This is a genomic window from Streptomyces sp. NPDC058464, assembly GCF_042721035.1.
GTDB lineage: Bacteria > Actinomycetota > Actinomycetes > Streptomycetales > Streptomycetaceae > Streptomyces.
This window is the reverse complement of sequence record NZ_JBHXMA010000010.1, coordinates 113091-169301: the sequence shown is the minus strand read 5'-3', so window position 1 is coordinate 169301 and position 56211 is coordinate 113091. Positions and strand designations below refer to the sequence as shown.

The following is a 56211-nucleotide window of genomic DNA, read 5'->3' as shown; positions in this document are numbered from 1 at the left end:
GCAACGCCGGCATCCCGTACCGGGTGCCGCCCGCACATCTGCTGCCCGAACGCATCACGGGCGTCCTCGGCGTGCTCTACCTGCTGTTCAACGAGGGGTACGCGGCCACGGCCGGTGCCGACCTGCTCCGGACCGGCCTGTGCGCCGAGGCGATCCGGCTGGCCCGGCTGCTCGCCGGGCTGATGCCCGACGAACCGGAGGTCGTCGGGCTGCTCGCGCTTCTGCTGCTGCACGACGCCCGCCGGGACACCCGGGTGGACGCGGCCGGTGACCTGGTGACCCTGGAGGACCAGGACCGCACCGCCTGGGACCGCGCCGAGATCGACGAGGGCACCGCGCTCCTGGACGGCGCGCTGCGCCGCGGCCGCCCCGGCCCGTACCAGATCCAGGCCGCCATCGCGGCCTGTCACACCACCGCGCCGACCGCCGCCGACACCGACTGGGCCGACATCGCCGGCCTCTACGGCGAACTCCAGCGGTACGTCCCCTCGGCCGTGGTCCGGCTGAACCGCGCGGTCGCCGTGGGCATGGCCGAGGGCGGGGAGGCGGGGCTCGCCCTGGTGGCGGAGCTGGAGGCGGAGGACGACCTGGCCGGCTATCACCTGCTGCCCGCGACCCGCGCCGACCTGCTGCGCCGCCTGGGGCGCACCCGGGAGGCGGCCCGGTCGTACGAGCGGGCACTGGAGTTGGCGGAGAACGCGGCGGAGCGCAGGTTCCTGGAGAAGCGGCTCGCGCAGTGCCGGTCGGCGTAGGCGGCGGGGGGAGCCATGACATCTCCGGGCCGTCCCGACGGAGACGGCCCGGAGCAGTGCACCGGGATCAGGTACCGACGCCTCGCCGCGCCTCCTGTGCCAGCGTCCTGAACTCGGACCACTGCACCCGTGGCCGGGGCAGGCCGCGCCGGTGCAGGTAGCGGTCGGTGGCCCGCTTCGTGGTGCGGAGCACGCTCACCGCGTCGCTCACCCGGCCCGATCCCATCGGCTCCACCACCTTGGCGGGGACCAGCACAAGCCCGGATCCGCTCTCGCGCAGTTCGCCGCGCACGAGCGCGTTGTGCATGTGGTTGAGGCGCTCGTCGTGCCGGTGCACCAGCAGGGCGGCGGGGCCCGGAACGGCCGGGCAGTCGGCCGGGGCATCCACGGCGAACCCCTCGCCGGTGGGCACCGGCCGGGTCCGGGCCAGCACCGGCGCCCCGGTGGCGTCGCGCGCGGCGAGCACCGCCGTCGGGAAACGGGCGAGCTGCGCGGAGCCGACCAGGTCACCGGCCGCCGCAACGGGCGCGTCGGACGCGGGCAGCGGCGACCGTACGACGACCTGGTCGGGGGTCACGGTGATCAGCAGCCGCAGGTAGTACCAGTCCATCATCAGCCGCATCGGTGCCGTGACGTACGACCTGCTGTGCGGCTGCCGTTCGAACAGCATCCGCCAGTAGTCCTCGGCGCCCTGCGGCCCGGTCATGATCTCGTCGGGGCAGTCGGCACGGCCGCCGACGAATATCTGCGGGGCCTTCTCCAGGCCGCTGCCGGTGGGGTCGGAGAAGAGCAGGGCGACGCGGCCGTCCCGGCGGATGTTCAGTGCCTTCTGCGCGAACGCGAGGGAGGTGCTGAGCAGCAGCGTTCCGTCCGGGCGGCGCCGCACGGCCGTCGGCCAGGCGAGCGGGGTGCCGTCCCGGCCCAGGGTGGCGAACTCGCAGGTCCGGTAGGCGTCCAGGACGTCGAGCGGGGCGGTGTCGAGGAGGGCCATGGTCTACTCTCCGTCCAGCGGGGCGCGCATGGTCCGGCAGTAGGCAGCGTACTGGCGGCGGCCGACGACCTGCCAGAGCAGGCGGCCGAGCAGCGGGGCCTTGCCCAGGAAGAAGGCGCTCTCCTCGGGGGTGGCCTCCTCCAGGATCGCGCCGAGGGCCAGCAGGCGTTTGTTCTTCGGGAGCCCTTCCAGGCCGCGCTGCCCGACCAGTTCCCATTCCGGGACGGTCAGATGCTCGGCGATCAGCGGCAGCACCGAGCGCTCCTCCTCGTCGAGGTGCTCCAGGAGCGCGGTCCGGTGCGCGTCCAGCGCCAGCGCCAACTCCTCGCCGGTGATGCGGTCTCCGGCCCGCTCCCACAGGGGCAGCCACTCGGTGACCGCCGCCAGGGTGCGGTCGATCGCCTCGTGCTGCTCCGCCATCCGCGCCACCAGCGCCTCGTCGTGCGCGGCTCTGGCCCGCAGCAGCGGCCAGATCAGCTCGTCCTCGGCGTGGTGATGGTGGTGCAGGCCGAGGGTGTAGTCGCGCAGGGCGGCGGCGACCTGTGCCGCACGGGCCGGGTCGCCGTCGGGCACGGCGCGTACCAGCCGGGGCAGCAGCGCCGACTCGCGGCGGAAGACCCGGTGGACCACGACCATTTCATGGGTGTGAGGACGCTCCGCGGTGGCGGAGGCGCCGTTACTGCTGTTGAGGGACACGCTTTCCTGCTCCAACGATCCGATGTGCACGTCAGCGGCCGACCGTTTCCCACCCCTCTTGGCGTCCGCTTGGCGATCGGCTTGGCGGCGGGTCGGCGGCCGGCCAGGCGGCCCCGTCCAGTGCGCGTTCAACGTCTGTTGACAGGATCGACGCAGCGCTCGGGTAGATTCCCGCGCCGTGCTGTGTTTGCGAGTCCTGGGTCCGCTGGGTGCCGAAGTCGCCGGGACACCCGTCGAGTTGGGTGCTCCGCGGCAGCGTGCTGTGCTGGCGCTGCTGATCGCCGCCCGCGGCGGTGTCGTACCGGTCGACCGGATGACGGACGCCCTGTGGCGGGGGGAGCCGCCGGCCAAGGCCGCCGTGTCGCTGCACGCCTATCTGTCCAACCTGCGCCGGACGCTGGAACCGGGGCGGCCGCCACGGGCCCCGGCCACCGTCCTGGTCACCGCGGCGCCCGGATACGCCCTGCGGCTGGCCGGGGACGCGGTGGACGCCTGGCGGTTCGAGACCTGGGTCGGCCGTGCCCGCACCGCCCCGCCCGAGGAGGCCCGGCGGCTGCTCGCCGAGGCGCTGGGCTGGTGGCAGGGACCGGCCTTCGCCGAGCACGCGGACGAGGAGTGGGCCGGCGTCGAGGTGGCCCGGCTGGCCGGGCTGCGCGCGGAGGCCCGGGAACTCGCCGTGGCCGCGGACCTGCGCACCGGCCGGGCGGCACAGGCCGCCGCCGACGCCGGGGCGCTCGTCCGGGACAGCCCGCTGCGCGAGGAGGGCTGGCGGCTGCTCGCCCTCGCCCACTGGGCCTGCAACCGGCGGGCCGACGCCCTCGCCGCGCTGCGCCGCGCCACCGACGTCCTGCGCGCCGAGCTCGGCTGCGATCCGGGGCCGGCCCTGCGGGAGCTGGAGCACGCCGTGCTCAACGGGCGGCTCGACGTGCTGCGTGCGGCGGTGCCCGAGCCCGCCGCCGAACTCTCCACGCGCACCGGGCGCGGTCTGTTCGTCGGCCGGGACCCGGAACTGCGGAGCCTGGACGGGGCCGCCCGGGCCGCTCGCCGGGCGGGCGGCCTCGTGCTGGTCACGGGTGCGGCCGGGGCGGGCAAGACCGCGTTCCTCGACCGGGCCGCCGCCCGGCTGCGGGAAGCGGGCTGGCGGGTGGTGATCGGGCGCTGCCCCGAGTACGAGGGCGCACCGCCCGCCTGGGCGTGGGTGGAGGCGCTCGGCGCGCTCGCCCGCGAGGTGCCCCCGGCCCGCCCGGAGGAGCTGGCGGTGCTGCTGCGGGAGCCGGAGAGCACGGCCGGCCCGGCCCAGGCCGAGGCCACCGCCGGCCGCTTCCGCATGCACCGCGCCTTCGCCGCCTGGCTGCGCGACGCGGCCTCCCGGGCACCCCTCGCCGTCCTGCTGGAGGACCTGCACCGGGCGGACGCCGAGACCCTCGCCCTGGTCGAGGCGGCGGCCGCCGTCACCGGGGTGCCTCTGCTCACCGTCGCCGGTTACCGGCCCACCGAGGTCGACGAGCACCTCCTCAAGACCCTCGCCCAGCTCGCCCCGGCCGCCCCGCACCGGATCGCGCTGGGCGGCCTGACCCCGGAGGACACCGCCACCCTCGTCGACGCCGTCTGCGGGGAGCCGGTGGATCCGGCGACCGTGGCGGCGCTGGCCGAGCGCACCGGCGGCAATCCGTTCTACGTGCTGGAGAGCGCCCGTCTCCTGGCCGACGAAGGCGCCCTGGTTGCGGTCTCCGAGGTCCCCCAGGGCGTGCGTGACGTACTGCGCCGGCGCCTGGCCCTGCTGCCCGCCGCCGCCCGGTCCGTCGTACAACTCACCGCCGTGCTGGGACTGGAGGCCGAGGTGGCGCTGCTCGTCGACGCCGCCGAGGCGGACGAGGAGCAGGTGCTGGAGGGCCTGGACGCGGCGCTGGCCGCCGGGCTGCTCGCCGAACCCGGGCCGGGCCGCGTCCGGTTCGTGCACGCCCTGGTCCGCGACACCGTCTACGCCGACCTGTCCGGCGCCCGCCGCTCCCGGCTGCACGCCGGCGTCGCGCGCCTCCTGCGCCACCACCACCCCGCCGAACTCGCGGCTCTGGCCCACCACTTCGCCCGTTCCGGCAGCGCGGCCGACGCGCCGCTCGCCGTCGACTACGCGCTGCGGGCCGCCGAGGCCGCCGAACGGCGCTACGCCCACGACGTCGCCGTCACCCTGATCCAGCAGGCGATCGACACCCATACCGCGACCACCGGCGACGACGCCCCGCCCGACCGGCTGATCGAGCTGCTGGTACGGCTGCTGGGCGCGCAGGTGCGGACCGGCGCCACGGACGCTGCCCGGCGCACCCGGCAGCGTGCGGTGGAACTCGCGGAACAGGCCGACCGGGGCGACCTGGTCGCGGCCGTGTACGGGGCGTGGACCGAGCCCGCGGCCTGGCGCAGCCGGCTCGAAGGACCGTACGACCGGACCGCGTTGGCCCGCCTGGAACGGCTGGCCGCCGATCCCGGCCTCGACGGCCCGACCCGGGCGCGGGTCCTGCAGGCCCTCGTCGACGCGGTCGCCGCCGAGGATCCGCCGCGGGCCCTGCAGGCGTCCCACGTCCAGCTGGCGCTCGCCCGTGCCGACGGCGAAGCCCCGCTGATGGCGGCCGCGTTGATGACCTCGGCGCGGTTGCTGCCGCACGAGACCCGGGCCGCCGCCCGATCGCAGCTCACCGCCGAACTGCGCGCCATCACCCACGCCCACGACCTGCCCGCCTATCGGTGGATCTGCGAGAACCTGGACTCGATGACCGCGGCCGCCCGCAACGACCCGGCGGCCGTGCAGCGGCACACCGCGGAGGGGCTGGTCCTCGCCCGCCGTTACCGCATGGTGTGGGCGCAGGGACTCAGCGCCGCGACCTCCGCGATGCTGGCCACCGTGGCCGGCCGCTTCGAGGCGGCGGAGACCGCTTACGCGGAGGCGGACACCCTGCTGCAGCAGGTGGGCGCCCATCACGCGACCGGGTTGCGCACGCTGGCGCTGATCACCATGCGGCTCGTCCAGGACCGGGTGGCCGAGATCGAACCGGTGGTCCGTGCCGTGTACGAGTCCGCGGGTGCCCCGGTCGCGGTGGCGCAGGCGCTGGTCCTGGCCCGGCTGGGCCGACTCGACGAGGCCCTGGCCGTACCCGTGTCCCCGGAGCCGCTGCAGGACCATCTCTACGGCCTGGAGCTCGACTTCCGCGCCCAGCTCGCCGTGCTCCACCGGGACCACGACTCGGCGGCCGCCCTGCTCGGGCACCTGCTCCCGCTGCGGGACCAGCTGGCGGGCGCGGCGGGCGCGGTGTACGCGAGCCGTCCGCTCGCGCACGCCCTCGCCGACCTGCACCGGCTCCTCGGCGAGGACCGGGCGGCGGCCGAGGGCTACGCGCTGGCCGAACGCACCGCGTACGCCTGGGGATCGGCCCACCTCGCGGCGGACGCCGGCCGGGCGGCGGCGGACCTGGCCGAGGCCAGGGCGCGCCGCCGCACCCTCGCGACCTGACCGCGCCGCCCGGGGCGTCAGCCGCCGAGCGCGGCCATCACCACCGCCTTGGCCTCCTCCTGCACCCGGGCCAGGTGGTCGGGGCCCTGGAAGGACTCGGCGTAGATCTTGTAGACGTCCTCGGTACCGGACGGGCGGGCCGCGAACCAGGCGTTCTCCGTGGTCACCTTGATGCCGCCGATCGCCGCGCCGTTGCCCGGGGCCTCGGTGAGGACGGCGGTGACCGGCTCCCCCGCCAGGGTCTCGGCGGTGACCTGGGCCGGGGAGAGCTTGGCCAGCAGGGCCTTCTCCTCGCGGGTCGCCGGCGCGTCGATGCGGGCGTAGGCGGGCTCGCCGAAGCGGGCGGTGAGGCCGGCGTAGTGCTCGGACGGGGTCTTGTCCGTCACGGCCGTGATCTCGGAGGCGAGCAGGGCGAGCAGGATGCCGTCCTTGTCGGTGGTCCACACCGAGCCGTCCCGGCGCAGGAAGGAGGCACCGGCGGACTCCTCGCCGCCGAACCCGATCGCCCCGCTGACCAGTCCGTCCACGAACCACTTGAACCCGACGGGGACCTCGACCAGTTGGCGGCCGAGGTCGGCGGCGACCCGGTCGATCATCGAGGACGAGACGAGGGTCTTGCCGATGCCGGCGCGCGCCGCCCACTGCTCGCGGTGGCGGTAGAGGTAGGAGATGGCGACGGCCAGGTAGTGGTTGGGGTTCATCAGGCCGGCGTCGCGGGTGACGATGCCGTGCCGGTCGGCGTCGGCGTCGTTGCCGGTGGCGACGCGGAATTCGTCCCGCTTCTCGATGAGCGAGGCCATCGCGTACGGCGACGAGCAGTCCATGCGGATCTTGCCGTCCCAGTCCAGCGTCATGAACCGCCAGGTGGGGTCGGTGTACGGGTTGACCACGGTCAGGTCGAGCCCGTGCCGTTCGGCGATCCGGCCCCAGTAGGCGACGGAGGCGCCGCCGAGCGGGTCGGCGCCGATGCGCAGTCCGGAGGCCCGGACCGCGTCGAGGTCGAGGACGCTGGGCAGGTCGTCGACGTAGGTGCCCATGAAGTCGTACCGGCCGGTGGTCGGCGCGGCGAGCGCGCGCTCGTACGGGATCCGCTGTACGTCCTTCATCCCGCCCGCGATGATCTGGTTGGCGCGGTCCTGGATCCAGGAGGTGGCGTCGGAGGCGGCGGGGCCGCCGCTGGGCGGGTTGTACTTGAAGCCGCCGTCGGCGGGCGGGTTGTGCGAGGGGGTGACCACGACGCCGTCCGCGAGGCCGGTCGTACGGCCCCGGTTGTGGGTGAGGATGGCGTGCGAGACGGCGGGGGTGGGGGTGTAGCCGTCGGCGCTGTCGATCAGGACGGTCACGCCGTTGGCCGCGAAGACCTCCAGGGCGGTGACCTTGGCGGGCTCGGACAGGGCGTGGGTGTCGGCTCCGAGGAAGAGGGGGCCGTCGGTGCCCTGGCCGCCGCGGTACTCGCAGATGGCCTGGCTGGTGGCGGCGATGTGGTCCTCGTTGAAGGCGGTCGTCAGCGACGATCCGCGGTGGCCCGAGGTGCCGAACGCCACCCGCTGGCCCGGGTCGGACGGGTCGGGGTGCAGTGCGTAGTAGGCCGTGACCAGCCGGGCCACGTCGACGAGGTCCTCCGGAGCCGCCGGCCGGCCCGCTCGCTCATGCGGCATGAGTCCACTTCCTCCGCAGTCGTTGATCGATCGCTCGCCGCCCATCTTTCCTTGTCAGCGGCCGCGGGCGCGAGTGCGGCACCGGCCGCGCGCCGAAGACACGGCGGGTTCACGGCGGGTTCACAGCAGTCGTACCGTGTCCGGGGCCCGCTCCTCGAAGATCTCGACCAGCCAGTCGAAGACGGTGGCCCCGCGTCCGGCGCGGGCCTCGGCCAGCTCCGCCGCGACGTCGGCACGGTTGGTCGGGTGGCAGCGGGCGAGCCGGAGCTCCAGCTGGCGGGCGGTCTCCGCATGGCCCAGGTACGCGCGGGACGTCTCGTGGTCGCGCCACTCGAAGACGAAGTCGCCGTCGTCGGGTGTGCCGAAACCGCCCCTGAGGCAGTCGACGAACGCGTCGAGGTTGCGGCCGAAGTAGCCGCCGGGCCCGTTGACCGCCTCGCCGACCACCCGCCAGAAGTCCTCCAGGGTCCTGATCCCGCTGCCGTCCAGTACATAAGTCACCGTCACGGCCCGCAGGATACGGCGGTCCGCGGGCATTGATCGCGCACGGCAGCACTCGCACCGGTCCACGGACACCGGTCAACGGCTTCCGTACCGGAAACGCGGAAGGGCCCCCGGAACCGTCCGGAGGCCCTCTCGTGTCGTTCGGTGTGCCGCGCCGCGGGTCAGTGCGGAGCGGGCACCGTGCGGGCGGCGGCCGGCGCCTTCGCCGGCCTCGGGTTGAGGACACGGTCGGCCAACTCGCCGAACAGCAGGCCGAATCCGCCCCACAGCACCACCTGGATGGCGAGCGCCGAGAGCCGGAACCGCCACAGCAGGGTGGCCGGGAAGTCGCTCGGCACCTCGTTGACGACCGGCAGGAACTGGTACGCCAGCCCGATGAGGACGCCGAACGCGACCACCGCGAGGACGGTCGCCCACCAAGTGCCCAGCCGCGGCCGGAGCCGCTTGCCGAGGATGGTGGCGGCGATCGCGAGGAGCACGCTGAGCACCATCATCAGGAAGTACAGCGTGGTCCGCTTGCCGATGGTGTCCGGGTCGCCCACCGACGGCGGGTTGGCCGGGTACTTCAGGAACGGCACCACGTAGACGACCGCCAGTGCGCAGCCGGACAGCAGCAGTGCCGTCGCCCGCGGCGAGAAGCGGCCGACACGGCCGAGGGCGAAGGAGTAGGCCAGGGCGGCGATGCCGCCGAAGGCGACCCCGTAGACCAGGACACCGGTGGCCAGGCCGGCGGTGGACTGCAGGGAGCGGGAGACGACCGCCATCTCGTGCTCGTGCGAGTGGGCGTCCTCGTAGCCGATCGCCTTGTCGACGTTCGGCTCACCGAGCAGGTAGGCGACGACGAGGGCGAGCAGACCGGCGGCCAGGCCGGCGAGCATGCCTCGCACCAGGAGGTTACGGACCGTTGCGGAGTTCATGGGTGGTACGGCGACCCTCGCTCGCGTCAGTGGCAGGGGAAGCCGAGCAGGTGGCGGGCGTCGTGCACCCACTCGTGGACGTCCGTGCCGCTGAACACGGAGGTGGCGCCCTGTTCGGCGCCGACGAAGTAGAGCAGGACCAGCATCAGGATGCCGAAGAAGACCGCCCAGGGAGCTATCGCGGACAGCGGCAGCTTGGCGGGAACGGCGGGGGTGTTGGCTGTCGGCGGAGCGACGGTCTGCGCCATGGCAGGACCTCCTCTGGGAGTTCGCGTCCCATCTCGGTGGTGCACAGGACGACGGCCACGGGTCTGACTCACAAACAGCCCTGGAGCTCTTGCATACAGTGGCGCGACCGTGCCGGATTTCCACCGGCTTCCGTCTCGCCGTCGTCGATATCGGACAGACCGTACCGCGTGTCAGGGGCACGGCCAAGACCGCGTCACCAGGCGTGATCTTCATCTCGCGCCTGGTGGGCGGCTGGTGGGACGGTTCAGGCGGGTGGGGCGAGGCCCAGTTCGCGGTCGCCGAGCGGGGCGAAGAAACGGTCGACGTCCGCGTCGGTGACCTCGGCGAGGGTGCCCGGGGACCAGTGCGGGGCGCGGTCCTTGTCGACGACCTGGGCGCGGATGCCCTCCACCAGGTCGGGGCTCGCGAGGGTCGCGCAGGAGACGCGGTACTCCTGGTCCAGGACCCGTTCCAGGGAGCCCAGTTGCCGGGCCCTGCGCAGCGCCTGCAGCGTGACCTTCAGGGAGGTGGGCGACCTGGTGAGCAGGGTGTCCGCGGCCTCCTTCGCCGCCGGGTCGCCGTGCGCGAGCAGCCGCTGGACGATCTCCTCGACCGTGTCGGCCGGGTAGCAGGCGTCGATCCACGCCCGGTGCCCGGCCAACTCCCCGTCCGGCGCCTGCCGGACCTGCCGGGCGAGCGCCTCGGGCACGGGCAGGGTGGCGAGGTCGGCGACGAACGCCCGGAGCGAGCCGGAGGGCATGTAGTGGTCGGCGAGTCCGCACAGCATCGCGTCGGCGGCGCCGATCTGGGCGCCGGTCAGGGCGAGATGGGTGCCGAGTTCGCCGGGCGCGCGGCCGAGCAGGTAGGTGCCGCCGACGTCGGGCACGAAGCCGATCCCGGTCTCGGGCATGGCGATCCGGGACCGTTCGGTGGCGATCCGGACGCCGCCGTGGGCCGAGACACCGACCCCGCCGCCCATCACGATGCCGTCCATCACGGCGACGTACGGCTTCGGGTACCGGGCGATGCGGGCGTTGAGGTGGTACTCGTCCCGCCAGAAGGCGGCCGCGGCCGACCCGTCGCCGTCGCGGGCGTCGTCGTGGACGGCGCGGATGTCGCCGCCCGCGCACAGGCCGCGCTCCCCCGCGCCGGTGACGACGACGGTCTCGACGGCCGGGTCGTGCTCCCAGGCGGTGAGCGCCTCGTCGATGCGGCGCACCATCGCGTGCGTCAGCGCGTTGATGGCCTGCGGCCGGTTGAGCGTGATGTGCGCGGCCCGTCCGTCGACGTGCAGCAGGACGTGTTCCTCGGCGCCGGTCATCCGGACACCTCCGCCGGGCCGCGGGCCACGATGAGGCGCATGATCTCGTCGGTTCCTTCCGGGATCGGGTGGACACGTGGGTCACGGACGATCTTCTCCTGCCCGATCCGTCCACGGCACGCCGACCCTCGCACCCGCCGCCGCCAGGCACGACGTAACCGTCGGTAACATCTTCGGCGGTGCCGGACCCCGCGATCCGCCCGGTCCGCGGCCGTTCGCCCCTCGATAACTGCCCGTCCGTCCACGACGTGGATGAACAGGCAGTGACCGGCCGGGACTTGAAGGTCCTTCGCAAGGCAAGCCGGGCTGGTCAGACCCTTGAGCGATAACCTACCCATGGGTATGGACAGTTGAGCCGTCAAGCTAGCCTCTTCCCATGGAGACTCCCGAGCCTCGCTGGCTGACGGATGACGAGACGCAGTGCTGGCTCGTCCTTGCCGGGGTGCTGGTCCGGCTGCCGGCGGAGCTGGACGCGCAACTGCAGCGGGACGCGGGGATCAGTCACTTCGAGTACCAGGTGCTGTCGGGACTCTCCGAGGCACCCGGGCGCACCCTGCGGATGAGCGAGCTGGCGATGTTCGCCAACGGCTCGCTGTCCCGGCTCTCGCACGTCGCCAAGCGGCTCGAGGACCGGGGCTGGCTGCGCCGGGAGCCGGACCCGGACAACGTCCGCTTCACCGTGGCGACGCTGACGGACGCCGGCTGGGAGAAGGTCGTCGACTCGGCGCCCGGGCACGTGGCGACGGTACGGCGGATGGTCCTCGACCCGCTGACCCGGTCCCAGGTCCGGCAGTTGCACGAGATCGGCCGTCGCATCCTCGCGGCGACGGACGGCGCGGGCAGGCCGTTGAGCTAGGCGCTCCACCGGCTTCGCCGCGATGCGCCGTCGTTCGCCTGCGGCGCCGTCGTGGCTGGTCGCGCCCACGCGGCGGTAGCCGCACATGCCATACAGCCCCGCGCCCCTTCAGGGCGCTTGAGTGAGCCGCACGCGCCATACGCCCCCACGTCCCTCCGGGGCCCGTACGGGCGGCAGCGGGCTTCCCGTGGGCCCCTAGCCGATGCCCCCTCCTCCTCCCCACCCCCCGCGACACGCTACCGTAGTGTTTACTCCAATTGTATTCATCACTACAGTAAGCTGGCCGTCAGTCGGCGGCCAGTGCCGTCACGACGGGAAGAGCAGCCCCATGACCAGTGCCTCGCGCCGGATCGACGTCCACCAGCACCTGGTCCCGCCCTTCTACCGGGACGCCCTCGCCGAGCGCGGGATCACCGAGGCGGGCGGCCGGGCCCTGCCCGAGTGGAGTCCCGAGGCGGCGCTGGAGCTGATGGATCTGCTCGGCACCGAGACGGCGATCCTGTCGGTCTCCACCCCGGGCACCGGCTTCCTCGCCGACCCCGGCGAGGCCGCCGCCCTGGCCCGGCGGCTGAACGACTTCTCCGCCGCGCTCGCCGCCGCGCACCCGGGCCGCTTCGGCTGGTTCGCCACCCTGCCCCTGCCGGACGCCGCCGCTGCCGCCAAGGAGGCCGAGCGCGCCCTCGCCGAGTTCGGCGCCGACGGCGTCACCCTGCTCGCCAACACCGGCGGCGACTACCTCGGGGCCGCCGGCCAGGACGCCCTGTGGCGGGTCCTGGACGAGCACGGGGCCGTCGCGTTCGTCCACCCTGCCGAGCTGCCCGGGCCCGCCGTGGACGGGATCCCGCCGTTCGCCGCCGACTTCCTCCTCGACACCACCCGCGCCGCCTACCTCCTGGTCCGCAACGGTGTCGTGCGCCGGTACCCGCACATCCGGTTCGTCCTCAGCCACGCGGGCGGTTTCGTGCCGTACGCCTCCCACCGCATGGCCGTCGCCCTCGCGGCCGACACCGGACGCAGCCCCCTGGACATCCTGGAGGACCTGCGCGGCTTCTACTTCGACACGGCGCTGTCCTCCAGCCCGGCCGCCCTGCCCACACTGCTCGCCTTCGCCCGGCCCGGGCACGTCCTGTTCGGCAGCGACTGGCCGTTCGCGCCGGCCGCGGCGGGCCAGTACTTCGCCAACGGGCTGGACGGCGGGGTCGACCCCGGCACCCTCGCGGCCGTCGACCGCGGCAACGCCGAGGCGCTCTTCCCACGCCTGGCGACCGGCACCCCCGCCCCGGCTCCCGCCCGTCCGTTTCCCGCGCGGCTGCGGCAGTCCGTACGGCGCGCCGGTGCCCGCGCCTTCTTCAGGATGGTCCAGCCCGGTACCGACTGAGCGGCTTCCCTGGAGGTCCGGTGAACCGGCAGGGAACTCTTGGTCATGGGTTTCCCTGGACGGCCGTTCGAGAACAAAGGGCTGCCTAACATGAGGCGATCACGAACGGTACGAACCCCCGGGAGATCGGGATGGTGTTGTCCGGCCTCGGCTGGAGGTCGTTGCGTCCCTGGGCGGTCGTCGGTGTCGCCGTCGTATGCCTGGTGGCCGGAGTTCTGGCGCTCACGCACGGCTCACGCCCCGCACACGCCGACCCGGCCGCGCTGCCGCACACCACCGTGGAGGTGTCCGCCAGCCGCTGCGGCCGGGGGTGGAGCACCCCGGTGTCCGGCGTCCAGGTCTTCGACCTGCACAACCCGACCGACGGGGCCGCCGAGGTCCTCCTGGAGGACCCGAGGAGCCAGGCCGTGTACGGCGAGGTGGAGGACATCGGGCCCGGCACCACCCGGGAACTGACCGTCCGGCTCGGGAAGGGCGCCTACGCCTTCAAGTGCGTGCCCGACGACGCCGACGCCGTCACCGGGCCCACGGTCCGCATCGGCAGGGGCGGCAGCGGGCCTGCCGCGGCCCCGGTCACCGAGCACGACCTGATCCCGCCCGCGCTCGCCTACCAGAAGTGGGTCGGCGGCGGCCTGTCCGACGTCGTACGGCTGACGACCGCCCTGCGGGACGCGATCGACCGTGGTGATCTCGCCGCCGCCCGCACCGCCTGGCTGCCGGCGCACCTGGAGTACGAGCGGCTGGGCGCGGCGTACGACGCCTTCGGTGACGCCGACGGCGCGATCAACGGCACGGACGCGGGGCTGGCCGGCGGGGTGCACGACAAGGACTTCACCGGCTTCCACCGGATCGAGTACGGCCTCTGGCACGGCGAGTCCGCGACCGGCCTGCGCGGCCCGGCGGCGGACCTGGTGAAGGCGGTCACCGGGCTGCGCGACGACTGGGCGCAGACCCGGATGGACCCCGCCCAGCTGGGGCTGCGGGCGCACGAGATCCTGGAGAACACGGTGCAGTTCGAGCTGACCGGCCGTACCGACTACGGCAGCGGCAGCAACCTCGCCACCGCCCGCGCCAACCTGGACGGCACGGTGGAGGTCATGTCCCGGCTGCACCCGCTGCTCGCCACCCGGTACGCGGATCTGGCCGGTCTGGAGAGCGAGTTGAAGCAGGCCGGCGAGACCCTCGACGGCTTCGGGCACGGCGGCACCTGGACCCCGCTCGGGAAGCTCGGCCACCGGCAGCGCGAGGACGTCGACGCGGTCCTCGGCGACCTGGTGGAGCGGCTGGCGTCGGTGGCGACCCTGTGCGATCCGCGGAGGACGGTATGAGCACGGACGAGACGGCCGGCAGCAGCGGAGTGGGCCGCCGCGGGTTCCTGCGCGGCGCGGCCCTCGCAGGCGCCGGGCTGGCCGCGGGCGGTGCGGCCGCCCCCGCCACGGACCCGACCGCCCCCGGCGCCACCACCCCCGGCACGATCGCCCCCTTCCACGGCGCCCGCCAGCAGTCCGCGGTCGCCGCGCCCCGCCGGACGACCGTGTTCACGTCCCTCGACGTCACCGCCGAGAGCCGCGCCGAGCTGACCGAACTGCTGCACACGCTCACCGACCGCGCCCGCTTCCTGACCTCGGGCGGCACCCCGGACCCGGTCGGGGTCACCGGGCCGCCCGCCGACTCGGGCGTCCTCGGCGAGCAACTGCCCTCCGGTGCGCTGGCGGTGACCGTCGGCGTCGGCGGCTCGCTCTTCGACGACCGGTACGGGCTCGGGAAACTGAGGCCGCGTGGGCTGACGACGATGCCCGCCTTCCCGGACGACGACCTGCGGCCCGAGTGGTGTCACGGCGACCTCAGTTTGCAGTTGCACGCGGACGACACCGACACCGTGCTGCACGCACTGCGCGACATCGCCCGGCACACCCGGGGCGGCATGCAGGTCCGCTGGCGGCTGGACGGCTTCACCAGTCCGCCCCGCCCGTCCGGCACCCCGCGCAACCTGCTGGGGTTCAAGGACGGCACCGCCAACCCGGAGACCGGCAGCGCCCGGGAGATGGACCGGCTGGTGTGGGTCGGCAAGGACTCCGGCGAGCCGGAGTGGGCGGTCGGCGGCAGCTACCAGGTGGTACGGCTGATCCGGATGCTGGTGGAGTTCTGGGACCGGGTCTCGCTCAGCGAGCAGGAGCGGATGTTCGGCCGCTCCCGGGAGTCCGGGGCGCCCCTGGACGGGAACGCCGAGCACGACACGCCCGACTACGCCGACGACCCCAAGGGTGACGTCATCCCGCTGGACGCGCACATCCGGCTGGCCAACCCGCGCACCACGGCCACCGCCGACCAGCGGATCCTGCGCCGCGCCTACAACTACGACCGGGGCATGGACAGCAACGGCAACCTCGACATGGGCCTGCTGTTCAGCTGCTACCAGCAGGACCTGGCCCGGCAGTTCGAGACCGTACAGAAGCGGCTGGCCGGGGAGCCGCTGGTCGACTACATCTCGCCGTTCGGCGGCGGCTACTTCTTCGCCCTGCCCGGGGTACGGGACCGGAACGACTGGTTCGGACGCGCTCTCCTCACCTGAGCTTGTTCGAACAACTCCCTGGCGATTCCGTAACCCGAACGGTCAATACACCGTCAAGATTTGCCCCAGCATCCCTGACCCGGTGTTCATTCACCCGCCATCATGGCTCCGCCGTAGCGCCCGCAAGCGGGCGAAGCATCCCTGCCTGTACGACGCAGTGACGTTCATGCCCGGAGGGGAACCAGCATGGCCAGCACAGGAAGACGAACGGCGATCAGGAGCCTCGGCGCTCTCGCGGGGGCCGCCGCACTCACGGTCCTCGGGGGCACCGCGCCCAGTTGGGCCGCCGTACCCGCCGGGCACGGTGGCGGCTCGTCGACCGCTACCCCGATCAAGCACGTGGTCGTGCTGTTCGACGAGAACATCTCCTTCGACCACTACTTCGCGACCTACCCGAAGGCCGCGAACACCGACGGCACGAAGTTCACGGCGTCCAAGAAGACCCCGAAGGACATCGACACCGTCGCGCACGCCGGGCTGCTGACGAAGAACCCGAACCAGTACGCGCCCAAGCGGCTCTCCTCGTCACAGGCGATGACCTGCGACCAGAACCACTCCTACGGGCCCGAGCAGCTGGCCTACGACGGCGGCAAGGCCGACCAGTTCGTGCAGAACACCGAGGTCGACAAGTGCTCGGGCGGCCTGTTCGGCGAGCCGGGCCTGGTGATGGACTACTACGACGGCAACACCGTCACCGGTCTGTGGAACTACGCCCAGCAGTACGCCCTCAACGACCGTTCCTACAGCTCGGTCTACGGCCCGTCCACGCCCGGCGCGCTCAACCTGATCTCGGGTCAGACGCACGGCGCCATCTCGGTGGACTCGGTCACCGGCAAGCAGACGTCGACGCCCGACTCGTACGCCATCGCGTCGCCGAACGCCAAGGGCGTCGGTACGGTCATCAACGACCCCGACCCGGCCTACGACGACTGCTCCGACAAGGACCACACCAGCACCAGCGCGCTGGCCTCGCTGCAGGGCAAGAACATCGGCGACCTGCTCAACTCCAAGCACGTGACGTGGGGTTGGTTCCAGGGCGGCTTCCGCCCGTCCACGGCGTACAGCGGCGCGTCCGGCTCCTACGCCAAGTGCGACACCACGCACACCAACGTCGGCGGCGCCTCCGTGGTCGACTACAGCCCGCACCACAACCCGTTCTCGTACTACAAGTCGACGTCCAACCCGCACCACGTGGCGCCGAAGAACGTGAACGAGATCGGCCACAACGGCCAGGCGAACCACAACTACGACCTCACCGACTTCACCGCGGCCGCCAAGGCGGGCAAGCTCCCGGCCGTCAGCTTCCTGAAGGCCGGTGAGTACCAGGACGGCCACGCCGGCTACTCGGACCCGACCGACGAGCAGCACTTCCTCGTCAACGAGATCAACGCCGTCCAGAGCTCGCCGCAGTGGAAGTCCACCGCGATCGTCATCGCGTACGACGACTCCGACGGCTGGTACGACCACGCCTACGCCAAGCCGCGCAACGGCTCCACGGACTCCACGGTCGGCTCCAACGGCAAGGCCCTGGACAGCGCGGCCTGCCAGGCGGGCCCGGCCGCGTCCGGTGGCTACGCCGACCGCTGCGGCCCCGGCACCCGGCAGCCGCTGCTGGTCATCTCGCCGTACAGCAAGGTGAACAAGGTCGACCACACCCAGACCGACCAGTCCTCGATCACCCGCTTCATCGAGGACAACTGGCGCACCGGCCGCGTCGGCGACCACTCCTTCGACGCCACCGCGGGCTCGCTGACCAACATGTTCGACTTCAAGCACCCCAACAACAAGCAGGTGCTGCTGAACGCGGACGGCTCCGTCAAGCACATCGGCCCGATCCGCCACGTCTCCGCGGTGAGCACCAGCATCACCCCGGGCCCGGCGATGGTGAACACGGCCGCCACGACCGACTCCGGCCAGTTCCCGGCCCTTTCGATCGGTCTCGGCGTGGGCGCCCTGGTGGCCGCCGGCGCCACGGGCACGTACCTGACGCTGCGCCGCAGGCAGCGCACGGCCGCCTGACCCCTCCCCCGCCCCGACCCGATCGGCACGGTCCTCCTCCCCGGACCGTGCCGATCGGCGTCTTCGGCGCAGGCACACGGCCGGCCACCGCCTGATCGTGCTCACCCCGCCGGCCACCAAGGGCGCCGGCGGCCACCCCGAGATCTGGGAGATGACCGAGGTCACCGACCCCGGCGAGGAAGGCGGCCTCCGCCCGGCGCGCCCCCGGGACGCGGCGGCTGCCGGGGCGGCGGCCGTGCGTGCGGTTGTCGTCCGTCCTGTGGCACGGGATGCTGAGGGGGCACGGAGGGAAGCGGTGCCCATGGATCGTTTTCCGAACGCGGCCAACGTCGACTTCCACAGTCCTCTGGACCTCACCAAGGCCGCGGCCGCGGTGCTGGACGCCGAAGGCCGCATCTCGGGATGGGGCCCCTCGGCCCAGCGCCTCCTCGGACATCCGCCCGAGGACGTGCTCGGCCGGCCCGCGGCCCGCCTGCTGGCGGCGGATCCGGGACAGCGGCTCTCCGCGCTCTGCACGGCGCACCGGCCCCGCAGCACGGTCCTTGACCTGTCCTGCAAGGACGGGCGCACCCTGCGCGCGGCCGTGACCTTCAGCCCGCTCGCGCCCCAGGGCGCGGCCGCGACCGTCGTGGTCGCGGCCGACCTGGCGGCGCTGCGCGGCTGGGAGGCCCAGCTGGCCATGTTGCAGGGGCTGGCCACGGAGTCCTCCGTGGGGCTGACGATCTTCGACACGGACATGCGCGTCGTGTGGGGGAACGTCTCCACCGACCTGGAGCTCGCGGGGGTCGCCCAGTACGTCGGCCGCCCGGCCGCGGACCTCTTTCCCGAGGGGGAGTTCATCTCCCGCCACCATCCTCCGGACGAGGACCAGATCATGGAGCACGTGCTCACGACGGGCGAGCCGATCATGGGTATGCACTATCGCGGGCGGGCCCCCGCCGACCCGGTGCGCGAGCACGTCTGGTCCTGCTCGTACCACCGGCTGGTGGACGCCCGGGGCGAGCCGCTGGGGCTGTTCGAGGAGTCCCTGGACATCACCGACCGCTACCGCGCCCAGGAGCGGCTGTCCCTGCTGGTACGGGCGGGGAAGCGCATCGGCGCCTCGCTGGACGTACGCCGTACGGCCGCGGAGCTCGCCGACGTGGCGGTGCCGCAGCTGGCCGACGAGGTGCTGGTGGACCTGCCGCCCGCGGTCATCGAGGGCCGGCAGCCGCCGACGGGCTCGGCGCCGGGGCACAGCCTGCTGCGCATGCACGGCCGCACCCCGGAGGAGTTCCGGACCACTCCCGTCTCCTATCCGGCGTCGTCGCCGCAGGCGCTGAGCCTGGCCACCAGCCGCCCCGTCGTCGACGCCGCCCCGCACGGCCCGGCGGACGAGCCGGCACCGGCCGACCGGCGCTCCAGCCTGTTCGTCCCGCTGGTCGCCCGGGACGCGGTCCTCGGACTCGCCACCTTTCTGCGCAGCAGCAACCCCGACCCCTTCGGGCCCGAGGAGCAGACCCTTGCGGTGGAGCTGACCGAGCGCGCCGCCGTCGGCATCGACAACGCCCGCCGGTACACCAGCCAGCACGCGGCGGCCCTGGTGCTGCAGCGGAGCCTGCTGCCGCAGCACCTGCCCGAGCAGAGCGCGGTCGACGTGGCATACCGCTATCTGCCCGCCGACAGCCGGGTGGGAGTGGGCGGCGACTGGTTCGACCTGATCCCGCTGTCCGGTGCCCGGGTGGGGCTGACCGTCGGCGACGTGGTCGGCCACGGCGTGCACGCGGCCGCGACCATGGGCCGGCTGCGTGCCACCGTGCGGACCCTGGCCCTGCTGGACCTGGACCCGGCCGAGCTGCTCACCCGCCTCGACGGCCTGGTCGCGCAGGACTCCGAGCCCCACGCGGACGACGGGCTGGGCGACGAGGCGCTCGGGGTGACCTGCCTGTACGCGATCTACGACCCGGTCAGCGGCCGCTGTGTCTGGGCGAGCGCGGGTCACCCCCCGCCGATCGTGGCCGACGCGAGCGGCTCGGTCGCGCTGTCCGCGCTGGCGCCGGGACCACCCCTGGGGCTGGGCAGCCTGCCCTACGAGAACGTCGAGCTGAGCCTGTCCAGCGGCAGCGTGGTGGCGTTCTTCACCGACGGCGTCGTGGAGGACCGGCGCACCGACATCGACAGCGGGATCGACCGCCTCGCCCATGTGCTCACCTGGCAGCGGTGCCCGCTGGAGGAGCTGTGCGACCGGGCGCTGTCGACCCTGCCGCCGGGGCCGCAGGCGGACGACGCCACGCTGCTGCTGGTGCGCACCCGGCGGCTGGGCGCCGGGCAGGTCGCGGACCTGGAGCTGCCGCCGGACCCGGCGATGGTCGCCCGGGCGCGCACGGACACCGAGCGCCAGCTGGAGACGTGGGGCCTGTCCGAGCTGGCGTTCACCGCGGAGCTGGTGGTGAGCGAGCTGGTCACCAACAGCATCCGGTACGCCACCGGGCCCGTGCTGCTGAGACTGATCAAGGACCGCAGCCTGCTGTGCGAGGTCTCCGACAACGCGCACACGGCACCGCACCTGCGGCGGGCCCGCCGGGACGACGAGGGAGGCCGCGGCCTGTTCCTCGTCGCCCAGATGTCCCAGCGCTGGGGCACCCGCTACACCGGGTCCGGGAAGACCATCTGGGCCGAACTGGCCATTCCCTAGCGGAGGTCGTGGCCCGGCCGGCGGCCGCACGGTGAGTGCACTGTGCACTTTCTCACGCGTCGAGGCGCACGGATCCCGGTAGCGTCCGTAGTGGCCGCCCCGAAGGAGAAATATCCGTTGTCCATCCCGTCCGTGTCCCCCGACAGTTGTCACGACAGTTACTTCGAGGCCGTCGGCGACCGCCGCTACAAGCCGACGCCCCACACGGGCGGGGCCTGGGCCGCGGAGGAGCAGCACTTCAGCCCGCTGGCCGGGCTCGTCGTCCACGCCCTCGACCGGTACCGGGCGGCCGGTCCGGACACCGGTCTCCTGCTGTCCCGGATCAGCTACGACATCCTCGGCCGCCTCGCCCTCGACGAGTGCGAGATCGAGGTGGAGACCATCCGTCCCGGGCGCACCATCGAGCTCCTCGAAGCGGTCGTACGCATCGCCGGCCGCCCGGTGCTGCGAGCCCGCGCCTGGTACCTGGCCGAACTCGACACCACCACGGTCGCGGGCGGCCCCGACGCCCGCCTCGTCCCGCCGGATTCCCTCACCCCGTGGCGGGCGAGCGAACTCTGGCCCGGCGGTTACATCAACTCCGTGGAGATCCGCCCGATCGCAGCACCGCGCCCCGGCCGTACGGCCGCCTGGCTCTCCACTCCCCTGGAGCTGGTCGCCGGTGTTCCGGTCAGCCCCGTCGCCTCGTTCCTCACCCTCGTCGACACCGCCAACGGCATCGCCGTCCGGCAGCCGCCCACCGAGTGGATGTTCCCCAACGTCGACCTCACCATCCACCTCCACCGCCAACCGCGGGGCCCCTGGACGGGGTTGGACACCAAGGTCGCCTTCGGCCCCACCGGACAGGGGCTGACCAGCACGGTCCTGCACGACGTGGACGGCCCGGTCGGACACGCGTCGCAGATCCTCACGGTCCGCCCCCTGACAAGGACACAGGGCGTGTAGCGGCAGGGGAAGTGGTCCGGGGCACCCGCCCGAGAGTCTGGCGTCCGTGGTCTGCTCGAAGCGCTGGAAGAGCCGGCCCGTGCGGACGGCGTCCGGCCCCAGACGCTCGCGCACGGCCGCGAGCAGCATGACGTGCAGCCGGCCCCGGTGCACGGAGTACTGCGGCCAGTGGTAGCCGGCCGCGAGGCCGAGCGGCTCCTCAGCACACCGGGCGGCCGGCCCGGTCGTGGTGGGTCAGCCGCTGCGGGCTCGGGAGCTGGTCGGTGGCGTACATGCCCGCAAGCGTGGGCAGCCCCAAGTGCGGTCGGTGGTCGGCCACTTCGCGAGGCTCGTTCGTGCAGGGTTCGGGATCGATCGGGCAGGGGGAGATCGGGGCCCGAGTAGGCTTGCGGCCGAGCGAAGCAGGTCAAGTGCCGATATGACCGAGAAGGAGCAGCCCGATCGACGAGCGTCCGACCTTCGCACAGTTGCTGCGGCGCCATCGCCGTGCGGCCCGGCTGACCCTGGAACAGCTCGCCGAGGCATCGGGCGTCAGCGCCCGGACCCTGTCGGACATCGAGCGCGGCCGGAGCAAGGGGCCTCAGCACCGGACGGTCGTCGCCGTCGCCGACGCGCTCTCCCTGGCGCACGACGCCCGTCAGCAGCTCCTGGAACTGGCGCGGGACGCCCGCCTGCGGGACCACTGGACGCGTCCGACCGGGCTGTGCGAACTCCCCCGGTCCGTGGACGACTTCACCGGTCGTGCCGCCGAACTGGCGTGGATCGACAACCTGGTCCGGAACGAACTCGCGCCCGGGGTCGCCGTGGTGGGGCTCATCACCGGGTCGGCCGGCCTGGGGAAGACCACATTCGCCGTCCGTGCCGCCCACGCGGTGCGGGCGCGGTTTCCGGACGGGGTGTTCTTCCTCGATCTGTTCGGCATGTCCCAGCGGCCGCTGACCGTCGACGACGCCCTGGGGCTGCTGCTCGGAGCGCTCGGAGTCGCCGATCAGCAGCTGCCCTCGGACATCCAGGGGCGTGCCTCCCTGTACCGCTCACTGCTGCGGGAGCGGCGAGCTCTCGTCGTGCTCGACAACGCCGCCTCCGAGGAGCAGGTGCGACCGCTCCTGCCGGGCGGCGGCGCGGCCAGGGTGCTGGTCACCAGCCGACGGCTGCTGTCCGGCCTGGAGGGCGTGCGCAGGCTCGTCCTCGGCCCGTTGCAACTGCCCGAGGCCACCGAGCTGCTGACCGGCATCCTCGGTGACCGGTCCGCCATCGACGGGGAGCCGGCGCTCACCCGGCTCGCCCAGCTGTGCGGCGGACTGCCGCTGGCGCTGCGGATCATCGGCAACCGCCTGGTGAGCCGGCCCGACTGGGGCGCGGACGAGCTCGCCCGGCGGCTGGCCGACGAGGAGCGCCGCCTGGAGCAGTTCAAGGCCGGCGACCTCAAGATCGCCAATGCGTTCGGGATGTCGTACGAGCAGCTTGCGCCCGCCGCGCGGCGGATCTTCCGCAGGCTGGCCGTCGTGCCCGGCCGGGACTTCGACGCCACTCTCGCCGCCGTCGCCGGCAGTACGTCGGTCGAGGAGGCCTGGGACGCGCTCGACGACCTCGTCGACCTCGGTCTGCTGCTGGACGGCGCCGCGGGCCGGTACCGCTTCCACGACCTGGTCAGGCTCTTCGCCCGGGACCGGTTGCAGCAGGAGGAGACCGCGGCGCGGCGTGCCGCGCTGGTCGACCGGACGACGTCGTGGCTGCTGCGTATGGCCACGACCGCCGGGCGGTGGTTCGAGCCCGCGTACGGCCGCCCGGGCGTCGACGAGTCCGGCCTCGTCGCCCTGTCCTCCTTGGCCCAGGCCGAGGCGTGGCTGCGCGTGAATGTCGACAACTGGCTCGGTGCGTTGCGTCATGCGGCGGGCAGCGGACAGGACGAGGCGGTCCTCGACTGCGCGGAGTCGATGCACTGGTTCTCCGACCGGTGGGTGCACGGGTCGCACTGGAGCGAGGTCTTCACCTTGGGCGCCCGGGCCGCCTCCGCCCTCGGCGACCTGACGCAGCACGCGACCCAGCTGAACTACCTGGCCTGGGTGCACGGTATTCCACCGGGTGACCCCGAAGCCGCGTTGCGGTGCGCGACCGAGGCCTTGAGCCTGGCCACGCGCACCGGCGCCACGGAGCAGATCGCCTGGTCGAACCATTACGGCGCGATCGCGCTGCGCAAGCTGGGCCGGCTCGACGAGGCCATCGCGTCGGCGTCCCGGGCAGCGGACGTCTTCAAGGCGGCCGGTGATGCCGATTCGTACTACTCGGCGGTCAACGGCCTCGGCTACTGCCTTCTGGAGGCCGGGCGCCACGACGACGCGCTGGAGCGACTCCGGGAGGCGCTCGCCCTCGCGGACGACAAGGACTCGGGGATGACGCCGAGCATCGCGGCGCATCTGCGGCCTTTCACGCAGGCGCATCTCGGCAAGTGTCTGGCGCTGCTCGGCCGCCGGGCCGACGCGATCGCCGTGCTCACGGAGGTATCGGCCGTCGACGAGCAACTCGGTCCCAGCTACTGGCGGGCCGACGCGCTGGAGCGGCTCGCGGCCCTGCTGGCCGAGGAGGGCCGCACCGCGGACAGCCGCCGGGCCTACACACGCGCGGCGGAGATGTACGGGGCGATCGACGACTCCGCCGCACACCGCCGGTGCGCGGACCGGGCGACCGCCGAGCCCTGACCGCCGGCCGCCTCCGGCAGGCGGTGTTCCTGCGTGCTGTTCTGCGTGGTCCGGCCGTCCCTGCCCGGCTTGACTGAATCGCAGCGGACGGGCGTCGGGCCCGTCCCTCCAGGTCAGGGGCGTCATGACAGCAATCAGGAACGTCGTGCTCGTGCACGGCGGTTTCGTGGACGGATCCGGTTGGCAGGGCGTCCACGAGCAGCTGACCGCCGACGGCTACCGGGTGGCCGTCGTGCAGAATCCGACCCTGTCGCTGACGGGTGACGTCATCGCCACCCACCAGGTCCTCGACGACCTCGACGGCCCGGCCGTCCTGGTCGGCCACTCCTACGGCGGTGCCGTCATCACCGAGGCCGGTCACCACCCCGGTGTCGCCGCGCTCGTCTACATCGCCGCGTTCGCCCCCGACAAGGGCGAGTCGGTCGGCACGCTGGTCTCCGACCCGGCGCCCGGCGCACCGGTTCCGCCGATCCTGCCGCCCAGGGACGGCTTCCTGTTCCTGGACCGCGAGAAGTTCGCGGGCTCCTTCGCCGCCGACCTGTCCGCGGCTAAGGCCGCGTTCCTGGCCGACTCGCAGGTTCCCTGGGGTGTCGACGCGCTCGGCGGCGTGGTCTCCGAACCGGCCTGGCGGACCAGGCCGTCCTGGTACCTCGTCGCCACGGACGACCGGATGATCCCGCCGCCCGTCCAGCGCCGCATGGCCGAGCGGGCCGGCGCGACCGTCGCGGAGACCCCGGGCAGCCACGCCGTCCACGTGTCCCGTCCGGCTTCGGTGGCGGCTGTCATCGCCGAGGCCGCCGAAGCCGTCTCCGGCCAGTCCTAGGGACTGCCGCGCACATCGCCGGCAGGATCCGCGCGTTCCCCGTCCTCAGTTCGCCGGCTGTTCCCCGGCCGACGCCGGTGCGGACGGTACGGCCGGGGCGGGCGTGCGGTGGACGGCGCGGACCGGGATCACCAGCACCCACCAGTACTTGGCGAGGTCGGGAGACCAGAACGCCAGCGGGATCGCGGTGACGAAGACCAGGATGTGCAGGACGTTGCGGCGGACCGTCCTCCTCAGTTCCTCGGGGTCCGTGTCCGGGACGGCCAGCGCGGGGGCGGCCAGCAGGCGCAGGTACATCGCGCAGAGGAATCCGAGGGACAGCGCGATCGCGCCCGAGTAGCAGGCCGTCGCCGTCGCCGTCTCCCCGTACTCGCTGAGCAGCTTGGTCGGGAAGGGCAGCGCCGCGACGACCGCGAGCAGGGCGAAGTACAGGTAGAGCAGCGAGCGGTCGACGGTCGCGATCCGCTGGAACAGAGCGTGCTGGGTCAGCCAGAGGATGCCGATGACGACGAAGCTCAGCAGATACGCGCCGATCGCGGGCAGCAGTTCCCGCACGGCGTGCGGGACCTCCGCGTCGTGCAGGCCCTCGGGGACGGTGATGTCGAGGGCGAGCAGGGTGATGGCGATGGCGAAGATGGCGTCCCCGAGCATCGACAGCCGCTCGGGGCTCACGACGATCTCGCTGCGACGCAGTACGAAGGGGCGGGAGTTGCTCATGTGAAGGACACCAGGTGCTCGTCGGCGTGCGGACGACGCAAGAGGTACCACACGGCGGTGTCCGCACGGGGCGGGAGAGTTCGCCCGGTGCACACACCTGCCCGTTGGGGAGATTCCCGGCCCCTTCCGGGCATCGACGCGCGCGGGACGGCCCTGGCCTGCGGCCGTCCCGCGCCTGTCCGGCCCTGCGGGCCGGAGGTGTCAGCCGACGATGCGGTGGGTGGTCCAGAACGACGTCAGGTCGGTGCTGGTGGCCGCCTGGGCCGCCGCCTTGAACTCGGCGGTGGTCGAGACGCCGTACCAGTGCGCACTGGCGTAGCTCTTGAGGAGGTTGGTCATGGCGGTGTCGCCGATCAGGCGGCGCAGGTCGTGCAGGGCGCACTTGCCGTAGCCGTAGACGACGGTGGAGTAGCGGGAGGAGTGGGCGTCCCAGTACGCCATCGAGTTGGTGATGTTCTCCGCCGACGAGGCCCAGGAGACGCTGTTCCAGCAGTTCGTCCCGGTGCTGCCCAGCGCCAGGTCGGTGGCGTAGTCGGTGAACGCCTCGTCCAGCCAGGGGCTGTTGTACTCGTCGTCGCCGACGATGCCGTACCACCACTGGTGGCCGATCTCGTGGGTGAGCGCGGTGGTGCTGACGAGGTCGAGGACGAAGCCGGGGTACTCCATGCCGCCGAACCAGAAGTTGTTGTCGATGACCGCGTCCAGCTCGCCGTACGGGTAGGCCCCGAAGCGTCCGGCGTGCGCGTCCACGGCCGACTTGGCGGTGGTGAGCATCGACTGGGCGCTGGAGGAGCTGATGCCCGACACCGAGTAGATGTTGATCGGGACCCCGCCGGGCGAAGTGCCGGAGATCTTGGTGAACGGCCCGGCCGCCCAGGCGAAGTCACGGACCTTGGAGGCCGTGGCGGTGGTGATGGTACGGCCGCTGGAGCCGGCGGTGTCGACGGAGGTGCCGGTCGCCGGGACCAGGATGCTGGTGGGGTGGTCCAGGGTCACCTTGAAGTCGGCGGCCAGGGAGTAGAAGGACTCGCCGTTGTTGGTGTACGGGTCCAGGTGCCAGCCGGAGCCGTCCTGGACCGCGAGGACCGGGAGGGCGTTGCCGATCATGCTGAAGGAGCCGTCGTAGCCGAAGCGGTCGGCGCCGCTGGGGACGGTGATGCCCAGGTCGAAGCCGACCGTGGTGCTCTGGCCCTGGGCCAGCGGTGTGGGCAGGGCTATCTGCAGAGCCGTGCAGGCGACCGAGAGGGCGCCCGCGGTGCCGCCGGTGACGTTGCTGACGGTGATCGGCGGGGCCGAGCAGGTGCCGTGGTAGTTGTCCCACAGCCTCAGGTAGATCTCGCTCAGCGCGGTCGACGAGGCGTTGGTGAAGGTCACGCTCTCGTGGCCGGTCCAGCCGGTGCCGGTGGAGTTGCTGGTCAGGCTGACGGTGTACGACGGCGCGGCCGGGGTGCGGGTGCTGTCGCCCGGGGTGGTGGCGGCCGAGGTGTCGAGGGCGACGTCGTCCAGGACGAAGCTGGTCTGGAGGCTGGAGTCCTCGGTGCCGCTGAAGGCGACGGTCACGGTCTGTCCCGCGAACGCGGACACGTCGAACGACTTCTTCACGTACCCGGTGGCCTTGTCCAGATTGGAGTAGGTGGCCAGGGTGGTGCTGCCGATCTTCGCCGTGAGCTTGTCGTACGCCGTGGACGAGGTCGTCTCGGCGGTGTCGATGTGCAGCCAGAAGCTGAGCGTCGCGGCGCATCCGGAGGGGATGCTGACGCTCTGCGAGAGCGTGTCGGTGTGGGTGCCGCCGGTGCCGTCCAGCCAGGCGAAGCTGGAGCCGCCGTGGGCGGTCTGGCCGGAACGGCTGGTGATCACGCTGGTCGAGGACTGGGTCCAGGGTGAGGTGCCGCTCTCGAAGCCGCCGTTGGTGACCACCTGGGCCGGGGTGCAGGCCGCCTGCTCGGCCGCTGACGCCGTACTGCCGGGGAGCAGGGCCGCGGCGAGCGCCGCGATGGCCAACGCGCTGGTGGCGAAGGCCTTGTGGGGGGTCGATCTCACACGAAACTCCTTTACGCCGGCCGGGATTCCGGCCTGCTCGGAGACCGCCCGTCCGGCAGGGGTGTGCCGGAGAGCGGCCACAGGTCACGCGTTACGAAGGTGCGAGTTCGAAGCCTGACAGAATTGACCAGGGCATGTCACTAAGGGGTTACCCTCGGGTCAGATGTGGTCCGCGCAGCACGGGGTGGGGTTGGGGACCTCGAAGGGAGCCAGCAGGCCGCCCGCCGCCGGGACCAGGGTGAGGGTGAGGACGCCGTCGCGCCACTCCGGACGTACGTGGTCCTGGGTCAGGACCCGGGCGGTGGGCGGGAGTTCGGCCGCCGGTGCGCCGAGGACCACCAGCTGCTCGATGGCGGTGCGGTCGAGCAGGTCCGCGACGGTGACGGTGCCGGTCAGGTGCGCCACGCCGGGGTAGGCCACGGCCCGGCCGGAGGCGGGGGGTGCGGCGGCCGCCAGGCGGGCGGTGCCCACCGCGTCGTCCGGGCCGTGGGTGCGGCCGGCCAGGGCGAGGCCGGTGCCTTCCGGGAGCATGCCGAGCAGCTCCGGCCACACCGCGTCCACGTCCACGTCCGCTTCCGGGACGGCCAGCGAGACCGCCGTGCCCCGGCGTTCGCCGGTCCGGTACAGGTGGGTGCAGGCGAACACGCCCTCGGTGAGTGCCAGTTGGCCGAGCACCCGGTGGATCAGGTGGTCGGCCTCGCGCAGGGTCGCCGTACCGGCGTCCACCCCGATGACGGAGTGGACGCCGGACGCGTGGTGCGGGGAGGTCATGCGGGCAGGACCCACATCGGGTTGGAGTAGAACCACAGGTCCTTCCACGGGTCGGCGTCGCCGAGGACGTCGATGGCCGGGCCGGCCGGGTCCACGGCGGCACCGTTGATGCCGACCGCGGAGCGGTTGCCGTCGGTGCCGCGCAGCCGGACGTAGACCGGCTTGTCGAGGCGGCCGAGGGAGTAGGTCAGCTTGACCGAGCCGGTCGCCTGGTTGACCTCGAAGGACTTCACGACCTTGGTGGTGGGCGTGGCGAAGGTGTCCTTGTCGGAGACGGCACCGGTGACGTCGCCCTGGATGACGTCGACGCGGGCCAGCGACGGCACGAACTGCGCCCAGTTGGGGCCGTTGGCGAGGCTGATCTCGATGACGAGGTCCACCCGGCTGCCCTTGCGGACCTGGAGCACCCCGCCCAGGGTCACCGCGCGGGAGCCCGAGCCCAGCTTGACGTCGAGACCGCTGATCAGGCCGCCGTGGTCCACCCAGACCCGGCCCGCGCGGATGCCGTCCATGACCGACTTGTAGGAGAAGGAGGCGGCGCCGACGTGGGTGCGGGAGTACTGGCCGGGCCAGAAGTCGGTGTCGGTGAGGCTGATGCCGGTGCCGTAGACCGGGTCGTTGTAGCGGCCGTTGGCGTTGAAGTCGCTGTTCGGGCCGCGCACCGCGGTGTCGGCGTAGACGTTGTGGGAGTCGGAGTTGGCGGTGATCCACCAGGGCTTGCCCTCGGCGAGCAGGCTGTCCCACAGGCCGCCGACGGTGGCGGTCATCCAGTCGAAGCCGCCCCAGGTGCGGTAGCTCTCCAGCGGGTAGCCGGCGAAGGAGTCGGCGCTCGGGCTGTTGTCGTAGATGCCGCGGGCCGAGCCGGGGCCGTTCGGCTTGGGCAGGCCGCCCGCCTGGTGGCCGGGAGCGCCCTCGAAACCGACGGCGATCGACGGCTGGGCGTCGCGCCAGGCGCGGATCTCGTGCGGGGAGTCGATGCCCTTGCGCGCCGGGTGGTTGGCGAGGAACAGCGCGTCCTTGACCGTGCGGCGCTGCACCTGCTCGGCGAGGAAGTTGAGGCCGGAGATGGCCAGCGCCTCGTTGGCGGGGGTGCCCGCGGAGGCGCCCTTCACCGAGCCGTCGAAGGAGTTCTCGAACTCCTTGAGGACGGCGACCTCGTTCTTGCCGGGGTGCACGAAGACCGTGCCGTGCTCGGCGGCCGGGATGTTCCACTCGAGGCCCTGGAAGACCAGGGTGTCGTCGATCTCGTCGCGGGCGGCGACGATGTCCGGGTTGACCTTCTCGACACCGATCTTGGCGTGGGTCTCGCTGCCGTGGTCGGTGATGACCATCCAGTCCAGGCCGTGTGCGTTGGCCTGCCGGACGTGGTCGATGACCCGGTACTTGGCGTCGGAGCTGTGCTGGGTGTGGATGTGGTGGTCGCCGGCCAGCCACAGGTAGCCGCCGGAACGGCTGCTCTGGGAGTGGGCGGAGGCGACCGAGGCGGCGGCCTGGCCCGCACCGGCGAGGACACTGCCCGCCGCGAGACCGGCGCCCAGCAGGCCGGTGCGGCGCAGCATCGAGCGGCGGGAGAGCTGACCGGGCGTCAGCTCCTCGTCGGGGACGGACAGATCGAGGGCGGGCGGCAGCGACGACGCGGCGTCGCCGTCCCCGTGGTGGTGATGGTGGTGCGGGTGACCGTGGTCGTGGCTGTGTCCGTGACTCATGCTCGGAACTCCCGTGGGCGGCCGGTACGGGGGGTGGTTCAGGACGTGCAGAGTCTGCGAAGGTCGCGTGAACAACGGGCGTCGAGGTCATGGTGGGGTAAAGAACGACTCATGTGCAGCGCGCTACGCAGGTGCCCCGGTGGGGAGTTGGCCATGGAGCCGTAAAGAGGGAGCCGTGAACACGGCGATGCCCGGGCCGGCTCGCGGGGAGCCTGCCCGGGCATCGGGTCCCGGTCGGTCAGACCAGGTCGGTCAGACCACCGTCGGTCAGACCAGGTCGAAGCGGTCCGCGTTGGCGACCTTCGTCCAGGCGGCGACGAAGTCCTTCACGAACTTCGCCTTGGCGTCGTCGCTCGCGTAGACCTCGGCGACGGCGCGCAGTTCGGAGTTGGAGCCGAAGACCAGGTCGGCACGGGTGCCGGTCCACTTGACCGCGCCGCTGTCGTCGCGGCCCTCGAAGGTGGACTGGTCCTCGGAGGTGGACTTCCAGGTCGTGCCCATGTCGAGCAGGTTGACGAAGAAGTCGTTGGTCAGGACGCCCGGAGTCTCGGTGAGGACGCCGTGCTTCGAGCCGCCCTGGTTGGCACCGAGGACGCGCAGACCGCCGACGAGGACGGTCAGCTCCGGGGCGCTGAGACCGAGCAGGTTGGCCCGGTCGAGGAGCAGGTACTCGGCGGGCAGGCGGTTGCCCTTGCCGACGTAGTTGCGGAAGCCGTCCGAGGTCGGCTCCAGAGCCGCGAAGGACTCGGCGTCCGTGTGCTCGTCGGTCGCGTCGACCCGGCCCGGGGCGAACGGCACCTCGATGTCGACACCGCCGTCCTTGGCGGCCTTCTCCACCGCCGCGGCACCGCCGAGGACGATCAGGTCGGCCAGGGAGACCTGCTTGGCACCGGCGTTGAAGTCCCGCTGGACGCCCTCCAGGACGCGCAGCACCTGGGCGAGCTCGTCCGGGTCGTTGACCTCCCAGCCGCGCTGCGGCTCCAGGCGGATCCGGGCGCCGTTGGCACCGCCGCGCTTGTCGCTGCCGCGGAACGTCGAGGCCGACGCCCAGGCGGCGGAGACCAGCTGCGAGACCGTCAGGCCCGAGTCGAGGAGCTTGGCCTTCAGGGCCGTCACGTCGGCGGCGTCGATGGCCTCGCCCTCGGCCTGCGGCAGCGGGTCCTGCCAGATCAGCGTCTCCGCCGGGACCTCCGGGCCGAGGTACAGGGACTTCGGGCCCATGTCACGGTGGGTCAGCTTGTACCAGGCGCGGGCGAAGGCGTCCGCGAACTGGCCGGGGTTCTCGTGGAAGCGGCGCGCGATCGGCTCGTAGATCGGGTCGAAGCGCAGCGACAGGTCGGTGGTGAGCATGGTGGGCAGGCGCTTCTTCGACGAGTCGTGCGCGTCGGGGATGATCGCCTCGGCGTCCTTGGCCACCCACTGGTTGGCGCCGGCGGGGCTCTGGGTGAGCTCCCACTCGTAGCCGAAGAGGATGCTGAAGAAGTCGTTGCTCCACTGGGTGGGCTTGGTGGTCCAGGTGACCTCCAGGCCGCTGGTGATCGCGTCGCCGGCCTTGCCGCTGCCGTAGGTGCTCTTCCAGCCGAGACCCTGCTGCTCCATCGGGGCACCCTCGGGCTCCGCGCCCACGCTCTCCGCGGGGCCGGCGCCGTGGGTCTTGCCGAAGGTGTGGCCGCCGGCGATGAGGGCGACGGTCTCCTCGTCGTTCATCGCCATCCGGCGGAAGGTCTCGCGGATGTCGCGGGCCGCGGCGATCGGGTCCGGGTTGCCGTTGGGGCCCTCCGGGTTGACGTAGATGAGGCCCATCTGGACGGCGCCGAGCGGGTTCTCCAGGTCACGGTCGCCGGTGTAGCGCTGGTCGTCGAGCCAGACCTTCTCGGGACCCCAGTAGACGTCGTCCTCCGGCTCCCAGACGTCCACGCGGCCGCCGCCGAAGCCGAAGGTCTCGAAGCCCATCGACTCCAGGGCCACGTTGCCGGTGAGGATCATCAGGTCGGCCCAGGAGATGGCCTGGCCGTACTTCTTCTTGACCGGCCACAGCAGACGGCGCGCCTTGTCGAGGTTGCCGTTGTCCGGCCAGCTGTTGAGCGGGGCGAAGCGCTGCTGGCCGGCGCCGGCGCCGCCGCGGCCGTCGGAGATGCGGTAGGTGCCCGCGCTGTGCCAGGCCATGCGGATCATCAGGGGGCCGTAGTTGCCGAAGTCGGCCGGCCACCAGTCCTGCGAGGTGGTGAGCACTTCCGCGATGTCACGTTTCACGGCCGCGAGGTCGAGGTTCTGGAACGCCTCGGCGTAGTCGAAACCCTCGTCGAGCGGGTTGGCGACGGCGGGGTTCTTGGCAAGGATCTTCAGGTTGAGCCCGTCGGGCCACCACTGGCGGTTGCCGCCGCCCTGGGTGGGGTGCGGTGCGCGGTCGTGCGCGACCGGGCACTGGCCCGCGGCGTTCTCCTGGGTCTCGGACATGGGGGAAATCCTTCCGGAATGGGCGGATCGACGTACTCAGGAACTGCTGGACGTATTCAGGAACTGCTTGACGCACTCAGGAACTGCTGACGGTGGAACAGGCGGGGCACAGGCCCCAGTAGATGACCTCGGCCTCGTCGATCGCGAAGCCGTGGTCCTCCGAAGCGGTCAGGCACGGGGCGTCTCCGACCGCACAGTCGACATCGGCGACGGCACCGCACGACCGGCACAGGACGTGGTGGTGGTTGTCGCCGATACGCCCCTCGAACCGGGCCGGGCTGCCGGCCGGTTCGATACGGCGTATGAGTCCTGCCGTGGTGAGCGCGTGCAGCGCGTCGTACACGGCTTGAAGTGATATGTGGCCTACGCGCTCCCGGACGCCCGAGGCGATCGCCTCGACGTCGAGGTGGTCGCCGTGGCGGACGGTCTCCAGCAGCGCGACGCGGGCGGCCGTCACCCGCAGGCCGGCGCCACGCAGCTCAGCGGCGGTCGTCGGGGGCTGGGATGCGGTCATGACGTCAACCTATCGCTTTAAACACGAGTGATTCAAGAAAACAAACCACTCAAGTCTGGTGGCGAACCGGACAACGTCCGCCCCACGCGTCACCGCCGCACGACTTTGCCATCCCTTTACAACCCGTCCCCGCGCCGGGTCGTCTCTCCGCTCGATCCGTAACTCAGCCCGCCCCGACCACCGCGGGCCGACGAAAGAGAGCGTCCTCATGCGCCGAACTGTCCTGAGCGCCACGGCACTCGCCTGCACCGCCGTCCTGGCGGGCACCGTGCCCGCCTTCGCCGACGGCACCACCCCGAGCCCGGTCGCCACCGTGGCGCCGTCCCCCGCCCAGTCCGCGGAACCGTCCGCCGTCCCCTCCGAGGCGCCGTCCGCCGTGCCCAGCCGGACCGCGGCTCCCGCGCCGACGCGGGACGCGCACCAGGTCGCGGCGGTGCCGGCGGGCGCCCCCGACACCGGGGTGGCGGAGCCGTCCACGGGCTCCGGCTCCGAGAGCGCGCTGATCGGCGGGGGTGCGGCGGCCCTGCTCGCCGCGGGCGCGACGGTCTTCGCCGTTCGCCGCCGCCGGGCGACCGGGGCATGACCCCGCTCTCCAGGCGCGCCTTCGTCACCGCCGCGACGGCTTCGCTGCTGGCGGGCTGCGCGGGCCCGGCACCGGACCGGACGGCCCCGGCCGCCCACCGGCGGACGGCGACCTCGCCGCCCCCGGAGACGGCCGCCTCCGGTACCCCCGCCGCGCTCGGGCGGTCCGTGCCGGTCCGGCTGCGCATCCCGGCGATCGGGGTGGACACCCCGCTGCTGCGGCTGGGCCTCGCGGCCGACGGCACGGTGCAGGTGCCGCCGATCACGGCGCACGACCGGGCGGGCTGGTACCGCCACTCCCCCACCCCGGGGCAGACCGGCCCGTCGGTGATCCTCGGCCATGTCACGGTCGGCGCCTACGGGGACGGGGTGTTCCGCCGGCTCGCGGAGCTGCGCCGGGGCGAGCAGGTCGTGGTGCGCCTGGAGAACCGCAGGTCCGCGGTGTTCACCGTCGACGAGGTGCGTACGGTCGCCAAGGCCGCGTTCCCGACGCAGGACGTGTACGGGGACGTGGACCGCCCGGAGCTGCGGCTGATCACCTGCGGCGGTCCGCGCGGCGGCGACGGCTACCTCGACAACGTCATCGTCTTCGCCACGCTGACCGGCACGACACCCTGACCCGCCGGATCGGATGCGGGACCGGTGGAACGTACGCCACCGGTCCCGCATCCTCCCCGGCGAGCGAGCACCTTCGCTCGCCCCCTTCGACCCTGGAGAACGTTGAAACGGTCCCGTGACACGGCGGCCTCCGAGCTCTTCGCCGCCCTGTACCCGCGCCTGGCCGGCTGGTGCCGCCGTCTGGTCGACGACGACGAGACGGCGCACGAGATCGCCTCGGAGGCCTTCACCCGGCTGTGGGCCCGGTGGACGAAGGTGGAGGAGCCGCGCGGCTTCCTCTACGTCACCGCGGCCAACCTCGTCCGGGACCACTGGCGCAAGCTGGAGCGCGAGCGCCGTGCCGTGCGCCGCGCCGGCTCGGAGGCCGCGATCCGCCCGCACACCGAGCCGTCGGACCCCTCGGTACGGCTGCTGGTGCAGTCGCTGCCCGAGCGGCTGCGGGTGCCGATCCTGCTGCACTACTACGCTGACATGCCGATCCGGGAGGTGTCCGAGCTGACCGGGCGCAAGGAAGGAACCGTCAAGGCCGATCTGCACGCGGCCCGAGAACTGCTCCGCGGCCAACTGAGGAGAAGCCTTGACCACACGCTTTGACGACGAGCCCGAGTTCGACGGCCCCGACGACCCCCTCGCGGTCATCCTGCGGCCGCCGGCCGCGCACCTCGGTCCGCCGCAGGGCCGCTACGAGGAGATCCGCCGGTCCGCGGGCCGCCGCCGGCTCGTCCGCACCGTGGCCGGAGCCGGGGTGACCTGTGCCGTGGCCGTCGGCGTCGCCCTGTCGCTGCATCTGACGGCGCCTGCCGCGCCGCACTCCCCCCAGGTCCCCCTGGCGCCGCCGACCGTCAGCCCCACCGCCCCGCACCGCCCCTCGGGATCCCCGGCCCCCGCCACCCCCAGCCCGCGCCCGAGTGTCGCGCCCACGCAACGGGGGACCACACAGGCTCCCGCCCGGGGGCCGTCGGCGGCCGCGTCCACGATCCCGTCGGCGGTCCGGGGCACTCCGTCCGAGTACCGGCCGAGCGCCGTCGCCACGGCGGCCACGCGTTGAGCGCTACTTTCGAAGTGCCACGTCATGTCGTCGATCAGCTGCGGCGCCGTCGTGGCTGATCGCGCAGTTCCTCCCCCAGCCTTCGGCCGGGGGTACCCCCAGCGCCCCTTTGGGGCGCTGCCGCACCGTCAACGCGACGGCGGCCGGCGTCATCCGTTCGTGCCTCCGTCTTCCGACGCACCGCCCGCGCCCCAAAGGCGCGGGTCAAGACGCCACTCCGGCGCGTGCGGAGCCCGGCGGGGGCCACGGCCCGGATGGCGGAGGCTGCGCCTCGGCGTTGGTGTGATGTTTTGTACAAAGCCGGAATGAAAGGCGTGGAACGGGCAACGCTCCGTTTCATGCTCCACGCGCGAACCCTCCGGCAGGTGACTCGATGACGACGGCGACCCAGGCCCCTCCGACCGCTCCGGCCGCCGCGCCACCCGCCCGCACCCTGCCGTCCGCCTCCGCCCCTTCGCTGCCCTCCCTGACCGGACTGAGATGGATGGCCGCACTGCTGGTCTTCGGGCTGCACGTGCACAACTTCCGCTACTTCGGCGGCGCCGGTGGCCGCATCGTGTCCTGGGGGTTCGAGGCCGGCGCCTCGGGGGTGTCGTTCTTCTTCGTCCTCTCCGGGTTCGTCCTGATGTGGTCCGCGCGGCCCGGCGACCGGGCGACGCGCTTCTGGTGGCGGCGCGTCGCCCGGGTCTACCCGGTGCACCTGGTCACCGTCGCCGTCGCGCTGGTCATGGTGTGCACGCTGCCCCGCCAGCCGAGGCCGACCCTGCTGCAGGGCCTGGCCGACGTGTTCCTGGTGCACTCCTGGTGGCGGCCGTGGTGGCAGACGCTGGACCCGGTCAGCTGGTCGCTGGCCTGCGAGGCGTTCTTCTACGCCGCGTTCCCGCTGCTGGCGCTGCTGCTGCGCCGGCTGGGCGGGCGGGGCGCCACGGCGCTGGCCGCGCTGGCCCTGCTGACGGTGCTGGCGCTGGCCTGGACGGACGCGCACCACTGGTGGACGCAGCCGATCAGTTCCTTCCCGGCCGCCCGGCTGCCGGAGTTCGTACTGGGCGCTGCCGCCGCGCGTCTTGTGCTGCTCGGCCGGTGGCGCGGACCCGGCCTGGAGGCCTCGCTGGCGCTGGCGGTCATCGGCTACTTCCTGGTCCCGCAGGTCACCGCCGAGTACGCGGCCACCGCCTGCACCATCACGGGCTTCGCGCTGCTCATCCCGGCGGCGGCCGTCGCCGACCTGCACGGCCTGCCCTCGCTGTGGCGGCGCCGGTGGCTGGTCCGCCTCGGCGAACTGTCGTTCGCGTTCTACATGGTCCATCTGCTGGTGCTGCGGGCGGGCACCCACCTGCTCGGCACCCGCCCGCGTTTCGACCTGTTCACCGGCACGGTCGTCGCCGCCGTCGCGTTCACCGTGTCGCTGGGCCTGTCCTGGCTCCTGTACGAGGGCGTGGAGCGGCCCGCGCGGCGGCTGTTGCTACGGCGTCCGGCACGGCGGCGGACGGCCTAGCCGGATCCGGCCGGACCGGACCTGACCTGACCGGCTACGGGAACTGCGTCACCTTGGACGGGGTCGTGCTGGTCCCCGAGGTCGGCGACCCTGTGGTGTTGACGACGTGGGCGTACTGGCCCATGCCGCCGAGGGAGATCACCAGCAGGTCGTGCATCTTGATGCCCGAACCGGTCGGCACCTGGAAGCCGTTGGACTGCACGATCGTCGGATCGGCCGTGTAGTTGCAGTAGCTGCCCAGGCCCCAGGCCTCGTGGGTGGTCACGGTGTCGGCGACCTTGTAGGCCGCGTAGCCGACGACGCCGTCGTGGGTGATGGCGGCGGCGTTCGGGGCGTCGTACGCCTTCTCGTTCTGGAAGAAGATCGTGCGGCCGCGTTCGCCGTTCCAGTAGACGTCGTACTTGTTGAAGTGCTCGACGAACAGTCCGGTGGCGAGGACGTCGTTGCCGTTGACTCTGAGGCCGTAGTCGGCGCGGTTGGTGTCCCAGCCGACGCCGCTGCCGTGGTCGGCGCGCCAGAGCCAGGTGTGGTCGATGATCACGTTGTTGCTGTTGACGACCACGGAGTTGGTGGCGAGGCCGGGTCCGGCGCCGCCGACGCGGACGAACACGTCCTGCATGGACGTGGGGTTGGCGGAGTGGTCGGCGGTGGAGCCGGGGTCGCCGATCCGCAGCAGGGTGTCGGAGTTGACGGTGCCCGCGTCGATGAGGAACCCGGCGAGCTTGACGCCGTCGACGTCGGCGACGTGCATGGCGTCGATGCCGTTGTCGGGGACCAGGGTGGCGAGGCCGAGGCCGAGGACCACGGTGTTGGCGCGGGTCACGTTGATGGTCTGGTCGAGGTGGTAGATGCCCGGGGTGAAGAGGAGGTTGAGGCCCTGGGCGAGGGCCTGGTTGATGGTGGCGGCGGTGGCGCCGGGCTTGACGACGTAGAACTGGTCCAGCGGGATGGAGGTGCCCGCATTGGCCGGCCAGGACACGCCCCGGGCGTTGGTGCGCTTGGCCGGCACGAAGACCTTGTAGGCGCTGCCGTCCAGGTAGAGGAACGGCTTCTCGCGCGAGACGGGGGTGGTGTCCAGCGTGGTGTACGGGCCGGTGTCGAAGTTGGTCGCGGGTGCGCCCTCGACCCCGGAGAAGGTCATGTTCCACACGCCGTTGGTCCAGCCGCCGACCGAGCTGTCGCGGGTGTACCACTGCTGCTGGGAGTACGGGCCGACGGTGCCGTCGATCTTGGAGTCGGCGATGTAGCCGCCGGAGGCCCAGCCGTAGCCGTTCGGGGCGAGGTTGAGGCCGCCCTTGACGTGGATACGGCGGAAGGGGGCCGCCTGAGCCACGGCCCACCGGTCGGTGCCGTTGGACGGCGTGATGGCGAAGTTCTCCGCCGAGCGCCAGAAGTTCTGGGTGGCGTTGCCGTTGAACCAGCCGGCGTCGACCGTGACGTCACCGTTGATCTGGGTGTCGTCGGGGTTGAGGCCGAGCCCGGAGATCGAGGTGTAGAAGCCGATCTGGGCGTTGATGCCGTTGTAGGTGCCCGGCTTGAGCAGGAACTGGTAGCGGCCGGTGCCGAACTGGGCCGACTCCTGCTGGGCGAAGACGGAGTCGAACGTCGCCTGGAGGTTCGGCGTGGACGGGTCGACGACGATCACGTTGGGGCCGAGGTCGCCGCCGCCCTGGACCGGGGGTGTGCCGGTGGTGGTGCCGTAGACCTGGAACTCCCAGAGCGAGTAGCCCCACTGGGTGGCGCGGTGCACGCCCAGCATCCGGACGTAGCGGCCCTGCCCGGAGACGGTGAGGGTGTCGGTGCCGCCGTCGCCGCCGGTGACGGACTGCAGGTCGGTCCAGTTGCTGCCGTCCGAGGAGATCTGGACCTTGTAGTCCTTGCCGTAGGCGGTCTCCCAGTTGAGGACCACCTGGTTGACCTGGGCGGTGGCGCCGAGGTCGACCTGGAGCCACTGGTCGTCGGTGAAGGCGGACGACCAGCGGGTGCCGGTGTTGCCGTCCACCGCGTTCCCGGCGGCGGTCCCGGCGTTCTCCTCGGAGGACGCGGTGGCCGTCCTGCCCTGGGACAACGGGGTGTCGGCGGCCTGCGCCGCCGGCGCGTGCGCGACGGGGAGGGCCAGCAGCGCTGCCATGGCAGCGAGCGCTACGCCCAAGGATCTCAGTCTCATCAGCGGCTCCCTGAGGTGGGCAGGGGGTACGTCCAACCGACGCACCCCACTGCTTAGTTCAGGATTTGATTTAAGTGGTGAGGCAACCGGGCGACAACCCTTCGGCAGCGGATTTTTCAACGACCGGCCCCGAGCCCGCGCCGAACGGGCCGCCCGCCTGGAGAACGGGACGGAAGGGGGCGGCGCCGTTCGGATGCGGGGTCCTCGTCACCGGGCGAGCTGCTGGTACATGGCGGCGAGGTCACCCGAGAGGGCACCCTTCGCCCAGCGGGTGAGGTCGTCGCCGAGCACCTCCCAGGCGTCCGACTCGATGCCGTCGAGGGCGGCCGCCGCGATGTCCTCGGGCTTCGCCTTGGCGCCGTCGACGTGCGCCGCCATGTCGGTGTCGACGTAGCCCATGTGCAGGCCGGTGACGCCGATGCCACGCGGCTGGAGCGCCAGGCGCAGGCTGTTGGTCTGCGACCACAGCGCCGCCTTGGACGCACTGTAGGCGCCGCCCTCGGCGATCCAGGACAGGACCGAGTGCACGTTCAGGATGTGGCCGCCGCCGTTGCGCTCGATGACCGGGACGAAGGCGCGGGTGAGCAGCAGGGGGCCGTAGAAGTTGGTCTCGAACTCCTGGCGGATGTCGTCCAGCGAGGAGGTCAGGAAGCGGGTGCCGGTGGCGACCCCGGCGTTGTTGACCAGGATGGTGACGTCCTGGGCCTGCCCGGCGACCGCGGCCACGGAGTCGGGGTCGGTCACCTCCAGGGCCAGCGCCACGGCGTCGGGGTGGGTGACGGTGCGCGGGTCGCGGGCGGTGGCGTAGACCTTGCCGGCGCCGCGCGCGTACAGCTCTTCCACCAGCGCCTTTCCGACGCCTCGGCTGCCGCCGGTGACGAGGACGACTGAGTCCTTGATCGCGGTCATGACACTCACGCTCCAGACATGCGAAGAGATGGGAAACCGATCGGTTTCCATCGGGTCCCGCCCATCGTAAACCGATCGGTTTCCAGGTTCAATCGCGGAGCGCGGGGGTCGCCCCGACGTGATCGCGGGCAGAACCGGATGCCCGTACGGGCAGGGCGGGTTACTCGATCCAGTTCCTTGCGTCCGACCTCTGGCTTCGGACTCCTACCGGGCGGTATACAGACCCCCGACACACGCGTGCGGGCCGCCCGTCGGGACCGGTTCCGTGCGCGTCCTGGTTCCTGGGGGGATCTCCATGGCGTACGGCATCCCGTCCGACGGTTCGGCGAGACGGCACCGGCGGAAGGCCACCGTGGCGGCGGCGCTGGGCGGCTGCGCCCTGGTGGCCGCGTCCACGACACCGGCCGCGGCGCACGGCGGCGGCCCCGGCCCCGGACACGACCGCGGCACGAGCTACGTGGCGCTCGGTGACTCCTACACCTCGGGCCCGGTCATCCCGACGCAGGTCGACGCGAACTGCGCCCGCTCCGACCACAACTACCCCTCGCTGGTGGCGGCGGCCCGGCACGTGAGCGCGTTCAAGGACGTGAGCTGTTCCGGGGCGACGACCGCCGAGATGTGGAAGGCCCAGGGCACCAACGGGCCCCAGCTCGACGCCGTGCAGCGGAGCACCGACCTGGTGACCGTCCAGATCGGCGGCAACGACATCGGGTTCAGCTCGATCATCGGCACCTGCGCGGCGCTGAGCTCGAAGGACCTGACGGGCAACCCCTGCCAGCAGTACTACAACGCGTCCGGCACCGATCAGCTGACGCTCACCATCGCGCAGACCGCGCCCAAGGTCGACAAGGTGGTGCGGGCGATCCGCGCCCGGGCCCCGCACGCCCGGATCCTGGTCGTCGGCTACCCCGACCTGCTGCCCGACGACGGCAGCGGCTGCTATCCGACGGTGCCCTTCGCCGCCAAGGACTTCCCCTACCTCCGGGACGTCGGGAAGCGGCTGAACCTCATGCTGCGCGCGGTCGCCGCGTGGAACGGCGCCCGGTACGTGGACACCTACGGCCCGACCGTCGGCCACGACATGTGCAAGGCCCCGGCCGACCGCTGGATCGAGCCCCTCCAGCCGACCTCGCCGGCGGCCCCGGCCCACCCCAACGCCAAGGGCGAGGCAGCCATGGCCGGGGCGGTGCTGAACCGCCTGGAGCGGCGCTACTAGGGGTTCGTGGGCAGCGGCTTGGAGGGATAGCCGCGCAGGACGAGGGACGTGGTGACCGGGCCGTGGCGGGCCAGGGAGTCCACGACCTCCTCGAGGCGTTCGGCGTGGCTGCAGTGCACGTCGAAGAGCAGGCAGTCCTCGCCGGTCACCCGGAGCGTCGAGACGACCTCCGGGGTCCGGGCGGCGAGGGCGAGCGCCGTCGGCAATTGCGCGTGCGTGGTGCGCAGCCGGACCACGGCGTGGATGTTGAGCCCGAGCGCGGCGGGGGCGACGACGGCTCGGTAGCCGGTGATGACACCGCTCTTCTCCAGCCGCTGGATGCGGGCGCCCGCCGCCGGCTGGGAGAGTCCGACACGCCGCCCGACCTCGGCTCCGGTGAGCCGGCCCTCGGTCTGGAGCAGCTCCAGGATGGCCCGGTCGATGTCGTCGAGTGATTCCATCGTCCTCGTCCCCACTTTCCTCTGGATCACTTGCCGGGCCGCGCCGCCGCCACTGGTCCGTCCAGAATCGCCCGCAGGACGGGTCCGGCAGGGGCCGGGTCACGACGGAAAGGGCGGTCGGCGGTGGTCGCGTACGTCATCATCCCCGGGATCGACGGGTCGGACGAAAGGCACTGGCAGAGCCGGTGGGAGCGGGCCTGGGGCGAGGCGGCGGTGCGGATCGCTCCTCGGTCGTGGGCCCGGCCCGAGCTGCGGGACTGGGTGGCCGCGGTGCAGTCCGCCTACGAGGTCGCCGTCGCCCGGGACGGCCGGGCGGAAGGCGGGGCGGACGGCCGGGTGGCTCTGGTGGCGCACAGTCTCGGTTGCTGGGCGGCGGCCGAGTGGCTGGCGTGGGCGCGGCCCGCGGAGGTCACGGCGTTCCTGGCCGCGCCGCCCGACCCCCGGGGACCAGCATTCCCGGGTGCGGCCGCGCCGACGTTCCTGGAGCTGTCCGCCCGCCCACTGCCCGGACCGGCCCTGGTGGTGGCGAGCGAGGACGATCCCTACGCCGACGCCACGGCCTCCGCGGCGCTGGCATCGGGCTGGCGGGTACCGTGGCACTCCGTCGGCGCGCACGGGCATCTCAACTCCGCGAGCGGTCTCGGTGACTGGCCCGTCGGCCGGCAGCTGCTGGACACCCTGCTGAGCCCCTGAACGGCTCCGGTACCGCGACACCCCGGGCCGTGCGGCCCCCTGGGACGGTTCGCGATAGGTTGACCTGCATGAGCGACAACGTTTATTTCGACATCTCGATCAACAACGAGCCGGCCGGCCGGATCGTGTTCAACCTGTTCGACGACGTGGTGCCCGAGACGGCCCGCAACTTCCGCGAGCTCGCCACGGGGCAGAACGGTTTCGGGTACGCCGGTTCCGGCTTCCACCGGATCATCCCGCAGTTCATGCTCCAGGGCGGTGACTTCACCCGCGGCGACGGCACCGGCGGCAAGAGCATCTACGGCGAGAAGTTCAAGGACGAGAACTTCAAGCTCAAGCACGACCGTCCGTACCTGCTGAGCATGGCCAACGCGGGCAAGAACACCAACGGCTCGCAGTTCTTCGTCACCACCGTCGTGACGTCCTGGCTGGACGGCAAGCACGTGGTCTTCGGCGAGGTCGTGGAGGGCCAGGACATCGTCGACAGGATCGAGGGCTACGGCTCCCAGAGCGGTGCCCCGAAGGCCAAGGTCGAGATCACGGCGAGCGGCACCGTCTGATTTCCCGACGGCGTCTTTCCGCGGGGGACCGGGCGGCTCGCCCGGTCCCCCGCGGCGTCGGTCACCGGGCGTCGCGCTCGCGCCGCGGTTCCGCCCCCTCTGGCGGGGTGCGCCCGGCCGGGGAGTCGTGCGCGGTGAGGTGTTCCAGGACCTCGGCCAGTTCCTTGCAGGCCTCCGCGACGGAGAGCCGGGTGTTGTGCTGCTCGGTGATGACGGCCGACAGCAGCAGCGCGGTCAGCGCCATGGAGCCGTTGAACAGCTGCAGCTTCAGCATCACCTCGACGGGGGACAGCCGGGCGAACGCGCCGGTGCCGTCGGTCGCGGCGACCGTCGCCATCACCGACGTGAACAGGGCGCAGAGCATGCTGCCCGCCAGCCGGAACCGCAGCGCGGCCCAGATCAGCAGCGGGTAGACGAGGAACAGCGCGCTCAGGGAGCTGTGCGTGGCCACCGGGACCAGGACCGCCGCTACGGCCGCGAGGGCCAGGACCTCCTTCCAGCGGGCCAGGGACGGCGGCCCCCGGGTCTCGAACAGCACCAGCAGGACCGGGGTGACGATCAGGACGCCCATCGCGTCGCCCACCCACCACGCCAGCCAGATCGGCCAGAAGTGGGTCGTGTCGAGCTTGCCGGCCAGAACGAGGGTGGCCACGTCGATGCCGGAGCTGATCGCCATGGCGGTGAACGCTCCGAGGAACACCAGGGCGATGCCGTCCCGCAGCCGGCTCAGTTCGGTGCGGAAGCCGACCCGGCGCAGCATCAGGTACGCGCACACCGGCCCGGCCGTGTTGCCGACGAGGATGCCCAGGGCGTCGGGTCCGGGTGTGCCGAGCGACAGCACGAGGAAGAGGGCGCCGAGCGTGATGCCCGGCCAGCAGCCCAGTCCGAAGACCAGCAGACAGGCCAGCGCCACACCGGTCGGCGGGTAGATGGGGGTGAAGACGGCGCCCTCGACGGTGAGCCGGCACAGGAGGCCGAGCCGTCCTGCCGCGTAGTAGCAGGTGGCGACGGCCAGCGTCCGGAGAGCGAGGACGGCCGGCCGGCGCAGCTCCTGGTTACCCACCACACCAGCCATCAGACACCGCGGCGGCCGGGTCGGCGAGGCGGGCGCCGCCCGCGGCTGACGCGAAGTGGCCGGTGCCGGTGCCCCCAGGGCTACGGTGTGGTGTCCAGGCCGTCGTGGCCCATGACCAGGACGGCCGCGTCGTCCTCGTGGCCGACGCGTTCCGCGCCCTTGATCACGGCGGCGGCCAGGGACTGTGCCTCGAGTCCGGCGACGGCGGCGACACCGGCGAGCCGTACCACCTGGTCGAGTCCCTCCTCGATGGGCATCGACGGCCCCTCCACCACCCCGTCGGTGAGCAGCACGACCATGCCGCCGGTGGTGAGCCGGTACCGGGCCACCGGGTAGTCGGCGCCGGGCTCGATGCCCATCGGCGGTCCGCCCTCGTCCTCCCCGAGCCCGGACTTTCCGTCGGCGGTGGCCCAGACGAACGGGACGTGGCCGGCCCGGGCGCTCTCCAGCACCCCGGTCTCCGGGTCGAGGCGCATGAAGGTGCAGGTCGCGAAGAGGTCGCTGCCCAGGGACACCAGCAGGTCGTTGGTGCGCGCGAGCAGCTCGCCCGGATCGCCGGTCACCGAGGCGAGGGCCCGCAGGGCCGCGCGGACCTGGCCCATGAAGGCGGCCGCCTCGATGTTGTGGCCCTGGACGTCGCCTATGGACAGGCCGATGTGCCCGTCCGGCAGGGTGAAGGCGTCGTACCAGTCGCCGCCCACGTTGAGCCCGTAGCAGGCGGGCGCGTACCGGACGGCCAGGTGGAAGCGGGGGGTGTCGGGCAGGTCCCGGGGCAGCATGCCGCGCTGGAGGGCGATGGCCAGCTCCACCTGCGAACGCTGGTACTCGGCCCGCTCGCGTGCCTGGGCGGTGAGCGACCTGAGTCTGGCCAGCAGCTCGTCGTCGTCCGTTGAGCGCTTGCGGGGCATGGTTCACTCCGGCCGAGGATCCGTCCTTACCAGGGCAAACCCCTAGAATTTCACCTTTACAGGATCATAGTGCGAACGGTGGGCGGGTGGTCGGCCGCGGCGGCGACGGCCGGGTGCGGCAGGCCGTCGCCGGGCGGCTCGGTTCACCCCTTGCCCAGGCCGTCCGGGCGACGGGACGCGCGCAGTGTGCCGACCGTCTTCAGCAGCCGGTCCGCCGGGTCGCGCAGCCGGGGATGGGCGAGGACGGTGTTGCGCAGCCCGCGGACCGGCCGGCGCCACAGGCGGTGCGCCGCGGCCACCGGGTGGGTGCGGGTGGCGAACCCCTCGCCCACCCGCAGTTCGCGGGTCTTCAGCCAGTCCTTGTACTCCTTGTCGCCGCGCCCCAGGTCGACGAGGGTGACCCCGCCGCGCGCCGCGGCCTCGGCGGTGCGCAGATGCATCATCAACCCCGGCGAGTAGTAGTGCAGTTCGGGGTCGTAGGCGGTGAACCAGGCGGCCAGTACGGTGCTTGAGCGCGGGCCGAAGTGCGCGGCCACCGGCCGGTCGCCGGCGTAGAGCACGGACAGCACGCCGGTGAAGTGCTCCTCGCGGACGTGGAAGAGGTGGTCCACGAGGTCGACGATCCAGGGGCGGGCGAAGCGGTCCATGCGTCCGGTCCGCCGGTACTGGGCGGACTTCCAGCGCATCAGCGTGCGCAGGGCCGCGGGGTCGCGCTCGTCGAACTCGAAGCGCAGGTCACCGATGTCGCGGCCGAGGCGCCGTTCCTTCTTCAGTGTGGTCTTCGCCAGGCCCGGGTAGGTGGCCCGCAGCCACTCGGGGTAGCCGGCGTCGCCGGGCTTCACGTCGATCACCGGGGAGGCGAAGGTGCCGGTGACGTGTGGGGCGAAAGGTCTCTGCTCGGCCACCAGGTGGTCGAACTCGAAGATGGACATCCCGCAGGCGCTCAGCAGTTCCTGGGCGTCCCAGGCGACTCCGGGCCGGTGCACCAGCGCCTGGCAGTCGGAGAGGCCGAGGCCGACGGCCCGGCCGACGCCGAGGGCGTTGCGCTCGTACGGGAGGAAGCCGACGGGTTCACCGCCCTCGCGCAGGACCGCCACCCGCACGCCGGCGCGGTGCTTACCGACGCCGATCGTGAACTCCGGGGCCAGAAAAGGGTTGGCGTACTCCGGCGACTCGTCCATCGCGCGGTGCCAGGCCCGGCAGAGCGACTGGGTCAGCTCGCCGGGTCTGTGGATCGTTACGTCCACCTCAGATCAACCGCCCTTCGGCTGACGAGGTGTGTGGCGCATGACTGCACTGACCTTGGGATCGCATGGGCGACCGCTCCCCCCCATAACGCGTCTGCCGCGTTCTGCCGTTCTGCCGTTTCTACGAACAGCTCCTGTTCCCCGCTGTACACCTTCGTTCCGCGACCGGCGACGGGGTCGCCGGTCCGGAGGTGTCGCTCAAACGTCGCGAAACAGTACGCACGCTGTCAAGGGTGCCACTGTCGGGGCGGGTTGGGGGTGGGTAAGTCGGACTATCTCGGTCCTTTCTGCCAGGCCTCCGTCAGGGCCGCCCCCGTCAGGTCGCCGTCGCCGCGGCCGCCGCACGCCCCGCCTGCCGGCCGGAGAAGAGGCAGCCGCCGAGGAAGGTGCCCTCCAGCGAGCGGTAGCCGTGCACCCCGCCGCCGCCGAAGCCCGCGACCTCGCCGGCGGCGTACAGCCCGGGCACCGGCGAGCCGCTGCTGTTCAGGACGCGCCCGGAGAGGTCGGTCTGGAGGCCGCCGAGGGTCTTGCGGGTGAGGATGTTCAGCCGGACCGCGATCAGCGGCCCGGCGCTGGAGTCCAGGATCCGGTGGATCGACGCCGTACGGCTGAGGGAGTCGCCGATGTAGCTGAGGGCGTTGCGGATGCCCTGGACCTGGACGTCCTTGGTGTACGGGTTGTCGATCTCGCGGTCGCGGGCCTCGATCTGCCGTTTGAGGTCGGCGAGGTCGATGAGGTTGTCGCCGGTCAGCTTGTTCATGCCGGTGACGAGGTCCGTGAGGTTGTCGGCGACCACGAAGTCCGCGCCGTTGTTCTTGAACTTCTCGATGGGCTCCGGGGTCTGCCAGATCCGGGAGAGCAGCTGCCAGACGTTCTTGTTGGTGAGGTCGGGGTTCTGTTCGGAACCGGAGAGCGCGAACTCCTTGGCGATGATCTTCTGGGTGGTGACGAACCAGGAGTAGTCGTAGCCGGAGGCGGTGATCGACCCGAGGGTGTGCAGGGTGTCGTAGCCGGGGATGTCGGGCGTGTTGAAGCGGCGGCCCTTGGCGTCGAACCACATGGAGGACGGGCCGGGCAGGATGCGGATGCCGTGGTTCGGCCAGATCGGGGCGTAGTTGCGCAGGCCCTCGGTGTAGTGCCACATCCGGTCCGGGTTGACGATCCGGCCGCCCGCCTGGGCGGTGATGCCGAGCATCCGGCCGTCCACGTGCGCGGGCACGCCGGTCACCATGAACTTCGGCGGGGTACCGAGCCGGGCCGGCCAGTTCTGCCGTACCAGGTCGTGGTTGGCGCCGATGCCGCCCGAGGTCACCACCACGACCGGGGCCCGCAGCTCGAAGTCGCCGACGACGGTACGGCTGCTGGCGGTGCCGCGGGCCGCGCTGCTGGGCTCCAGGACCGCGCCCCGGACACCGGTCACCGCCCCGCCCGTGGTCACCAGCTCGTCGACCCGGTAGCGGAACTTGAAGGTCACCTTCCCGGCTGCGACCGCCGCGCGGACCTTCTTCTCGAAGGGTTCGACAACGGCCGGACCGGTCCCCCAGGTCACGTGGAAGCGGGGCACGGAGTTGCCGTGCCCGTCGGCGAGGCCGCCGCCGCGCTCGGCCCAGCCCACGATCGGGAACCACTGCACGCCCAGCCCGGAGAGCCAGGACCGCTTCTCGCCGGAGGCGAAGTTCACATACGACTCGGCCCACTTGTAGGCCCAGTAGTCCTGGCCGTTCGGGTCGCCCACGCCCCGGTCGAAGCCGGCCGTGCCGAGCCAGTCCTGCCAGGCGAGGTCGTGGGAGTCCTTGACGCCCATCAGCCGCTGTTCGTCGGAGTCGACGAAGAACAGACCGCCGAAGGACCAGAACGCCTGGCCGCCGAGGCTCGCCTCCGGCTCCTGGTCGAGCAGCAGCACCTTGCGGCCGGCGGCGGCGAGTTCGGCGGTCGCGACCAGGCCGGCGAGGCCGTGGCCGACGACGATCGCGTCCGCGTCCTGCGACTCGGCGGCGAACGCACCGGCCTGACCGAGAGTCATACCGGCGAGCGCGCCGCCCGCCACCGTCAGCACCTGACGGCGGGTGAACCGGGACGACTGCTCGGAGCCTTCGATCGCGCCGGTGCCTGCGCTGGGATTCTCCATGGGGGGGTTGCCTTCCGTACGGATGCGGGCGGTGCGGGAGACATGACTGGGACTGCCGGGACGGCCAGGTGTTACCGACGGTAGCCCATGGTGGGAGCCGTGGACCAGAGTCGTGCGCGACCGGATCGCGGCCGAACTGCCGTACAGACAAGCCGAGTTGCATTTCCGAATTTCCTATAGGATCTGTCGACCCTCTCGACGACATCGACTGCGCTGTTCATTGAATCCCCCCTGCTTGAAACGGTTCTTGTCCAAGACCTTGACGCACACCTCCCCCTGCCCCACGATCACCGCATCGATTTCCTATCTGATCCTGCAGGGGTGGGAGATGCACTTCCCGACCAGATCCGTCCTGTCCGGGGTTCTCACGGCGGCACTGCTCGCCACGGGGACCGCGGCCTGCACCTACCGCAACGCACCCACCGCCGCCGGGCAGGCCTCGACCGCCGGACGCAGCGGTGACGGCGCCGACCTGGCCGACGGGTCGGGGACCAAGGTGGCCCTCGTGCCCGGGGGCGCCCATCCGTACTTCCAGCCGTGGAAGACGGCGGGGGCCGCCGCGAAGAAGACCTACGGCCTCGGGGACGTCACGTTCGACGAGACGGCCGAGTGGGACCAGCAGAAGCAGAACAACCTGCTGTCCACGCTCGCCGCCCGCGGCTACAACGCCTTCGGGGTGTTCGGCGTCTCCCCCACCGACATCAACACCACCTTCGCCGACCTCAAGTCGCAGGGCTTCCCGGTGGCTTCCCTGGGTTCCTGCCCGGCCGGCGACACGGACGAGGCCGACTTCTGCCTCTCCACGGACGTCGAACTCGCCGCCTACAAAGCCGCGAAGGCGGCCATCGAGGCGATGGGCGGCAAGGGCACCCTGGTCCATCTGACCGGCAACAACGTGGACGCCAACACCCAGTTGCGGATCAAGGGCGTGGCCCGGGCCGTCAAGGAGTCCGGCGGGAAGGTGAAGCTCCTGCAGACCGTCACCGACATCGACACCGACCTGCAGACCGCGCAGAAGGCCGTGTCCGACCTGATGGCGGCCAAGGGCGACCAGATCACGGGCATCGTCGCCACCGCCTACAACCCGGCCGTCGCCGCCGCCGACGCCGTCAGGTCGTCCGGCTCCAGGGCGAAGGTCATCGCCATCGACGACGACGCCAAGATCCTCAGCGGCATCAGGCAGGGCACCGTCACGGCGACCGTCGTACAGAACCCCACCGGCCAGGCCGAGATCGGCACCTGGGCGCTCGCACTGCTCCAGACGAAGCAGTGCACCGTGCGCGACCCCGGGGTGAAGGTCGACTCGGGTTCGTTCGTCGTCACCGAGGCGAACGTCGGCGACTACGACAAGGCCCGGCAGGAGAAGACCAGGCAGCTGAGGACGGAGTTCGCCGACAAGTACCTCTCGTGCGGCTGACCGCCTCGAAAGAGCCCGATGAGCCCGAAGAGCGCGAAGAGCCCGAAAGAGAACGGACATCGATGAGCATCATCACGACCGCGACCGCCCGGCTGGTCGACATCGCCGTCGAGACGGACCGGACCGACGCGGTGCAGTCCTTCGTCAAACAGGAGACGGTCCTGGTCGACCTGGCGACGGCGGACGGTCTCGCGGGCACCGGCTACGCGTACACGATCGGCACCGGCGGCACCTCCGTACTGGCCCTGCTGCAGGACCATCTGCTGCCCGCCCTCGTCGGACAGGACGCCCGCAACGTCGAGGCGCTGTGGCAGCGGCTGTTCGCCCTGACCCGGGCCACCACCACCGGCGCCATCACCTCCCTGGCCCTCGCCACCGTGGACACCGCGCTGTGGGACGTGCGGTGCAAGCGGGCCGGGGAGCCGCTGTGGCGGCTGGCCGGCGGACACCGCCAGGAGGTGCCGGTCTACGACACCGAGGGCGGCTGGCTCCATCTGAGCACCGAGGAACTGGTCAAGGGCGCCCTGCGGGCCCAGGAGGCGGGCTGGGCGGGCGTCAAGGTCAAGGTGGGCAGGCCGCATCCCGCCGAGGACGCGGAGCGGCTGCGCGCCGTGCGCGAGGCGGTCGGTCCCACGCTGCACGTCATGACCGATGCCAACCAGTCCCAGACGGCGTCCTCGGCGCTCCGGCTCGCGGCCGCGTTGGAGCCGTACGACCCGTACTGGCTGGAGGAGCCGCTGCCCGCGGACGACATCAGCGGGCATGCCCGGCTCGCGCGGGCGACGCGGATCCCGGTGGCCGTCGGCGAGTCCATGTACTCGCTCATGCAGTTCCGCAGCTACCTGGAGACGGGTGCCGCGTCCGTCGTGCAGGTCGACGCGGCGCGGATCGGCGGCATCACCCCGTGGCTGAAGGCCGCGCACCTGGCGGAGAGCCACAACGTGATGGTCTGCCCGCACTTCCTGATGGAGCTGCACGTCAGCCTGGCCGCCGCGGTGCCCAACGGCAGCTTCGTCGAGTACATCCCGCAGTTGCGGGCCGTGACCCGGACCGAGCTGACCATCCGCGACGGCCTGGCGGTGGCCCCGGACGTGCCGGGGATCGGCATCGACTGGGACCTGGACGCCCTCGACGACCGGAGGGTGGCATGACGACGTCCGTCAGCCCGCCGCAGACCGTCCCGGAGGAGAAGGCGCCCGCCCACCGGATGCCGTTCTGGGTCAACCAGCGGCTCGGTCTGCTGGTGCTGGTCATCGCGCTGAGCATCCTGTTCGGCGTGCTCCGGCCCGCCTTCCTCGACCAGCGCCTGGTGCTCTTCCCACTGCTGCGGGACGTCGCCACGCTGACCGTCGTCGCGCTCGCCCAGATGGTCGCCCTGTCCGTGGGGCACATGAACCTCGCGGTCGGGCGGATGGCGGCCTTCGGCGCCATGTTCGCGGGCCTCGGCTACGACAAGCTCCATCTGCCCATGCAGTTGGGCCTGTTGCTGTGCCTGGTCGCGGGCGCGGCGATCGGCGCGGTCACCGGCTGGCTGATCGCACGTACCGGGGTGAGCTCCTTCGTCGTCACGCTGGCGATGGACTTCGCCCTGCTGGGCCTGGTGTCCCTGATGTACTCGGCGCTCACCGAGGACGCCGCCTTCACCACCCGCCCGGCCGGCATCGACGCACTGCGGTCCTACTCGCTGGCGGACATCTGCGTGGGCCCGGTCTGCGGCTCCCCGGCGATCCCGCAACTGGCCCAGTTCACCGTGTTCGCCATGCTCGGTCTCGGCTTCCTGTACGGCTGCACCCGCATCGGCCGGGAACTGCTGCTGACCGGGGCGAACCCGGCCGCCGCCGAGCTGTCCGGCATCCCCACCGGACGCCGGGTCCTGCTCGCCCACACCCTCTCCGGGCTGCTCGCGGCGCTCGCCGGGTTCATGGCCGCCGCCGGGACGGGCACGTTCCGCGCCTCCATCGGCGACGACTTCATGCTGCCGTCCTTCCTGGGCGCGGTGCTCGGCGGCACCCTGCTCACCGGCGGGGTGGTGTCCGTGCTGGGCACGCTGCTCGGCACCGCGCTGGTCGGCGTGATCCGCAAGGGGCTCGACCTGCTCGGCGTCGGCCTGGAAAGCCTCAACATCTACCTCGGCTGCATCCTGCTGCTTGCCCTGTCGGCAGACCGGATCCGCACCGTGGTGTCCTATCGCAAGGTGGTGCGCTCCACATGAGCACGATCCGCGACCAGCAGAGCCGGGCCGCCGCGGCGCTGCACCGGTTCTCCCGTACGACGACGGCCATGCTGCTGCTGGTCGTCGTGGCAGGGGCGGTGGCGCTGGAGGTGGCGTCGTCGGGCTCCTTCTTCGAGGGCCCCTCGGTACGGGTCTTCCTCCAGTACCTCGCCACGCCCATCCTCATCGGCCTCGCCCAGATGGTGGCGCTGTGCGTGGGCCAGCTCAATCTCGCCGTCGGCGCCCTGGGCGGCTTCACCGCCTGCCTGACGGGCGTCCTGATGGCCGACCACGGGGTGCCGGCCGGGGTCGCCGTGCTCGTGGGGCTGCTGACGGCGACCGCCGTCGGCCTGGTGACCGGTGTCGTCATCGTGGCCACGCAGATCAACGGGTTCATCGTCACCCTCGCCACGATGACGATCCTGCTGGGAGCGCAGTACCGGCTGGTCGGCACCCGGACCGTCGACGGCTACTCCGCCACGCTGCGCGACCTGGGCACGGCGGCGCCGCTGGACATCCCGCTCGTCTTCGTCACGGCGATCGTCGCGGCCGTCCTGCTGGGCGCGTTCATGTACCGCACGGTCGCCGGCCGGCGGCTGCTCGCGGCCGGCGGCAACCCGCTGGCCGCACGGCTGTCGGGCATCTCCACCGACCGGCAGATCGTGGCCGCGCACACCCTGTCCGGGCTGCTCGTCGGCGTGGCCGCCGTCACCGCCACCGCCTCGCTGCCGGGCGTCAACCGCAGCGTCGGCGGCGACTGGCTGCTGCCCAGCTTCGCCGCGCCGATCATCGGCGGGGTCGCGCTGACCGGTGGCTCCATCGCGGTGTTCGGGACCGTCCTCGCGGCCTTCGTGACCCGGCTCATCGACGCGGCCCGCGCCCAGTTCTCGCTGGACCCGAGCTGGGTCAACCTGCTGATCGGCCTGGTCGTGCTCGGCACGGTCGCCGGCGGGCACCTGCACCAGACGCGGCTGGCGAAGGCCGCCACCACGCCGTCACCGCAGCCGGGAGGCGCCCGATGAGTACGGTCCTCCTCGAATGCCACGACCTCGTGAAGGTCTTCCCCGGCGTCCGCGCCCTGGACGGCGTGCGGCTGCGGCTCACCGCCGGCTCCGTGCACGCGCTCCTCGGTGAGAACGGCGCCGGCAAGTCCACCCTCATCAAGGTCCTGACCGGGGTGCACTCCCCCGACGGCGGCACCCTCGCCTGGTGCGGCGAACCGGTGCAGCTGCGCTCTCCCCTGGAGGCGACCCGGACCGGCATCGGCGTCGTCCACCAGGAACGCAACCTCATCCCCGGCTTCTCGGTGGCCGAGAACATCACCCTGCAGAAGCCGCCCGCACGCCGTGGTCTGGTCGACTACGCGGCCATGACCGAACCGGCCGTCGCCTGCCTCACGGAGCTGGGCGTCGACCTCGACCCGGACCGGCCGGTGCGCGAGCTGTCCGTCGCCCAGCAGCAGTTGGTGGAGATCGCCAAGGCCCTGTACACCGAGAGCCGGGTGCTGCTCCTGGACGAGCCCACCGCCTCCCTCTCCCCCGAGGAGACGGAGCACCTGTTCGCGGTGGTCCGGCGGCTGGCCGAGCGCGGTGCCTGTGTCGTCTTCGTCAGCCACAAACTGGAGGAGGTCTTCGCCCTCTGCGACACGGTCACCGTGCTGCGGGACGGGAAGTCGGTGCTGGAGTCGTCGCCGCTGGCCGACCACTCCCACGACGACATCGTGAGCCTGATGGTGGGCCGCGCCCACGCGGCGGCCGAGATGCTCCCGCGCACGGTCGACCGGTCCGCCGCGCCGGTCCTGGAGCTGGACGCGGTCGCCACGGCCGGCGGGCACCGGGACATCAGCCTGGCGGTGCGGCCCGGGGAGATCCTCGGCCTGTACGGGCTGGTCGGCGCGGGCCGGAGCGAGCTGGTCAAGGCGGTGCTCGGGCTCGACCGCATCACCGCCGGAGAGGTCCGGGTGCACGGCAGGCCGGCCCGCATCGGCTCGCCCCGCCAGGCCCTGCACGAGTTCGGGATCGGGTACGTGACCGAGAACCGCAAGGAGGAGGGCGTCTTCCTGGAACAGCCCATCGTCCGCAACATCACGGTGACGGTGTGGAAGAGGCTGGCCAAGGCGCTCGGGTTCGTCCCGGCGGGCGAGGAACGCGCCGTCGCCCAGGACCTCGTCGACCGGCTCGGCATCCGGATCACCGGCCTCGCGCAGAACGCCGGTGAGCTCTCCGGCGGCAACCAGCAGAAGGTCAGCCTCGCCAAGTGGCTGGCCGCCGACACCCGGTTGCTCGTCGTCGACGAACCGACGGTGGGCGTCGACGTGCGCACCAAACGCGCCTTCCACGAACTCCTCTGGGACCTGGCCCGTGACGGCCTGCCGATCCTGCTGATCAGCAGCGACCTCGCGGAGATGGTCACCCTCGCCGACCGGATCGTCGTCATGACCGACCACCGCGTCCGCGGCGAGGTCGACAACGACCGGGACTACGACCGGATGAGCGGCCGGATCATCCGCCTGATCCACGACCGCGACGCGGTGCGCTCATGAGGCGGGTGGCGCAGGTCATCGCCGTACGACCGGAACAGCTCGACAGATACCGCGAGTTGCACCGCAAGGTGCCGGAGCCGATGCCGGACCGGCTCCGGCGCTGTCACATTGAAGTACGCCCCCCGCTCCCGGGTTCGGTCACGGGCAGGCACTCGGCGAGCAGGTCGACGACGTCGCGCCAGGCTCGCTGCGCGTGCCGTGGGTGGTAGCCGACACCGGGGACCGTGGGGTGGTCGACCGGCGGGTGGTGGAAGGCGTGCAGGGCGCCGCCGTAGACCGTGAGGCGCCAGTCGACGCCCGCGGCCTGCATCTCGGCGGTGAACGCGTTCCGTTGCGCGGGCGGCATGATCGGGTCTTCCGAACCGACCCCGGCCCACACCGGGCAGCGAATGCGCGCCGCCTCGCCCGGTCGGCCCGTGGTCAGTGCGTTGACAGTCCCGATGGCCTGCAGGTTGACGCCGTGGCGCCCGAGTTCCAGCCCGATGGCGCCCCCGGTGCCGTAGCCGACGGCGGCGATCCGGTCGGGGTCGGTCCGTGGTTCGGCGCACAGCACGTCGAGCGCCGCGTGGCCGATATCCCGCATCCGGTCGGGATCAGCAAGCAGCGGCAGACAACGGGCCAGCATCTCCTCGGGGTCGCCCAGATAGCGCCCGCCATGAAGGTCGAAGGCCAGCGCTATGTATCCCAGCTCGGCGAGAGCGTCGGCCCGGCGACGCTCGACGTCGCTGAGCCCCATGCCCTCCGGTCCGAGCAGCACCGCGGGCCGGCGGTCGACCCCGGCCGGGAGCGCTAGGTGCCCGATCATCGTCAGACCGTCGGCCGGATACTCGACCGTACGCGTCGTCATCGTCGTCATGAGACCGGACCGTAGTGATCGTCGAGCCCGGTCCGGCCGGTGTTCTGCCACCGGCAGAACAGCGCGGGTATCGCTCTGCGCTGTCGGATCACCTGCCCGGGCCACGGTGTTGGAGGCTGACCCTCGCAGCAGGATTCGCTGTCCGACTTCCGTGACCGGCTCGCCGAGGGCGGTCGCGCCGGTCGACCATTTGCATAAACTATGAATATAAAAATGCTATGCTTCGAGGGTGAGTCGTCAAGACACCGCTCCTGGTGCGTCCGCCGCCATCGGGGCAGCCCTCTACGGCCTGGCCACCAGGGCCGCGAGACGCCTGCCCCGGGACATGAGCCTGACGTCCGCCGCCACCCTGGCCACCCTGGACCGGACCGGCCCGCGGCGCATCACCGATCTGGCCGCGGTCGAGGGCGTCACCCAGCCCGCGATGACCGCCCTGGTCCGGGTGATGGAGGAGTCCGGCCTGGTCGAGCGGCGGGGCGACGCCTCCGACAAGCGGGTCACGCTGGTGTGCCTGACCGAGGCCGGCGCCTCCTATGTCCGGACGCGGCACCAGGCGGGCGTCCACGCGTTCGAGCGGTTGATCGGCGAGCTCACCGGCGACGAGATCGAGGCGCTGGTGGCGGCCCTTCCGGCGCTGAAGCATCTGGCAGAGCTCGAAAGCCAGGACCGCGAAGGGCCGAAGCAGTGACCGGGCAGCCGGTCGGCGGGGTCGCGGCGAAGGCGTTCCCGGTGGCGCGTTCCGAGGCGCGGCTGCTGGTCCCCGCCCTGGTGTTCATCGCTCTGGTCGTGGCGGCGGTCGCCAGCCTCGGGACACCGCTCATCACCAGCGTGGCGACCTCGTTCCACGTCTCGCTCGGCAGCGCGCAGTGGACGCTGACCGTCGCGCTGCTCAGCGGCGCCGTCGCCACGCCGGTCCTGGGCCGGCTCGGAGCCGGCCGGCACCGGCGGGCCACGATCCTCGCCACGCTGGCGGTCGTCGTCGCCGGCAGCGCGCTCACCGTGCTGCCGCTGCCGTTCGCGTGGCTGCTGGCCGGCAGGGCGGCCCAGGGCGTCGGGCTCGGGCTGACGGCGCTGATGATGGGCGTGGCCCGGGACCACCTCCCCGAGGAGCGCGGCGCGGCCGTGATCGCCCTGATCTCGGTGGTCTCGATCATCGGGGCAGGCGTCGGCTACCCGCTGGCCGCACTGCTCGCCGAGCTCGGCGGGGTACGGGCCGCCTACGGCCTCGGCCTGGTCGTCACCGCCGCCGCCCTCCTGACCGCGTGGCGTTCCATGCCCGAAGCCCCCGAAGGCCGCTCCGCCCACGTGGACGTGGCAGGCGCGGTCGTCCTGGCCGCTGCGCTGCTCCTGGTGCTGTT

47 protein-coding genes, 3 pseudogenes and 1 riboswitch (2 of these 51 running past the window's edge) are annotated in these 56211 nt (G+C 72.2%); of the genes and pseudogenes, 27 read left to right on the top strand and 23 right to left on the bottom strand.

The window, feature by feature from the left end:
* Window positions 1-752 carry the 3' portion of an RNA polymerase sigma factor gene (locus ACFWPQ_RS16235; protein ID WP_384034197.1) on the top strand. It extends 517 nt beyond the left edge of the window, so only the last 752 of its 1269 coding nucleotides appear in the window; its start codon lies beyond the left edge, outside the window; the stop codon is at window positions 750-752.
* A gap of 67 nt (window positions 753-819) precedes the next feature.
* Here the strand turns inward: ACFWPQ_RS16235 and ACFWPQ_RS16230 are convergent, their stop codons facing one another.
* The gene (locus ACFWPQ_RS16230; RefSeq protein ID WP_384034194.1) at window positions 820-1743 is read right to left on the bottom strand and encodes a pyridoxamine 5'-phosphate oxidase family protein; all 924 of its coding nucleotides are present in this window, start codon (window positions 1741-1743) and stop codon (window positions 820-822) included.
* Window positions 1744-1746: 3 nt separating this feature from the next.
* Entirely contained in the window at window positions 1747-2439 is a 693-nt protein-coding gene (locus ACFWPQ_RS16225; RefSeq protein ID WP_384034191.1) for a hemerythrin domain-containing protein, read from the bottom strand.
* 178 nt (window positions 2440-2617) lie between these two features.
* Here ACFWPQ_RS16225 and ACFWPQ_RS16220 point away from each other — a divergent pair, with 178 nt between their 5' ends.
* Window positions 2618-5941, top strand: a complete 3324-nt coding sequence (locus tag ACFWPQ_RS16220) for a BTAD domain-containing putative transcriptional regulator (RefSeq protein ID WP_384034188.1) — start codon at window positions 2618-2620, stop codon at window positions 5939-5941.
* Window positions 5942-5958: 17 nt separating this feature from the next.
* Here the strand turns inward: ACFWPQ_RS16220 and pgm are convergent, their stop codons facing one another.
* From pgm to ACFWPQ_RS16190, 6 genes and pseudogenes are all read right to left on the bottom strand, one after another.
* Window positions 5959-7599 carry a phosphoglucomutase (alpha-D-glucose-1,6-bisphosphate-dependent) gene (pgm, locus tag ACFWPQ_RS16215; protein WP_384034185.1) on the bottom strand — a complete coding sequence of 547 codons (1641 nt, stop codon included), beginning with the start codon at window positions 7597-7599 and terminating at the stop codon, window positions 5959-5961.
* Window positions 7600-7719: 120 nt separating this feature from the next.
* Complete coding sequence (locus ACFWPQ_RS16210; protein ID WP_384034182.1) at window positions 7720-8106, bottom strand: barstar family protein; 387 nt, start codon at window positions 8104-8106, stop codon at window positions 7720-7722.
* 158 nt (window positions 8107-8264) lie between these two features.
* The gene (locus ACFWPQ_RS16205) at window positions 8265-9020 is read right to left on the bottom strand and encodes a CbtA family protein (RefSeq protein ID WP_384034179.1); all 756 of its coding nucleotides are present in this window, start codon (window positions 9018-9020) and stop codon (window positions 8265-8267) included.
* Window positions 9021-9046: 26 nt separating this feature from the next.
* Window positions 9047-9268 (bottom strand): CbtB-domain containing protein, encoded by a 222-nt coding sequence (locus tag ACFWPQ_RS16200; protein ID WP_351960613.1) that lies wholly within the window; start codon window positions 9266-9268, stop codon window positions 9047-9049.
* 36 nt (window positions 9269-9304) lie between these two features.
* A riboswitch (cobalamin riboswitch) is annotated at window positions 9305-9446 on the bottom strand.
* Window positions 9447-9513: 67 nt separating this feature from the next.
* Window positions 9514-10569 (bottom strand): enoyl-CoA hydratase/isomerase family protein, encoded by a 1056-nt coding sequence (locus ACFWPQ_RS16195; RefSeq protein WP_384034176.1) that lies wholly within the window; start codon window positions 10567-10569, stop codon window positions 9514-9516.
* Window positions 10566-10673: pseudogene (locus ACFWPQ_RS16190) on the bottom strand (acyl-CoA dehydrogenase family protein); the annotation flags it as partial. The pseudogene ACFWPQ_RS16190 and the gene ACFWPQ_RS16195, both read right to left, overlap by 4 nt.
* Window positions 10674-10945: 272 nt before the next feature.
* On the opposite strand from ACFWPQ_RS16190, the gene ACFWPQ_RS16185 reads away from it, so the two are divergent.
* The 7 genes from ACFWPQ_RS16185 (at window position 10946) to ACFWPQ_RS16155 (ending at window position 21013) form a co-directional block, all read left to right on the top strand.
* Complete coding sequence (locus ACFWPQ_RS16185; RefSeq protein ID WP_384034173.1) at window positions 10946-11425, top strand: MarR family winged helix-turn-helix transcriptional regulator; 480 nt, start codon at window positions 10946-10948, stop codon at window positions 11423-11425.
* Between the two features lie 328 nt (window positions 11426-11753).
* Entirely contained in the window at window positions 11754-12803 is a 1050-nt protein-coding gene (locus tag ACFWPQ_RS16180) for an amidohydrolase family protein (protein WP_384034170.1), read from the top strand.
* A 131-nt stretch (window positions 12804-12934) separates the two neighbouring features.
* Complete coding sequence (locus tag ACFWPQ_RS16175; protein ID WP_384034167.1) at window positions 12935-14131, top strand: EfeM/EfeO family lipoprotein; 1197 nt, start codon at window positions 12935-12937, stop codon at window positions 14129-14131.
* Window positions 14128-15375, top strand: a complete 1248-nt coding sequence (efeB, locus tag ACFWPQ_RS16170; protein ID WP_384034164.1) for an iron uptake transporter deferrochelatase/peroxidase subunit — start codon at window positions 14128-14130, stop codon at window positions 15373-15375. Before ACFWPQ_RS16175 ends, efeB begins: the two co-directional genes overlap by 4 nt.
* 186 nt (window positions 15376-15561) lie before the next feature.
* Window positions 15562-17394: a phospholipase C gene (locus tag ACFWPQ_RS16165; protein ID WP_384034161.1), complete on the top strand. Its 1833-nt coding sequence runs from the start codon at window positions 15562-15564 to the stop codon at window positions 17392-17394.
* Between the two features lie 301 nt (window positions 17395-17695).
* Window positions 17696-20068: a SpoIIE family protein phosphatase gene (locus tag ACFWPQ_RS16160; protein ID WP_384034401.1), complete on the top strand. Its 2373-nt coding sequence runs from the start codon at window positions 17696-17698 to the stop codon at window positions 20066-20068.
* 123 nt (window positions 20069-20191) lie between these two features.
* The gene (locus tag ACFWPQ_RS16155) at window positions 20192-21013 is read left to right on the top strand and encodes a thioesterase family protein (protein ID WP_384034397.1); all 822 of its coding nucleotides are present in this window, start codon (window positions 20192-20194) and stop codon (window positions 21011-21013) included.
* A 42-nt stretch (window positions 21014-21055) separates the two neighbouring features.
* Here the strand turns inward: ACFWPQ_RS16155 and ACFWPQ_RS16150 are convergent.
* A pseudogene (locus ACFWPQ_RS16150) lies at window positions 21056-21275 on the bottom strand (flavin-dependent oxidoreductase); the annotation flags it as partial.
* 205 nt (window positions 21276-21480) lie between these two features.
* Between ACFWPQ_RS16150 and ACFWPQ_RS16145 the strand changes: the two are divergent.
* Together ACFWPQ_RS16145 and ACFWPQ_RS16140 are read left to right on the top strand one after the other, a co-directional pair.
* Window positions 21481-23712, top strand: coding sequence for a tetratricopeptide repeat protein (locus ACFWPQ_RS16145; RefSeq protein WP_384034158.1), 2232 nt, complete (start codon window positions 21481-21483; stop codon window positions 23710-23712).
* A 124-nt stretch (window positions 23713-23836) separates the two neighbouring features.
* Window positions 23837-24535: an alpha/beta fold hydrolase gene (locus ACFWPQ_RS16140; RefSeq protein ID WP_384034155.1), complete on the top strand. Its 699-nt coding sequence runs from the start codon at window positions 23837-23839 to the stop codon at window positions 24533-24535.
* Between the two features lie 45 nt (window positions 24536-24580).
* On the opposite strand, the gene ACFWPQ_RS16135 is transcribed toward ACFWPQ_RS16140, so the two are convergent.
* The 6 genes from ACFWPQ_RS16135 to ACFWPQ_RS16110 all read right to left on the bottom strand — a co-directional run bounded on the left by ACFWPQ_RS16135 (window position 24581) and on the right by ACFWPQ_RS16110 (window position 32740).
* Window positions 24581-25252, bottom strand: coding sequence for a TMEM175 family protein (locus ACFWPQ_RS16135; RefSeq protein ID WP_384034152.1), 672 nt, complete (start codon window positions 25250-25252; stop codon window positions 24581-24583).
* 201 nt (window positions 25253-25453) lie between these two features.
* Window positions 25454-27292: a M1 family aminopeptidase gene (locus tag ACFWPQ_RS16130; protein WP_384034149.1), complete on the bottom strand. Its 1839-nt coding sequence runs from the start codon at window positions 27290-27292 to the stop codon at window positions 25454-25456.
* Between the two features lie 159 nt (window positions 27293-27451).
* Window positions 27452-28063 carry a hypothetical protein gene (locus tag ACFWPQ_RS16125; RefSeq protein WP_384034147.1) on the bottom strand — a complete coding sequence of 204 codons (612 nt, stop codon included), beginning with the start codon at window positions 28061-28063 and terminating at the stop codon, window positions 27452-27454.
* Window positions 28060-29769, bottom strand: a complete 1710-nt coding sequence (locus tag ACFWPQ_RS16120; RefSeq protein ID WP_384034144.1) for a PHP domain-containing protein — start codon at window positions 29767-29769, stop codon at window positions 28060-28062. Before ACFWPQ_RS16120 ends, ACFWPQ_RS16125 begins: the two co-directional genes overlap by 4 nt.
* Before the next feature lie 267 nt (window positions 29770-30036).
* Entirely contained in the window at window positions 30037-32226 is a 2190-nt protein-coding gene (gene katG / locus ACFWPQ_RS16115) for a catalase/peroxidase HPI (protein ID WP_384034141.1), read from the bottom strand.
* 76 nt (window positions 32227-32302) lie between these two features.
* Entirely contained in the window at window positions 32303-32740 is a 438-nt protein-coding gene (locus ACFWPQ_RS16110; RefSeq protein ID WP_384034139.1) for a Fur family transcriptional regulator, read from the bottom strand.
* A 208-nt stretch (window positions 32741-32948) separates the two neighbouring features.
* Between ACFWPQ_RS16110 and ACFWPQ_RS16105 the strand changes: the two genes are divergently transcribed.
* The 5 genes from ACFWPQ_RS16105 to ACFWPQ_RS16085 all read left to right on the top strand — a co-directional run bounded on the left by ACFWPQ_RS16105 (window position 32949) and on the right by ACFWPQ_RS16085 (window position 36483).
* Window positions 32949-33323, top strand: a complete 375-nt coding sequence (locus tag ACFWPQ_RS16105; RefSeq protein ID WP_361287553.1) for an LPXTG cell wall anchor domain-containing protein — start codon at window positions 32949-32951, stop codon at window positions 33321-33323.
* The gene (locus tag ACFWPQ_RS16100) at window positions 33320-33940 is read left to right on the top strand and encodes a class F sortase (RefSeq protein ID WP_384034135.1); all 621 of its coding nucleotides are present in this window, start codon (window positions 33320-33322) and stop codon (window positions 33938-33940) included. Before ACFWPQ_RS16105 ends, ACFWPQ_RS16100 begins: the two co-directional genes overlap by 4 nt.
* 102 nt (window positions 33941-34042) lie before the next feature.
* Window positions 34043-34534 (top strand): RNA polymerase sigma factor, encoded by a 492-nt coding sequence (locus ACFWPQ_RS16095; RefSeq protein ID WP_361287547.1) that lies wholly within the window; start codon window positions 34043-34045, stop codon window positions 34532-34534.
* On the top strand, window positions 34518-34988 hold the full coding sequence (locus ACFWPQ_RS16090; RefSeq protein ID WP_384034131.1) for a hypothetical protein: 471 nt from the start codon (window positions 34518-34520) through the stop codon (window positions 34986-34988). Before ACFWPQ_RS16095 ends, ACFWPQ_RS16090 begins: the two co-directional genes overlap by 17 nt.
* A 373-nt stretch (window positions 34989-35361) precedes the next feature.
* Window positions 35362-36483 (top strand): acyltransferase family protein, encoded by a 1122-nt coding sequence (locus tag ACFWPQ_RS16085; RefSeq protein ID WP_384034128.1) that lies wholly within the window; start codon window positions 35362-35364, stop codon window positions 36481-36483.
* A 34-nt stretch (window positions 36484-36517) separates the two neighbouring features.
* Here the strand turns inward: ACFWPQ_RS16085 and ACFWPQ_RS16080 are convergent, their stop codons facing one another.
* Both ACFWPQ_RS16080 and ACFWPQ_RS16075 read right to left on the bottom strand, forming a co-directional pair.
* Entirely contained in the window at window positions 36518-38650 is a 2133-nt protein-coding gene (locus ACFWPQ_RS16080) for a discoidin domain-containing protein (protein ID WP_384034126.1), read from the bottom strand.
* 207 nt (window positions 38651-38857) lie between these two features.
* A complete protein-coding gene (locus tag ACFWPQ_RS16075) occupies window positions 38858-39559 on the bottom strand; it encodes an SDR family oxidoreductase (RefSeq protein WP_384034123.1) in 702 nt (233 codons plus the stop codon).
* Between the two features lie 295 nt (window positions 39560-39854).
* On the opposite strand from ACFWPQ_RS16075, the gene ACFWPQ_RS16070 reads away from it, so the two are divergent.
* On the top strand, window positions 39855-40775 hold the full coding sequence (locus tag ACFWPQ_RS16070) for an SGNH/GDSL hydrolase family protein (RefSeq protein WP_384034120.1): 921 nt from the start codon (window positions 39855-39857) through the stop codon (window positions 40773-40775).
* On the opposite strand, the gene ACFWPQ_RS16065 is transcribed toward ACFWPQ_RS16070, so the two are convergent.
* On the bottom strand, window positions 40772-41215 hold the full coding sequence (locus tag ACFWPQ_RS16065) for an Lrp/AsnC family transcriptional regulator (RefSeq protein ID WP_384034117.1): 444 nt from the start codon (window positions 41213-41215) through the stop codon (window positions 40772-40774). The two genes, ACFWPQ_RS16070 and ACFWPQ_RS16065, sit on opposite strands and share 4 nt — an antisense overlap.
* A gap of 123 nt (window positions 41216-41338) precedes the next feature.
* Between ACFWPQ_RS16065 and ACFWPQ_RS16060 the strand changes: the two genes are divergently transcribed.
* Together ACFWPQ_RS16060 and ACFWPQ_RS16055 are read left to right on the top strand one after the other, a co-directional pair.
* Complete coding sequence (locus ACFWPQ_RS16060; RefSeq protein ID WP_384034114.1) at window positions 41339-41908, top strand: RBBP9/YdeN family alpha/beta hydrolase; 570 nt, start codon at window positions 41339-41341, stop codon at window positions 41906-41908.
* Between the two features lie 68 nt (window positions 41909-41976).
* Window positions 41977-42468, top strand: coding sequence for a peptidylprolyl isomerase (locus ACFWPQ_RS16055; protein WP_384034111.1), 492 nt, complete (start codon window positions 41977-41979; stop codon window positions 42466-42468).
* Between the two features lie 61 nt (window positions 42469-42529).
* On the opposite strand, the gene ACFWPQ_RS16050 is transcribed toward ACFWPQ_RS16055, so the two are convergent.
* The 4 genes from ACFWPQ_RS16050 to ACFWPQ_RS16035 form a co-directional block, all read right to left on the bottom strand.
* Window positions 42530-43543 (bottom strand): MASE1 domain-containing protein, encoded by a 1014-nt coding sequence (locus ACFWPQ_RS16050; RefSeq protein ID WP_384034109.1) that lies wholly within the window; start codon window positions 43541-43543, stop codon window positions 42530-42532.
* A gap of 80 nt (window positions 43544-43623) precedes the next feature.
* Window positions 43624-44451 carry a PP2C family protein-serine/threonine phosphatase gene (locus ACFWPQ_RS16045; RefSeq protein ID WP_384034107.1) on the bottom strand — a complete coding sequence of 276 codons (828 nt, stop codon included), beginning with the start codon at window positions 44449-44451 and terminating at the stop codon, window positions 43624-43626.
* Window positions 44452-44594: 143 nt separating this feature from the next.
* Window positions 44595-45698, bottom strand: coding sequence for a GNAT family N-acetyltransferase (locus tag ACFWPQ_RS16040; protein ID WP_384034104.1), 1104 nt, complete (start codon window positions 45696-45698; stop codon window positions 44595-44597).
* A 316-nt stretch (window positions 45699-46014) separates the two neighbouring features.
* The gene (locus ACFWPQ_RS16035) at window positions 46015-47826 is read right to left on the bottom strand and encodes an FAD-binding dehydrogenase (protein ID WP_384034101.1); all 1812 of its coding nucleotides are present in this window, start codon (window positions 47824-47826) and stop codon (window positions 46015-46017) included.
* 328 nt (window positions 47827-48154) lie between these two features.
* On the opposite strand from ACFWPQ_RS16035, the gene ACFWPQ_RS16030 reads away from it, so the two are divergent.
* The 6 genes and pseudogenes from ACFWPQ_RS16030 to ACFWPQ_RS16005 form a co-directional block, all read left to right on the top strand.
* Window positions 48155-49243, top strand: coding sequence for a substrate-binding domain-containing protein (locus ACFWPQ_RS16030; RefSeq protein ID WP_384034099.1), 1089 nt, complete (start codon window positions 48155-48157; stop codon window positions 49241-49243).
* 62 nt (window positions 49244-49305) lie between these two features.
* Window positions 49306-50394 (top strand): mandelate racemase/muconate lactonizing enzyme family protein, encoded by a 1089-nt coding sequence (locus tag ACFWPQ_RS16025; RefSeq protein ID WP_384034096.1) that lies wholly within the window; start codon window positions 49306-49308, stop codon window positions 50392-50394.
* Window positions 50391-51455, top strand: a complete 1065-nt coding sequence (locus ACFWPQ_RS16020; protein WP_384034093.1) for an ABC transporter permease — start codon at window positions 50391-50393, stop codon at window positions 51453-51455. Before ACFWPQ_RS16025 ends, ACFWPQ_RS16020 begins: the two co-directional genes overlap by 4 nt.
* The gene (locus ACFWPQ_RS16015) at window positions 51452-52477 is read left to right on the top strand and encodes an ABC transporter permease (RefSeq protein WP_384034090.1); all 1026 of its coding nucleotides are present in this window, start codon (window positions 51452-51454) and stop codon (window positions 52475-52477) included. Before ACFWPQ_RS16020 ends, ACFWPQ_RS16015 begins: the two co-directional genes overlap by 4 nt.
* Window positions 52474-53997: a sugar ABC transporter ATP-binding protein gene (locus tag ACFWPQ_RS16010; RefSeq protein ID WP_384034088.1), complete on the top strand. Its 1524-nt coding sequence runs from the start codon at window positions 52474-52476 to the stop codon at window positions 53995-53997. Before ACFWPQ_RS16015 ends, ACFWPQ_RS16010 begins: the two co-directional genes overlap by 4 nt.
* Window positions 53994-54059, top strand: a pseudogene (locus ACFWPQ_RS16005) (L-rhamnose mutarotase); the annotation flags it as partial. The gene ACFWPQ_RS16010 and the pseudogene ACFWPQ_RS16005, both read left to right, overlap by 4 nt.
* A gap of 41 nt (window positions 54060-54100) precedes the next feature.
* On the opposite strand, the gene ACFWPQ_RS16000 reads toward ACFWPQ_RS16005, so the two are convergent.
* Window positions 54101-54853, bottom strand: coding sequence for a dienelactone hydrolase family protein (locus ACFWPQ_RS16000; RefSeq protein ID WP_384034085.1), 753 nt, complete (start codon window positions 54851-54853; stop codon window positions 54101-54103).
* Window positions 54854-55178: 325 nt separating this feature from the next.
* Between ACFWPQ_RS16000 and ACFWPQ_RS15995 the strand changes: the two genes are divergently transcribed.
* Together ACFWPQ_RS15995 and ACFWPQ_RS15990 are read left to right on the top strand one after the other, a co-directional pair.
* Entirely contained in the window at window positions 55179-55541 is a 363-nt protein-coding gene (locus ACFWPQ_RS15995) for a MarR family winged helix-turn-helix transcriptional regulator (RefSeq protein ID WP_384034395.1), read from the top strand.
* On the top strand, window positions 55538-56211 hold the start of the coding sequence (locus tag ACFWPQ_RS15990) for an MFS transporter (protein WP_384034082.1). It continues 760 nt past the right edge of the window; only the first 674 of its 1434 coding nucleotides appear in the window; its start codon is at window positions 55538-55540; its stop codon lies beyond the right edge, outside the window. The genes ACFWPQ_RS15995 and ACFWPQ_RS15990 overlap by 4 nt, the downstream gene beginning before the upstream one ends.

What these genes read in the sequence shown, in the direction of transcription:
- ACFWPQ_RS16185 (WP_384034173.1), top strand. Translation starts at nt 10,946, where the DNA reads ATGGAGACTCCCGAGCCTCGCTGGCTGACGGATGACGAGACGCAGTGC.
- ACFWPQ_RS16120 (WP_384034144.1), bottom strand. Translation starts at nt 29,769, where the DNA reads ATGAGTCACGGACACAGCCACGACCACGGTCACCCGCACCACCATCAC.
- ACFWPQ_RS16080 (WP_384034126.1), bottom strand. Translation starts at nt 38,650, where the DNA reads ATGAGACTGAGATCCTTGGGCGTAGCGCTCGCTGCCATGGCAGCGCTG.
- ACFWPQ_RS16075 (WP_384034123.1), bottom strand. Translation starts at nt 39,559, where the DNA reads ATGACCGCGATCAAGGACTCAGTCGTCCTCGTCACCGGCGGCAGCCGA.
- ACFWPQ_RS16105 (WP_361287553.1), top strand. Translation starts at nt 32,949, where the DNA reads ATGCGCCGAACTGTCCTGAGCGCCACGGCACTCGCCTGCACCGCCGTC.
- ACFWPQ_RS16055 (WP_384034111.1), top strand. Translation starts at nt 41,977, where the DNA reads ATGAGCGACAACGTTTATTTCGACATCTCGATCAACAACGAGCCGGCC.
- ACFWPQ_RS16100 (WP_384034135.1), top strand. Translation starts at nt 33,320, where the DNA reads ATGACCCCGCTCTCCAGGCGCGCCTTCGTCACCGCCGCGACGGCTTCG.
- ACFWPQ_RS16035 (WP_384034101.1), bottom strand. Translation starts at nt 47,826, where the DNA reads ATGGAGAATCCCAGCGCAGGCACCGGCGCGATCGAAGGCTCCGAGCAG.
- ACFWPQ_RS16110 (WP_384034139.1), bottom strand. Translation starts at nt 32,740, where the DNA reads ATGACCGCATCCCAGCCCCCGACGACCGCCGCTGAGCTGCGTGGCGCC.
- ACFWPQ_RS16165 (WP_384034161.1), top strand. Translation starts at nt 15,562, where the DNA reads ATGGCCAGCACAGGAAGACGAACGGCGATCAGGAGCCTCGGCGCTCTC.
- ACFWPQ_RS16015 (WP_384034090.1), top strand. Translation starts at nt 51,452, where the DNA reads ATGAGCACGATCCGCGACCAGCAGAGCCGGGCCGCCGCGGCGCTGCAC.
- ACFWPQ_RS16000 (WP_384034085.1), bottom strand. Translation starts at nt 54,853, where the DNA reads ATGACGACGATGACGACGCGTACGGTCGAGTATCCGGCCGACGGTCTG.
- ACFWPQ_RS16180 (WP_384034170.1), top strand. Translation starts at nt 11,754, where the DNA reads ATGACCAGTGCCTCGCGCCGGATCGACGTCCACCAGCACCTGGTCCCG.
- ACFWPQ_RS16020 (WP_384034093.1), top strand. Translation starts at nt 50,391, where the DNA reads ATGACGACGTCCGTCAGCCCGCCGCAGACCGTCCCGGAGGAGAAGGCG.
- ACFWPQ_RS16070 (WP_384034120.1), top strand. Translation starts at nt 39,855, where the DNA reads ATGGCGTACGGCATCCCGTCCGACGGTTCGGCGAGACGGCACCGGCGG.
- ACFWPQ_RS16230 (WP_384034194.1), bottom strand. Translation starts at nt 1,743, where the DNA reads ATGGCCCTCCTCGACACCGCCCCGCTCGACGTCCTGGACGCCTACCGG.
- efeB (WP_384034164.1), top strand. Translation starts at nt 14,128, where the DNA reads ATGAGCACGGACGAGACGGCCGGCAGCAGCGGAGTGGGCCGCCGCGGG.
- ACFWPQ_RS16045 (WP_384034107.1), bottom strand. Translation starts at nt 44,451, where the DNA reads ATGCCCCGCAAGCGCTCAACGGACGACGACGAGCTGCTGGCCAGACTC.
- ACFWPQ_RS16125 (WP_384034147.1), bottom strand. Translation starts at nt 28,063, where the DNA reads ATGACCTCCCCGCACCACGCGTCCGGCGTCCACTCCGTCATCGGGGTG.
- ACFWPQ_RS16030 (WP_384034099.1), top strand. Translation starts at nt 48,155, where the DNA reads ATGCACTTCCCGACCAGATCCGTCCTGTCCGGGGTTCTCACGGCGGCA.
- ACFWPQ_RS16140 (WP_384034155.1), top strand. Translation starts at nt 23,837, where the DNA reads ATGACAGCAATCAGGAACGTCGTGCTCGTGCACGGCGGTTTCGTGGAC.
- katG (WP_384034141.1), bottom strand. Translation starts at nt 32,226, where the DNA reads ATGTCCGAGACCCAGGAGAACGCCGCGGGCCAGTGCCCGGTCGCGCAC.
- ACFWPQ_RS16050 (WP_384034109.1), bottom strand. Translation starts at nt 43,543, where the DNA reads ATGGCTGGTGTGGTGGGTAACCAGGAGCTGCGCCGGCCGGCCGTCCTC.
- ACFWPQ_RS16160 (WP_384034401.1), top strand. Translation starts at nt 17,696, where the DNA reads ATGGATCGTTTTCCGAACGCGGCCAACGTCGACTTCCACAGTCCTCTG.
- pgm (WP_384034185.1), bottom strand. Translation starts at nt 7,599, where the DNA reads ATGCCGCATGAGCGAGCGGGCCGGCCGGCGGCTCCGGAGGACCTCGTC.
- ACFWPQ_RS16175 (WP_384034167.1), top strand. Translation starts at nt 12,935, where the DNA reads ATGGTGTTGTCCGGCCTCGGCTGGAGGTCGTTGCGTCCCTGGGCGGTC.
- ACFWPQ_RS16025 (WP_384034096.1), top strand. Translation starts at nt 49,306, where the DNA reads ATGAGCATCATCACGACCGCGACCGCCCGGCTGGTCGACATCGCCGTC.
- ACFWPQ_RS16065 (WP_384034117.1), bottom strand. Translation starts at nt 41,215, where the DNA reads ATGGAATCACTCGACGACATCGACCGGGCCATCCTGGAGCTGCTCCAG.
- ACFWPQ_RS16205 (WP_384034179.1), bottom strand. Translation starts at nt 9,020, where the DNA reads ATGAACTCCGCAACGGTCCGTAACCTCCTGGTGCGAGGCATGCTCGCC.
- ACFWPQ_RS16135 (WP_384034152.1), bottom strand. Translation starts at nt 25,252, where the DNA reads ATGAGCAACTCCCGCCCCTTCGTACTGCGTCGCAGCGAGATCGTCGTG.
- ACFWPQ_RS16085 (WP_384034128.1), top strand. Translation starts at nt 35,362, where the DNA reads ATGACGACGGCGACCCAGGCCCCTCCGACCGCTCCGGCCGCCGCGCCA.
- ACFWPQ_RS16200 (WP_351960613.1), bottom strand. Translation starts at nt 9,268, where the DNA reads ATGGCGCAGACCGTCGCTCCGCCGACAGCCAACACCCCCGCCGTTCCC.
- ACFWPQ_RS15995 (WP_384034395.1), top strand. Translation starts at nt 55,179, where the DNA reads ATGAGCCTGACGTCCGCCGCCACCCTGGCCACCCTGGACCGGACCGGC.
- ACFWPQ_RS16010 (WP_384034088.1), top strand. Translation starts at nt 52,474, where the DNA reads ATGAGTACGGTCCTCCTCGAATGCCACGACCTCGTGAAGGTCTTCCCC.
- ACFWPQ_RS16195 (WP_384034176.1), bottom strand. Translation starts at nt 10,569, where the DNA reads ATGACCGGCGCCGAGGAACACGTCCTGCTGCACGTCGACGGACGGGCC.